We start from the raw sequence: 57,671 nt of genomic DNA on the forward strand, positions 1-57,671 counted from the left end.
CTGCCGGCGAACTGCCGGAAATCCGGAAAAGGAGAAGTGAAATAGAGATTGGAGCAAATCTGTCCTTATCATACAGGTTTGCTCCAGATTTGTACAGGTACGAGATATCTACCGTTTACTTCACTACTGTCTCAATTGAATAAAAACACTGAACTAATCCTTCTTGCCAAGGTGCCCAAAACCAAAATGTTTGCTGTAAATATGCTTTAACATAAATAGCAAAATTATTAACCAACATTCCAACCCATGTTACTAAAACTCTACTTTGTGTTCATTTAAAAATGTTCGATTAAACATTCCATCCCACTTTAATGTATCTACGGTTCCAGGATTATACTTAGAAGCCATTTCATTTAGAGGCATCAATTGATTAAGAAAATTTGCTTGTTCCGCAGATATTTCTCCATTATTTGCTACCACTGCTGCTATTTGTTGCAACGGTATAGCTACCATCTCCTGAAACAGTTGTTCCACACCAAAATGTATCATTAACAATTTTTGTAAAACAACAACTAATATAGAAAATACTATCATGACAAAAATATTTTTGCGATTATTTGTACAACATATGATTAAAATCAATAAAATAGGAAATACAATATAGCTCCCATTATTCCGAAGAGATAAAATCCCAAATAATACTACCGCAAAAAAAATCCACCACATTTTCCCCATATCATTATTACTTTTTTCAATTATCAAATCATATAGAAGCAACACTAATACAAATAAAAATAATGAAAATAAAGTATCCTTCAACATGGCAATTGCATACATTGCAAGTAAAGGTTCCATCAAAAAATATAACAAGACTAACCATTTCACAATTTTCGGTACCTGTTTTTTTGAGAACCACACATAAATCCATGTATATAAAGCTGATACACAAATAATTTGTAAAATAGAATATATCGCAACACTATATTGCAATGAACCTAATGCTATACCAATTTTTTTTAATATAGTTAATCCTATACAATAAAAAACCGGAAATTGCTGGGCTTGAGACATCCCATAATACATAATATTTAATCCATCATTCATACCTACTCCAGGATAATAGGTTAAAAGGCATATAATATTGATGCATATACTCAAAAGAAAAATAACTAAAATTTCTTTTTTTCGCAGCGGAACAATGGCTCTTGCTTCCTTATCTTCTTCTCTTTGTATAATTTTCCATAATACCATCAAAATTAAAAAAATAATAATACCTGTTCCAAATACTTCTATTATATTTATATATACTCTACCTTCCTCTACTAATTTATGTGATATCGAAAATACAACACCAAATAATATTGAAAAAAATATAAACGCCATTAATTTTTTTATAGTTAAATATTTTCTTAATATAAACATTATTTTTCTCCTCTTCATACTATATTTGATTTGTAGGCAAAATTATTTTTAATATATAATATTATCACAAATTTAATTAACAATCGATCTCCATATATTGTTGATTTCATGACTTGTCACCAGACTGCTCTCACGAGTTGTTTTTAAAAAGCAATCATCTACCTCTGGAATTCGGCCGTTTTTTTAGTTGAATCACGACAAGCGGAAGGGGCTGCGTTTCGAGAAGAAAAAGCCCATTCTGGAAACTTTGGTGTCGTGGCTGAGCAGACAAAGACCAATACAGAGCACTCGGATGGACAAAATTTTCCCCTTCCTGATCCTTTACACCAGCTCATAGTTATTCTCGCACAGCCCTTGCAGTGCCGTTTCAATCATATCAAAGACTTAAGCAATTGTGAATACCAAGTCAATGAAATTTCTAAAAAACAGGTGCTGATTCCAAAACGATACGCAAAAATCTTTCATAAGATGACTTCTCACCACGACACCCATTATTCAAGAAACGGCATCCAAGTTGGATCCCTTCAAACCTATCATCCAAGAATAGCTGGATAAAACCAAGAAACATTAGCAGAAAACAGCATCATACCACTTCATGGAGTCTATGAACATCTTGTGGAAGAACATAGCTATACCGAAAGTTACAACATCATCCAACTATATGAAAAAATGCCTTTCCATCCAAACTAAGAAAGCAAACCTAAAACTGAGCTGAGATTCAGAATCTGTACAAGTAAATTTTGGGTAAGCAAATTTTAATGAAACAGGGAAAAACTCTGCCGCAAGTCTAACCGTGTCGTTTTCTTACAACATGAACTATACAGCACTGATATCTGGTATCCGGAAAGCCTTCCGAAATGGTTTCCAGCATGCCAAAATTCTTATCGCCGATGATTAAGCGTGCACCAGTAAGCCCGCTTTCTTTTAACCATATGAAGAAAAAAATACCTGGTTTGATATGTTCATAAACCTTTTATTCAGGTTGCTGATGGTTCCCGGGAATACTTTCGTTCCCCATAAGGTTTCAAGGTTATCCTCCAAATGGCATACAGAAACATCAGCCGGATACATCTCAATCAAATCTTCTTATACGGAGGATCCCTGCGTCGATATCTTTCAATAATGTCGGTCTCAACAGGAACCTTTTTTCGTTTAGAATCCTTCAGTTAGACTTCTCTTGCGGTAGCATGAAGATTTCGCTTATAATGACCAGAACGATATCCCTGGCAGTCAGAGGAACACTCATACTTTTCAGCGTTGATTAACCCATCAGCTTCCTTATTGAGCCTGGCACTTAAAGTTTCTCAACGCTGTTATGAACAAGATCTTAAATCATGTTTTATTAAGACCTCATTTAGCTGTATAATCTTATTAGACATAGGTTTATAGCCTTCTCCGATATATTTTGTTGTGGTAACTTAATTTTACCAAATGGCTATAGATCATATCTATTTTTATGAAATTGATTTTGCAAAATCAATTATACGTTTTCGTTTTATCATATAAAAAGCTTTGATTATATATACAGAAAAAATTATACTACCTTTGAAACAGATAATACTACCTCTTCAAATCTGTTTTCCCCTTCAATATATACCAACAAAATTATCTTTAATGTCTTTAATGTTACTCAGCTAAATTATTATTTGTCACATACTTCTGAGTTTTACAATCATCTTTTTATATTCACAATATGTGTTTTCTCTTCCATATTTTTCTCTCCTTGAATATATAAATTCAACCATTATATTATTATATTGTTTTATCAATCTGCTACCACTTAATTTTTTAACAATTTCAATATTATATATTTTCGCATTAATACCTAATCTTTCCCCGCTACTGCTTGTAATTTAATTAACGGGACATCTATCACATAATATACCGTTCATTATTTTCTTTAATACGCGAACTCCTTCTCCCAAAATAATTGTGACTATGAATATTCCCACGGTTCTACATATTATATATAAAATACATCCTAATCCACTCTCAAGAAATGCATTATTAAAAAAGATTCTCAGTACAATATACTCTAACGGATCATGAAATATATAAACATAAAATAAGTTTCTTATCACAATTTTGCCCAATCGCTTTTTCAATATTTTTGGAAACATTCTATCACAAATATCTGCCAGCAAAAAAGTTAAAAATGAACCAATAATAATCAGAAAAAATGAATTAATAATACTATATCTTTTATTAATATATTCCAACACAAATAAAATAATAGTGGCTGTTATCGTTTTTCTAATATTCCATTTTTTATGAGAACGTCTTTCAATTTGAAATATATAACCCAAAGAAAAATAAAATATGTATCCTAAACCTTTTTTCATTCCCAAAATATCAAACGGCGCATATCCAACGCATAGTTGTATGACGCCACTCAAAAGTAACAATCCATAAACACTTGTTATATTAAGTCTATCTAAAAATTTTTTTAAAGCCACAAAAATTATCAAACACCAAAACAACGCAGTTAAAAACCAAAGATGTCCGCTATCCTGCCCTGACAGAACTCCTTTCATCGCAGCTTTCAGAGAATCTGTATCATAAAAATTTCCTAACCATTTAACAGGCAACATAAATAACCAGCTGTACACAAAATATGGAATCAATAATCTTTTCACTTTTGATTTAAAAAACTTATCGAATACAGCCATAGGTTTTAATGCCAGTACTGCTCCCGAAAGCATAAAAAATAACGGCATATGAAAAGTATATACCCAGCCAGATAAATATCTGAAAAAATCCATAATTTTAAAATTATAAACAATACTTAAGTTTTGTGGCAATATATATTCTACTCCACCGTATGTAGTCTGCATCGTTAAATATGCACTATGTCCAACCACAACAAAAATCGTCGCAATTAACCTCACCCAATCATATATGGTCTCCCTCCTATATTGATACTCCCCCTCTTTATCATATCCAAATACTTTATTGTCAATCATAAACTTATCCTCTTTTCCTCATACACTGAATCACATTGACACAAATATCGCACCAACTAAAATTAATACAACACCCATTATCTTTTTCATCGTAATCTTTTCTTTCAAAATCATATAAGATAGAACCATCGTCCAGATATATGTGATGGATGTAAGTGGCAATACAACTGAATAATCCAGATATCTCAGAATGTAAACGTTTAATACCGCAGATATCAGATATAATCCTCCACCAAGGTATAGATTGATATTCAAAAACATTTTAAAAATACCTTCTGTTCCTGAGGCTCTTTTTAAAAATAAAGAAGCAACTGCCCCACATACGGTCATAAAAACCAGAATAACAAAATAAATCATTTTTCATCACCCCCGGCAATTAACATAACTCCCGTTATGATAATAAACACTCCGACACCTTTCATAACAGAGATATGTTCATTCAAAACCAAGGCCGCCAGAATAATGCTAAGTACATAATTCAGACTGAGCATCGGCTGCAGTACCGACAGCTTTCCAAAGCGATAAGCAACTAACATCAGCAATGCCCCTATTCCATAACTGGCAAATCCCATTAAGAGAACGAAGATTCCCTGTTCGGCTGATAGCTTCCATAATAATTGTCCTATACAGACAAATATGGAAGACAAAAGCATCAAAATGATACCGGTTTTATTTTTCTTAATTGAATCTAACAATATCTTGTACCTTCTTTTTTCTTTTCTATTCGTACAAATACATCCTGTATCATACAAAAACTCACTTTGGAGTATATACTCCCGCTGCATTTTTAAATAAAATCTTTATTAATTCACTGTTTCCTTTAAAAAAACTTATTTTAGTAGGAGTCTTCCCTTTTTTCGGATACGCTCTTGTCACAGGGATTTCACATGCTTTCATCCCAATTTGTGTAGCGCGAACCGAAAGGTATGCCAATAATTCATAAGTCATAAAAATATCACGTAAGGGCTGCACTCTCTTATCTATCAGATATCTGGCAGAGTAAGCTCTGTAAGCATTTGTCGTATCCGTAAATTTGTGATGTGCTGTCAGGGATATTACCGGTGCGTGTATACATTTCACTGAAATCATTCTGATCAAAGGAGTGTTAATTGCTTTTCCTCCTTTTACAAATCTCGATCCCTGAATAAAATCATACCCTTCTTCCAGCTTTTTGATAAAATGTGGTACATCCTCTATGCTGTCTTTATTGTTTCCATCAATAGTAATAATTCCTTTGTATCCACGCTGCAAGGCCCACCACATACCCATACGAAGCTGAGCTCCCTGTTTTCCCGTATCATCTTTTACCAGAAGTGTATTAACTTTTAATTTTTTTAACCGTTTTTCTTCTGTACAGCCATCTGTTGATCCTCCGTCACAGATGACAATGTCCGCACAATCTTCGATATTATATTTACAGGCTCTTTTTAACTCTTTAATAATTCTGTCACTCTCATTAATAATAGGAATCAGAACAACATAATCTTTCTCTTTAGATTTGAACTCTCTGCATTCAAAGCGAGGTACTCCTTTTTGTTTTTCGTAAATCATATAAAAATGCTCCTTACATAATCCAATCTTCTCTCAATCAATTGCAGGTCGTCTGTTTTACCCATTTCAATGGAAACGAACCCTGTATAACTTTCATTTTCTAAAACCTTTTTTAAATCCTTATGCAGCTTTCTTTCTTTTATCGGTTTAAGATTTGGCTCACTGATATGCACATGATTAATCAATCCGACTTTGCCCTCCAACTCGTTGACATCTTCTTCATTTTGAATCATCGTTCCGACATCAAGATTTAACAAAAAACCTTTCGAATTTACCATACGAATCAACTCAAATGCGGACTCTGTATCATTAATATAATTTGTATTGTATAGAGGCGGATTCGCTTCCATCCCTATAACCGTATTATGCTCAGCCGCATAATCACCCAATTCTTTAAAAAATCGCACTCCTATATCATAACTGACATCATCAGGAATATTTCTGTTTCTGGGACATCCAAAAACAAGATTTGTACAACCAATTGCTTCTGCAAATTTAATGGCCATTTTTGTATAGTCTAACAAACCTTTCCGTTCTTCTGATGTTCCAAATATATTTTCCTTTCGCCGAAACCATATGGATTGCATAGAAGGAATCACCAAACCGTATTGTTCCTTCAAATTTTTACTCCATATTTTTGCTTCTGTATTTTTACTATACGGTGCTTCTGGAAATATTCTGGTCGGAGCAATTTCCAGACCTGAGTACCCATACCATATCATTAATTCGTACACTTTGCCATCCTGTGATCCGTCCCATGCTATATTTGATATTGATAACTTCACTTTTTTCAATCTCCCTCCAATACTCTTACATCTTTTATAATAAGTTGTTCGTCATCATTAAACAAAATCGTATCAATATTATATATATCCCAAAAATAATCTGCGCTTACTCTGATCATATATTGGTTTGTTCCCGGAACGGCTTCAAAGCAATATTGCATTTTAGCCCCTTCTTTTTGCGAATCGTACAAAACAATATTGACTGATTTATTTTCTTCCGAAGAATTCATGATTTCAAATGCCAGATAATTTCCTTGCTCACCAGTCGTTGTCTGAGATCCTTCAAATCTAAATTGGTTATCACCTGTTGAATTAACAGAAATTATCTTTTTATTATCAATCGCAGCATATTTATCATAATTTGCCCATATATATGGCAACATATTTAAATTGTAAGAATGATATGGCTTAAATAAAAAACCAACGTTTCCCTTTTCATCTACAAAAGAAGTGGTAAAATCATATCCATAATCAACCAATTCATAAATATTTTCATCATATTTATTATTTTGAAGAATTAATTTATATTCATCATATTTATCAGTTTCACACCATATCACAAATTCTCCAAATCTGATTAATGGACGATACTTATTATAAATATATTCTGCAATCTTATAATATCTAATATTATGCGGAACACCTACCATTTGCTGAAGATAAGATGTCTCTGTTGTTCCCAATATAGCCAACGGACAACTGTATTCAGATATCTCTCTCAAATAACACTTCTGAGAATATAAATCCGTCAACAAACTTGGCGTCTGTCCCACATAAGAAGGCCTTTCCCTTCCTGTTAATGCATACATTGAGGTCACATTCGCAAAATCAACGAAGGTTTCATCTTCTTCTAATAACGTATCAAAGACAAATTCAAACTGTTTCACCAACAATGTAGTACTCTCATCAAACACTATTCTCGGCTGTCCTACATTCTCAGTCACATCATCTCGCAAATCCCAATTCTCCGAAGCTTTCAAACTTCGGGAGACCAAAATAGAATCTGCCTGTGGCCAACTTTGAGTTACTGCCGTTCCTTCTACAAGAATTACTATCATCATTGTTCCCATCCAGGCCAACACTTTGTTTCTCTGTTTTCTTCCCCTCACAGACATCGTATATAGCACATAAAGCGCCACTGTCCAGTGGATAAAATTAAGAAGCACACCCGTTCGCCCTGAACACACAGCCAGATTATGATAAACAATAGTTCGAGTTATATATAGAATCTCTGCAAAAGCAAATACCGTGGTCAATAATGCCACTCTACCATTTTTACGAGTTTTATAATATTTAAATAAAGTAAAAACTACCAGCAGAATAGCCGTTATCGGAACCACAATATATGATAACAAAAACGCAAAAGAACTTTGATCTCCAAAATCTGCAGTTGCCCAGGTTGAACTGGAACTCAAGCTCACAGACATCCATTCTTTGATTCTCCCCATGACTGGTATTCCAGTTGCGCACGCATATATAACATAAAAAATAAGTGCACCGATGCCGACGCCCGCTCCGCAAAAAACAAATTTCTTCAGCAGCTTTATCTTCCTCTGAATTAACAAAAAGACCACATGTGCCAATATGCAGGCAACACCTAAAGACATTCCCTCATCATAAGTTATAAAAACACCAATAAGTGCAGCACACCAAAAAACAACATATTTTTTTACGGTTGGGTTTTTGTATATATACAACAAAGCTGCTATTGATATACCACACAAGCTCATCCATTTTATTCCCGTAAGAATACCTGGGAACAACAGCACATATAAAACTGCAATATTCTTATCAAATAATTTTTTTACAATGAAAAATAAAATAATATATGCTATCATTGCAGTCAATCCGCCATACGGATCAGCAAAAATCCCTTTAATATCGTCATGTATTAAACAGTATATGATTCTTGTCCATACATCATTTAAAGCATGTGCAGAAAAATAATCAAAAATCGGCAACTTTCCATGTAATATGGAATCTACTGTAACTGCATTATTTCCCTTCTCATAAACATTTGCAAAAGTATCATATGACCAAATATATTGATAATTATATGCAAAATTATTGACCACAGCAATGCTTACTATAGCACCAATATATCCAAAAGTTGAGAAACCTCTCTCCTGTTTTCGTAATAAAATAACTGCAATCAGAGCTACACTTAAAAATGCAATACAAGCTATTCCTATAAGCGTAAAATAACGTTGAACACCCCATCCTTTTTCCGTTAAAAAATATATTCCTTCTAACACAATCCTTATTACAGCAGGCAACCACATCAAAAAGAATATATATTTTTTATTTTGTTCATACGCTTCCTGTCCTACCGGAACGAAAAGAACAACGCTGATATATCCAATTAAAATAACGCTGCAAATCAGAATACACGTTGTCATTCCAAGCATGCGGAACATCATATTAAAGGTCAAAACCAACACTACAAATATAACTAACAGCATAGAAATATCTGCAAACTTAAATCTTTCCGTTTTATCTAAAATGCAAATAATTGTCAATATCGCAAAAAATGCTAACAGACACTCCATTAATGGATTGCTCACTATATCTGTATTTTTTGAAAAATATCTTGAAATATAGGATGCGGAAACAGCAAACACCAATACTGTACTTAATTTAAAATAAATATTTATATACTTTTTTCTATTATAAAAAAGCCAGTTTAGCAAACATATAAGAACTATTGCTATTCCTGGCAAATATAAGAAAAAAAGCTTATAAAAATTTCCTATTCTTGCATCAATAGATATTCCCGACAATGTAGCCGTACTAAAGGTACGGTCCCATTCCACTAAATCCACGCCGGAAAGAGGATTAATATAATATGCAATAGCCAGAGTAAGTACAAAAGCAATAAAAAGTACTTGTTTATTCGTTTCCTTAAGCAATTTTATGATTTTTTTCACCTTAGTCATATTAACATTCTCCAGACTCAATAAATGTTTTTATTTCCCTCAGTACTTCCTCTTTTTCTGAAATATATCCACCTTTTCCACCAAAAATTTCTGAAAAAACTGTTCTGTAATCGTAATCTGCCGGTTCTCCATTTAATTCATTCGTAAACTGTTTTCCATTCAGGTATTGATATATTTCACCAGCAGAAACCGGTTCTGTCGCCGGATGCCATAATAAAATGTCCTCTTTAAGAGCAATCCGAATATCATCCCATAACCTATTTAAATTATAAAATTGATAGACACTCCTGCTGTCAGTAAAATTCAACGCAGAAAAACCAATCTTTCTAAATTTATTTTTTAATTTCTCTTTTTCCTGTTCAGAAACATTGACTTTATAAAATCCATTGTCTTGTAACTGATAATATTTATCCAGTTCTGAATCTATTTTCACTAATTCATCAAACTTGTCCTTATTTAACATAAAAGGAATCACATTTATATAATCATAGATAAAATTTTTCTTTATATTTTTTCCAAATAATCCAGGAAGTCTTATAATCAGAGCATCCGGATAATTTTCACGTACCCATAATTCCAACTGATATCTGTTATACCCATATGGATGTAGATTTTCCGTATCTATTCTAGATCTTTCATCCACCTTTCTTGGTTCTTTAAACACATCTATTGTTGAAATCAAGACCAATTTTTTAGGTCTTATTTTTTTAATATTCTGTTCTGCTTCTATAATCTGTTCCATATCTTTTTCAGGAGCATTATTTGCCAGATATTTTTCTGCTCTTAATCCCGCATAAACAAGTAAATCCGGGCATGTTCCATACGCTTCCTGTATATTCTTAGAATTGTACGCAGCATCAAAATCACCCGATGTATATAAATTACTACCCACAAATCCCGTATATCCTACTAACGCCTTCATTATTACTCTCTCCCTATTTTGTCAGTTTCTCTATATTTTCAAAACTATAATGCTTTTTCTTAAATACCAGATCAATACACAACTGCAAATATTTTATAATAATAGTCAATATACCAAACAGTCCAAAAAATGCTATTGATAAAAACAAAACTGTTGTCGTCCACCCAGCAACAGGATTTGAAGTAGCATATATCACGACAGAATAAATAATCATAATCATTGACATAAACATCATTAATACGGTCATTGTCTTTGCAAAGCTATAACCCATATTTGTAAATAATATAAGAGAATCCACCGCAAGCCCAGACCGGAATTTTTTCTCCCTTTTATCCAAAGTCTCCTGTATAGAATTAATCTTATTATATTTAATATTGTCTGTCATCAAACCGCAATTAGCATAAACTGCTTTTCTGTAAGGAATCGTCTTATTCATAGAACTTATTCTATTTATTACCCTACGGCTCAAAACCCGAAAACTTTCTGTAGTCATCTCATACGATAAATCAGTATATTTCTCAAACACCTTATAAAACAACTTAGAACTAACTCTTTCTCTTCGATTTGAAGATGCGCTGACGATATCATACCCCTGCAATGAACGATAATAAATATCCATAATCACAGATGGAGCAAAATCGAGATATGTGTTGTCAAATTCAAAAACAAAATCACCAATGGAAAGATCCACTCCAGCGTTCATCGCATTTTCTACCCCATGAAAATAACTCATATTAATAATAGACACACTTGTCGTTGAAGCCAGCGCGCTGACTTTCTTTATTACATCTGAAGAACAATCTTCTGAACAATCATTGACACAAATAATTTCTGAATGTTCAAAGTTATCTTCCATCACTTCAATGATCGTTCGTAAAAATTTTTCTATTCTATTTTCTGCATTATGAACATATATTACAGCCGAAACAAAATTCTTTTCTTTAATCTTCATCGCAAAGCACCTCATCTAAATCGTACACTGTATTGATTTTTCCGGAGAGCACGCCAACAAAAGTTGGATTTTCCGAATATTTTCTTATCACCGTCGGTCTGGAATCATCAATTTCAGAACTCATAAGTATCGGTTTCATAGAAAACAGTGATTTATTATACGTAAATTGATAATCATCCAGCATATATTTTCTGGCCAGATTAGCCATATAAGGAAATGCCGTTGCCGGCTTCGCCGGACAATCATTACAATTACCCAAATGAAATGTTGAACAAAAACCTCCACTTTTTTCCTGACAAGAAAACGTAGGAACATCATCATAGCTTGTCGTATGCGGTGTAAAAGTTACCGATGTGAGAGAATGGTATCCCGTTTTCCCAAAAGGCATGATTGAAAAAAATGGTCCATCCATTACTGTAAAACCGATATTCTTTAAATTATCATTCACATCACATAATATAATCTCACAAAGTTCATATTTAATTCCAAACTTTTCAAACCCTACCATATCCAATATCTGATTTGTTCCAGCATAAGTTGCATTCAAAACAAAACCCGCTTTATATGTTTCTCCATCTTTCGTACTAATAATATAACTATCCGTATCTGTGTCTATCTCTGTAATTATCACTCCATATTTTATTTCAATCAAAGATGGGTATTCTGACAATTGTTCCAGAAAATATTCTTTTAATATCATGGCATCATAAGTATATTCCCTAGTACGAAATACCCCGTCACACATCCCATTTTTAAAATAATTTCCGGGATGCAGTTCCTCACAGGGAATGTTTGCCGCCCTGCAAAATTCTTTAAACTGCTTACCATCTGTCCACGAATACTGACTGGATGTTGCATAAATCTGATCAAATTCTTTATTCACACAAAATGCATAATCTCTGTTAAATCTTTCAAAATAACCCGCTGATTTCATGGCCGTAGATATAGATCTGGGATAATGATAACCCTGATGCACTCTGGCCTGATTGATATATGTTGCCCGCTTAAACGGAGTGGAATCACATTCTAATATAAGAACTTTTTGCCCCCTTTTACAACAAAACAAAGCCGAATACAAGCCATAGAGACCTGCACCGATAATAATTTTATCAAATTGCTGCATTTTCCACTATCTCCTCTGCAATTGAAAATAAAACAAAAAAATGAGCTGCTAGCAGCTCACAAAAAACAAGATTTATAAGACCATTTAGCTGACTAGTTCTCGTATATCATTGATAATCTAAAAGAATCTTCCTCTATTCTACGCATAGGTACCAAAAACATACTATCTAATACATGATACACTATACCCCCCCCGGTCTGCAAGAAGATATTTTAGCTATAGTCCGATAAATCAAATTATTTTTTTATTTAAATGCAGCATTATCATTCAAAATTTATTCTTGATATTTCACCTCTTTCCACCAGATCTTTAACTTCTATTTTGAATATTAAAAAATCATTTTACATATTTTTACCTACTTCACCTTCACCGCATCCTCGCTATTCGTGTCTGACACAATAAAATGTGGCCGGTGTTTTGTCTCCATATACGTTTTTGCAATATACTGCCCTATGACTCCCAGGCAAAATAACTGTATCCCACCGATAAAAATGATGACACAGATAGTAGAAGCCCATCCGGCTACCGGGTCTCCGAATATCAACTGTCTTATGATAACTATTAACAGCGCAATGAAAGAACACAATGTCATAAAGATACCAAACCAGGAGGCAATGCTGATAGGCGCCAGAGAGAAATTAATGATACCGTCTATTGCATATTTAAACAATTTCCAGAAATTCCATTTGGTCTCCCCGGCAACTCTTTCTACATTTTCGTAGGCCATCCAGTAAGTTTTAAAACCAATCCATCCGAAAATACCTTTTGAAAACCGGTTATACTCGCTCATGCTCACAATCGCGTCCACCATCTCTTTTCGCATCAAACGAAAATCACGTGCCCCATCTACGATATCAGCATCTGAAATTTTATTAATTATCTGATAAAATTTTCTCGCAAACCAGCTACGTATCTTTGGCTCTCCTTCACGATTCTCTCTTCTGGTCGCGACGCTATCGTATTCACCAGTTTCAAGAATCTGGAGCATTTCCGGAAGCAGAGACGGGGGATCCTGTAAATCAGCATCCATTACCGCTATGTAATCTCCCTGCGCATTGCAAAAGCCCGCATACATGGCCGCTTCCTTTCCAAAATTACGGGAAAAGGAGAAATATTTCACATGTTCATCCTCTGAGGCATACTTCTTCAAGATACTCAAAGTCTCATCTTTCGAACCATCATTGACAAAAAGCAACTCATAATCATAGTTTATTTTTGACAACACTTCCTTTGCTTCTTTATAGAAAAAAGGCAAAGACTCTTCTTCGTTATAACACGGAATAATTAAAGATACTTTTTTCATTTGTTTTTTCCTCTCTACGATACACGTATCACTACTATACCATCAATTTGCTGAACCGAACCATCTGTCGGAAAATTTGTCATTCCCTTTACTCTTGAATCCTTTAACAAATACTCATAATCTGAACCACTACACGTTGGAAGATTAACCCCGCACAAATTAGAAAAAATTCCGTGCCAAGTTCGTAAATCTAAAGAACTTTCCCAATAAGGCCCCGCAATCTTGGCATAGCTATTCGCCTCATCATATAATTTATTCAAATAAATACTCGTATTATTGCACGGCGCACCAATCACTGCATATTGCTGTTCCTCACTATACATATTTTTTTCATATAAGACAGATAATATATTTTGCGCCATAGACTTTGCTGCCACCGTTCCCTGCCTTAAAGCTTCCTGATCTATCTGAGTCTGGTATATACTTCCCCACATAATAAATATAGATATTAGTGCAAGACCCAATTTTAATATATTTTTTAATTTAAAAAATTCAATCTCACAGAACTGTTTATAAAGGATACACGCAATAACTGGAATAATTAATGCACAAGGTGCTGTCTGCCACGTCTGATATGCGGAGCCTGGCACTAAAATCACAACAATATTTGCTGCCAAGGGAAGAAGTATAATGGCAAATAAACCAACCACTGTATTTAAAAATTTCTTTTGTGTCAAAATCATTATTATAATCATCAAAAGGCACAGTATTGCCACCAATATGAACAGCTTATTTCCAGCAAATAAATTCCATTTTGTCTCATCCACTCCACAAAAATAATTAAAACATATTTCATATGCACGTCGTATTGACGTACTTAAATTAAATACAATGTTGCTTGCTGAAAGGGTATCAGCCCCATTATATGAACTCATTTCCACATTATGTCTCAACAGTTCAATTTTCAATATTATTTCAAATACAATAAATCCACCTATACCTGTCGCGCATCCACCAACAATATAAGATCTTATATATTTCCAAGGCTTATTGCTATATAATAAAAATACAAAAAAGAGCAAGGCTACCAATGCAATACATCCTAAATAAGCTTGATACAGCCCTAGTACAACAGCAATGCAAATACCCCCCGAAAAATAGTACAATATTTGCATTCTTAATTTTTGTTGATTGTTACATTGATTTTCCACACCTTTTACAATAAGCCATATACTCAACATGGCTAACAAAAAAGAACAACCATATATATTTGACGTATATAGATATGATATGGATGAACAGACCACCACATTGCCTAAGAACAGACCTGATACCAGATAATCAAAAATTGAGCCTATTTTAATTTGAAATAAATTAACCAAAAAACAGGTTCCTAATACAAGCAAAGTTAAAATAGTCGACCATGGATGGGTTGAAACCCCAAAATGGGTGATATCCAAATAAGGAATCGCCCATCTTCCCAAGGATAGTTCCCAATTTCCTGCTTCATAATAGGTTCCATTCCATATACCATCCTGACGATTGAACAAAAAATCATTCATTATCAAACCATATATTGCCACACAAAATATCATTTTAATCAACACTGAGATTAAAAATTGTTTTAATAAATGTTTCATCCAAAAAACCACCTTTTATGCATTCTAAAAGAAACGCTAATCAATATTTACCTATATCTACTCTGAATATAAATAATACGTAGTAGTAAAAGCATACGTACCCATTTCCGAATAAGCACTAAATTGAGGACAAGTTTTCATTATTTCTTTCAATATTTTCTCTGAATCAGCTGTAACTAAAAGCATCATCTCTTTATTATTAATAATTTCCAGAGATGATAACATTTCCAGATCACTATTATTAACAAAGGTTACACTATTATAATTACGAACTTCCGAAAAAGAAGGCTGTGTTTTCCAATTTTCATCATATACATACAGACAATCTACATTTTGCTTATTTTCAGACATTTCAATAAGATTAGCTGAATCCTTGCATAGGTAAGACCAATTTACATCCTCCCATTCATTTATCACTACAACAGTCATCAACAATGCAGTAACTATTAATAAAATTTTGTCCTTAAATAATTTTTGTAAACAAGTGATAACCAGACAAAATATCCCTCCCAGTGCTCCTGCATAAATGGGCATCATATATCTGTCAGTAACAAATGCAGCCATCTTGGATACAATAAAAAAATACATACCGATCGGTATAAAAATCAAAGAATATCGCATTAACACAATCTTTGCCCTGGATTCAGAAGAATTAAAAATATATTGTTTAATGCTATTACGATAATGAAATTGCTTCTCAAATACATAAACCAAAATTAATATAAAGAGTACTGTAACACCAATATATTCTAATATATTTCCAAATATTTCTGCATCAATAATATTAAAAAAGTTTTTAATGCGCTCCCAAAATTCATTTGCAGATTGATTCAAATTATTTACAGCTTCTGTACCACGATATCCACCAAACATATGATATAACATATACGGAAATATTCTATAGGCAGAAGCACCAGATAATATTCCAGTAATAATAACGCCTACTACCGGAAACACCCTTTTGTTTAATAAGAGTATCATACAAAATACCACACATATAAAAACAGTAAATACAATACAGTAATAATGAGTAAGTGCACCCAAAAGAGCCACTACACCTAGTTTTACATAAAAACTCAAACTAAACTCCCATATGCCAATTTCTTTTACAAGCAAATAAATTAATAATGTCACTAGAAACATTGCCAATATATACATTCTAAAAAAAGATATGGCCGACAAAATTCCAGAAGATAATACAAACATTATAGATATAATATCTCGAATTTTTTCATTTTTATTTGTTAACTGCAATATTAATTTTCTTAAAACAAACAACGTTAACAAAGCAAATAATATATTTATACTTCCAGCATACCATTTACTAATGGTTCCTGGGAAAAACGAACATATGGTATGAAGCAGAGCATAGTACAATGGCGGGTGAACATCTTTGCTTTGATTTTCCCATACATTCTGATAATCAAAACGATGTTCTTTATTTACTGTTAAATATTTCAAAAAAGGTTCCGCCGGTTCAGAATATCTTTTTCCATCTTCAATACTGATAGCAATCCCGCCTTGATGGTTCGCCAATCCATAACTGTATGTTTCGTCTACATGATAAGTCTCTTTATTGCCGATTGTCACAATCATCAAAATCAGAAAAAGACCGTATAAAATTAATACCGACAATGATGGTTTTTTTATAACTACATTTATCCGTTTATCTTTATTTTTGTCTTCTGAAAAATTTTTTCGCTTATCTAAATTGAAATATCGTCTTACTATATATTCTATTGACGGTATAATAACAGCAATCACACCTGCCAATAAGATATATTTACAAGCGAAATCCCTATATTTATTTAATTTCAAAATAATATTTCCTGCATTTTGAAATCCGTAAAATAAAATCAAATCCATAACCCAGTTTAATGTAATTACAGAAAAAACATATAAAATAATATTCTTTTTATAGCTTGTTGTAAAACCCAACATTTTACTTCTTACACCCAGCAATAACAAAGCTGGAAAAAACAAAGCTATGATTGCCAACATACTAACACCTCATTTGAACCACATAAAAAACTATTTTCTATAAAAAGCAACCCAAGATTCTTATAAATAATTTTTCAGAAAATCATTTTAAAACAGGATTCTCCAATCGAGAAACATATCTTTCTACCATTTGATATACAAATATATCTGGTTTTTCTTTAAGAACTTCATTAAAAATTTCAGTATCTCTATGAACAAAATCAGAGTACTCAAATGTTCTGGATAACATAGGTTTTAATGCATCTCTAAAAGAATCACCCATAAAAAATATTTTTCCATGCCCATCATTATATCTATACTTCTGATATGCATTGTTTCCGTTTTCATCATCGTACAATATCTCTACCGTTCCGCTATAGGAAATAAAATTTTCATCATAAGCCTCTATTATTCCAGATAACATAGCCATATTCGCCAAATCGCCGCCATCATATTCTCTGGCCTCTATATTCTCAAAAGATAACGGCGTAATATTTAACGCAGACATTAAAGCCTTATATCCTTCATAAGCCCCCAAATCATTCCAGTGAGTATCATATTTATAATATACGTCGTATTTTTCTTTTGCTTTTAACAACTCTTCTTTAGGATACACCACTTTAATATCACTATTTTCCCGAATGTAATCTACGACTAAATCAATATTTTTTTCTTTGTGGACTTCTTTAATTCCGTCTGGCATGTACTCACGATAAATGTGTTCTTTGTTCGGCATTAGCATAAGGACAAATTCCATACCATTATCGTCACACCATTTTTGTAATTCTGTTACATTATTCAGAATCTTCTTCAATTGTTTTTCGGTATAGAGTGTTTTAGCCTGGTAGTCATTAATGGAGATACCACCCTCACCCTGATAAAAGAGCCATCCATTTTTTCCCAAAATCACATCACTACTGTTTATTTTATTAAAAAGAGTATACTGAATTTTTGTATTGAATCCCATTAATGTATCTCTAAATCCTATATTATCATTTAGCCAACTATTAAATCCTGTTTTCAATTCTGGATTTATTGCTCCATCATCGTTGAATACCTCCGGAAATTCAGCTAACGCCCTATTTTCTACTTTGGAAATCATCCCAGCTTTTTTATTAGAAAAAATCAGAGGAATGATGCATACAGCTAAAAACAATACAATAAAAATATAATTTAATACTTTCCGCATAACTTCCTCCTAAAATTGAAAATAGATAAATGAATTATAAGAAGATGAAACCACTCCCACAATGCATATTCCCATTAAAATAACCAAAATAATATTTTCAACTGCTATTGAACCGGCTGTTTCTTTCACATACTTCTTATAAAAATTCTTCAAAATCGGCACGCTGAAAATAATAGCCACAATCAGTAATACGATATTAAATTTTGTCAGATACCAACCTGCCGTATATCCGACCGCACTCAGATCATTCAAACCGAACATTGATAAAATGTAACTGCATGCATGTTTTAATCCCGGAGCACGGAAGAACACCCAGCCCATATTTACTACAAACATTGTATAGATATAGGATATCACTTTTTGAACGATATTTCCGGTGCCAACTTTATATCCTTTGCTGCCTAAAAACTTCTCTATGATGTTGAAAAATCCGTTCCACAGTCCCCATATCACAAAGTTCCATGCACTGCCGTGCCATATTCCAGTTACCAGAAATACGACAAAAATATTAAAATATACATTTCCTGTTCGACTTCCACCTAATGGAATGTAAATATAATCTCTGAACCAAGACGACAAAGAAATGTGCCATCTCCTCCAAAATTCCGTTATCGACCGCGATATGTATGGATAGTCAAAATTCTCTTTAAAGTGGAATCCGAATACCCGCGCCAGGCCGATTGCCATATCACTATATCCTGAAAAATCAAAATAAATCTGTAACGTATATGCCAGAGATCCAATCCATGCCACGGCTACTGTCATCTCATGAGTAGAAATCCCCCATATGGAATCCGCTAAAATACCCAGATTATTTGCAATAAAGACTTTCTTAGCAAGTCCAATCACAAACCTCATTAATCCGTACCGAATATCATCACCGTCAACAGAACGATTCTTCAGCTCTTCCTGCATATCCACATATCTCACGATTGGGCCAGATAATATCTGCGAAAAAAATGTCATAAACAGTAAAAAATCCACTATATTTTTTTCCGGTTTAACTTTACATTTATAAACATCGACAAGATAAGAGATTGCCTTAAACACAAAAAAAGAAATCCCAAGCGGTACAAGAATATTTAAAGCTGATATATTTGAATCAAATACTGCATTAATATTTTCAATAAAAAAATTCGTATATTTAAAATATCCCAGACTCAATACATTAATTACTACACCTAAAACTAATAACCATTTACTATTCTTTCTATGAAAAATCAATAACCCTAACGTATAGTTAATCAAAGCCAGGATAATTATTATGCACAGCCCCCTTAAACTTCCCCATGCATAGAATATAAAACCAAAAATCAATAGCCATAAATTTTTCAAATTGTCTTTTATAAAGAAATAACTGATGACCAAGATTGGAAAAAATATTGTTATAAAAATTAATGAATTGAATTCCATTTTTCTCTCCCAATTATTGTTTGCTGCTACTTTACATTTACCAGATCACCAAACATTAACTTTCTTATTATTATCACAACAACATTATAAAGGAACATAAAGTCATAAAAATTCAAACATCTCCATCCTAATATTCCTACCCAGTTTGAAAACTTTTTCAACTATTGTACACTTTTTTTCTCAAATTCAAAAATAATTTTTTTATAATTTTTATACAAAAAAAAATTATGAGTGATAATATTAATGCTATGATAATTGTTTTTCCCACAATTATAGGAAAATATTTTAACCGTGACTGCATAATTGGTTCCAATTCTTTCAATTTAGGATAATTATTTGTATCTGGAATCCAGCTCAAGATATATGCTCCAAAAGTCAAATTGGATATAACAGCCAAAAAACTTGCAATTTTTTCATTGACTTTTTGATAATCAATAGAATTAATTATCAAAAAGATCAACACGGTATCTATAACATTTTGAAATCCTCCCCAACCACACCATGGTCCCCAAACAAATTTAACCGAATAACTCCTCCAAATATTAAAAAGGCCAAAAATACTAACCGCAAATACTAAAAGTACAGCTAACTTCCATGTTCTTAATTTTTTTATATCAATATAACATTTAATATATGCCCCAATATAATAATAAGTAATCGGGTATAATATCACCCACCAATCCGGAACTATAGTTTTATAGTTTGTTGATATCCATGGTGAAATCAAAGCTTTCGGTGTTTCAAAATCCCAAATATTTAATATACTTGGAATAGTTGTTAAAACTATCACCACTAAAACTAAGATTTCTCTTCCATCTTTTTGAATGTTATGCCATAAACAATTTAAAAAAGGAATTAACAGAAAAAAGCCGATATACATTTCTACATACCAAGAATATTGATTAAATCCTAATATGTTTGAAATACAGCTTTTTAGGCTCAATTGTTCATGTAAACCAACGCCTCTATATATCAAAATTAATGCCGTAGCAAGTATATACGTAATTAATACTTTTGATAATTTTTTATATTGCTTCCAGAGACTTTTCTTATTCATTAATATTCTCTGTTCTGACATTAAATATCCACTTAGCAACATAAAAAGCGGAACACATATCATAAACAACGTTCGAAGTATCACCATTACATACATTTTTTCTCCCAAAACCGGAGTATCATAAAATCCAGAATTTAAGAAAAAATGTACAGAAGGGACAGAAATAAATGCAATAATTCTAGTTATATCAAGCCCCAAATTCCTATCTTTTCTCATATTTTATTCCACCGTCACGGACTTCGCCAGGTTTCGCGGCTTATCTACATCCAGTCCTCTTGCCACACTCACGTAGTAACCTAAAAGCTGCAGCGGAATGATGGCCAGCGTTGTCGCAAAATGCTCATCAATCTTTGGCACATAGATCGTAAAGTCCGCCGTACCCTCGATGCTGTAGTTGCCATAGGTGGTCACCGCCATCAGGTACGCGCCACGGCTGCCCACTTCCACCATGTTGCTGATGGTCTTCTCATAGAGCGCACTCTGGGTCAGCACACTGACAACAAGCGTACCGTCCTCGATCAGGCTGATGGTGCCGTGTTTCAGCTCTCCAGCCGCATATGCCTCCGAATGTACGTAGCTGACTTCCTTCATCTTCAGGCTTCCTTCCTGACAGATGGCATAGTCAAGGCCCCGGCCGATAAAGAACACATCCTTCGCGTTGGCATACTTGCTGGCAAACCACTGGATCCGCTCCCGGTCATCCAGCACCTTCTGGATCTTATCCGGCAGAGTCGCCATCTCTTTCAGATATGCCGCATACTCTTCATCAGAAAGCACGCCCTGCACATGGCCGCCCTGCACAGCCAGCAGATAAGAAGCGATCAACTGGGTGCTGTACGCCTTTGTGGTCGCCACGGCGATCTCCGGTCCTGCATAAGTATAAAGGACATAATCGCTCTCTCTGGCGATACTGGAGCCCACCACGTTGACAATACCGAGGACCGACGCGCCCTTCTCCTTAGAAAGACGCAGCGCTGCGATACTGTCGGCCGTCTCTCCGGACTGGGAAATGATGATCACAATGGAATTCTTCGCCAGCTTCGGATCCCGGTAACGGAACTCAGAACCCAAATCCACCTCCACGGAAATATTGCTCATGGACTCGATGATGTATTTCGCCGCCATACCCACATGGTAGGCAGAACCACAGGCAATGATGTAAACCCGCTCCAGGTTCTCGATGATCTCATCGGTCAGCCCCACGGCGGAGAAATCAATCTGTTCATCTTTGATATAGGCATTCATCGTATCCCGTACTGCCTTCGGCTGCTCAAAGATCTCCTTGAGCATAAAGTGCTCATAGCCACCCTTCTCCGCTGCCTCTTCATTCCATTTGATCTCCACCATTTCCTTCTTAATCTCATTGCGGTCGATATCATAGAAATGGACTTTCTCCCGGGTCAGCTCCGCAATCTCCAGATTATCAATATAGTAGACATTCCGCACGCTGTCCAGGATCGCCGGCACATCCGATGCGATGAAATGACCAGTCTCATTCTTTCCAATGATCAGTGGGCTGTCTTTCCTTGCCGCAAAGATCTTGCCCGGATAATCCTTAAACAGGATACCGAACGCATAGGAACCACGGAATCGCAGCATCGCGCGGGTGAGCGCCTCCAGCGGATCCCCTGTCTTCTTATAATAATAGTCGATCAGCTTCGTGGCAATCTCGGTATCTGTCTCAGAATAAAAATCATATCCTTCCCTTACCAGCTTCTCTTTTAACTCCTGATAATTCTCAATAATGCCGTTATGTACCAGCACCACGGACTTATCATCGGTACAATGCGGATGCGCGTTCACCTCTGACGGCTCCCCGTGGGTCGCCCATCGGGTATGACCGATCCCGCAGGTACCCGTCACCGCATGGCCGTCATCAGTCTTCTCCGATAAAGCATGGAGGCGTCCTTTCGCCTTGAGAATCCGAATATCACCTGTTGCTTCATTTCTAACAGCTATTCCGGCAGAGTCATAGCCCCGGTACTCTAACTTTGAAAGTCCGTGCAAGAGAAGCGGCGCCGCCTGATTATCACCTACATATCCAACAATTCCACACATAATTACTCTCCTATTCCTTATATTATTCTACATCTCCTAGAACAATATAATTTTTGTTATATTAAACTACTTATTTTGATCCTTCTCTTTTTAAAACAACCAGAATTGTTTTTAAAAGAATTTTTATATCCAAAGATATATCCCAATTTCTAATGTACTTTGTATCTAACCGCACCACTTCTTCAAAGTCTGTGATATCACTCCTGCCGCTTGTTTGCCACATTCCCGTTATACCGGGCTTAATGGAAATACGTTTTAAGTGATGCATCTCATACATTTCATATTCTTCTACAGTCGGCGGTCTAGTTCCTACAAGGCTCATATCGCCTTTCAGAACATTCCAGAATTGTGGGAGTTCATCTATACTGGTATCACGGATAAACTTTCCGATTCCTTTTATGATTCTTGGATCATTTTCCATTTTGAACATTAATCCATTCATCTCATTTTGATCCATAAGTTCTTTTTTCCGTTCTTCCGCATCCATATACATACTACGGAATTTATATATTTTAAAACGCCGACCATTCTTTCCGATTCTCTCCTGAGAAAAAAATGCAGGACCAGGATCAGCTATCTTAATAGCAGGCACTACAAAGATACATGCCAAGCCGGTTATTACAATACCTACCAAGCCACCTAAAATATCCATGACACGTTTTATAAATAACTGTCCTGGTGTCACAACCTTCATACTCGTTGTGATAACTGTACACCCTGAAAAACCTTCTACATACGCAGGACTATTTAATTCTGCCAGCCCGTCTAAATCAAAGTGGATTGTTTTTCCTGTCTGCAAGAAAAAATCAATATATTTTTTTTCAAGAAACTCTCCCGGATTGAGATGGACAAATATCTCATCAACTACATAATCATGAAAATATTCTGGGTCTTCCTGCAATGTTCCTAACACAGTAACTCCTTCTATGTTTTCCCCTTTCAACTCTTTATCGGTGAGTACAATTCCAACAAGCACTCCATCAAAAAGTTCATTCGATGTTAATTTTTTTATTATTTTTTTCACTCTTTTTGAAGTAGTAATCACTAGAATCCGTCGTTTATCCCTGTTCAGAACCATTTTGTGATGAAGGATTCCCTTCCATATGCATCTACCTGAAAGACATAATAAAACACCTATAATCCAGAATAACACAAAAACTTCACGGGAATACTGCAATTCTTTCATAAAAAAGGTAATCGCGATCAGTGCTACTTCCACAAGACTTACATGTAAAATAACACTTTTTACCTCTTCTACAAAATCTCTCTTCAATACGCCATGATACCCTTCACGAAACATTGCAATACATATACTGATTAAAGCGAGCAAAACTCCTACCCGCCTATAATAATTCATATTGAAATAAAATATCCAATCATGACGTATACCATAACTCAGGAAAAATGCCGCTTCGAGTAATATTACATCTAAAAAAAAGAAATCAAAATGTTTACTCCAGCCTTTTCGATTCTGCTTGTACATTTTTTTCCTCCGCTTTACGTATTTTATATATTCTTTTTGCTATTATAGCAAAATCCTTTCATCATTTCATCAACAAAACTCATCTAAAATCAATATTTTTAACAAGGCAAAACTACAATCTCAAAAGAAGCAGATTATACTACTATATAACCTGCTTCTTTTATATTACACAAAAATTATCACGCAAGTCTACTATACATGATATCTTGAAATTACTTTAATTTTAATAAATACTGTCCATAATTCGTCATTTTTATTGCTTCCCCTAATTTATGAACCTGATCTAACGTAATAAATCCTTGCCTCCAGGCAATTTCCTCTAAACATCCTACATAGCATCCAGATTTCTGCAGAGATTTTATTGTTTCTGCTGCATCAAGAACACTGTCTGCTGTTCCAGCATCCATCCACGTTAAACCACGCTCGAATGGTATTACCGTAAGCTGATTTCTATGCAAATATTCAAGATTAACATCCGTAATCTCAAACTCTCCTCTTGCAGATGGCTTCAGTCCTCTCGCAATCTCAACTACCTGATTATCATAAAAATATAATCCTGGAATAATATAATTTGATTTAGGATTTTTAGGTTTTTCTTCGATTGAAATCGCTCTTCCCTCTTCATCAAATTCGACTACTCCAAATGGGCGCGGATCATCCACATAATATCCAAATACTTTGGCTCCTCTTTCCTCAGCCATGGCCTTTTTCATAATTTCTTCCATATTATAGCAATGAAAAATATTATCCCCAAGTACCAGACACACACTGTCATCTTCAATAAAATCATGCCCGATTACAAGAGCATCTGCAATTCCTCTTGCCACTTTTTGAATCGCATATTCAATTTTTACCCCCAGATGACTTCCATCGCCTAACAAATTTGTAAATTCTCTTTCTTCTCCCGGTGGTATAATGACAAGAATCTCCTTAATACCTGCCTGAAGCAATGTCGCTATCGGATAATAAATTAACGGTTTATCATACACTGGTAACAGCGGTTTGCATACCGGCTTTGTCATTGGATATAATCTGGTTCCTCTTCCTGCTGCAAGTACAATACCTTTCATGTGTTTTCTCCTTTTATCTTATAAAATACTCTAATCTATTTTAATTTTTTTCTAAAATCTGTTTACTCATTTTTAATGCGCTGGCAATTACCATGTCCATATCATAATATTTATATTCACCTAAGCGGCCACCAAAAATAATCTTCTTCTCTTGTTGCGCCATACGTTTATATTGTTCATACAACTGATTATTTTTTTCATCATTAACAGGATAATAAGGTTCATCACCTAACTTCCATTCCGAACTGTATTCCCTACTGATTACTGTCTTAGGCTGAGTTCCAAATTCAAACCATTTATGCTCAATAATACGTGTCCACGGTGTTTCCCTATCTGTGTAATTTACTGCTGCATTTCCCTGGAAATTCGGTTTATCCAACACCTCTGTTTCGAAGCGAACAGAACGATATTCTAAAGCACCTAGTTGATAATCATAAAACGCATCAATAGCTCCTGTATATATTATTCTATCAGCAATATGATCCCATTTTTCTCTATTTTCCAAATAATCTTCGTTTACAATTATTTCAATGCCACTTAACATATTTTCAACCATTTTCGTATATCCGCCAATTGGGATACCTTGATACAAAGCATTAAAATAATTATTATCAAAAGTAAATCGCACCGGAAGACGTTTGATAATAAAAGCCGGAAGTTCTTTACAAGAACGCCCCCATTGCTTTTCTGTATAACCTTTTACTAATTTCTCATATATATCTGTTCCAACTAAACTTATAGCCTGTTCTTCCAAATTTTTCGGTTCAGTAATTCCTGCTGCTGTTTTCTGTTCTTCAATTTTTGCTGCTGCCTCTTCCGGTGTCACTACTCCCCACATTTTATTAAATGTATACATATTGAACGGAAGAGAATACAACTCATTTTTATAATTTGCAACTGGCGAATTGGTAAAGCGGTTAAACTCTGCAAATTGATTGACATATTTCCATACTTCTTTATTATTGGTATGAAATATATGCGCTCCATATTTATGCACATTTATCCCCTCTATCTCTTCTGTGTAGACATTTCCGGCAATATGCGGACGTTTTTCAAGAATCAGAACTTTTTTCCCTTGTTCATGTGCACGTTGAGCCACAACTGCTCCAAATAGCCCAGATCCTACTATTAAATAATCATACTTCTTCATTTTAATCCACCCTTTTTTTATCTTTTAAACTTGCTCAATGTCATATTCATAAACTCTTTCACAAGCTGCTCTTTTAAGATAAGCAATATCAATCCATAACTTACAAAAAAACAGACTGCTGATATCACCAGAACTACAAAATATGATGAAAACAAACCTTTCACCCAAATACTTGCTGCTGTTGCAATAACTAAAGCGATAATAACTTTATAAGTCTTAATCTCGCTATACAAATTTACTTTTCTGTTTCTGATAACTGCCAATTGCCAGATCAACACAACAATTTCTGCTACTAATGTTCCTACTGCAGCACCGGCCGAAGCAAATCTTGGTATCAACATCGTATTCAATATCAAATCAACGACTGCGCCGGCTATCTCAGAATATAATACTTGTTTTTCCAATCCCAGCGGAACCAACATTTGAATGCCAATAATATTTGTCATCCCAATAAAAATCAACGTCGGCATAATAATCTGCATCGGAATGATTGACCCTGCATATGCATCTCCCGATAAAAAGAAAATTCCCTCTTTCGCAAAAATCATAAAATAAAGAGCCAAAGGACAAGCTATCAGCACCACAAAATGCATTGTTTTTTTCAGCAACTGGTAAAAATCTTCCAGCATATTTCTATCTACATAAAAAGAAGCTCTTGGCAATAATACGGCACTTGCAGAAGTAACTAAACTAACCAAAATATTTTTTATCTTAACTGCCGCACCATAATATCCAACGTCCACATCACCTTTCATAAACCCTAACATGACACTATCCAAATTAGTGTAAATGGTTGTCGCAATTGACATGGAAAAAAAAGTAATAACCATTTTTATATGCTGTTTAAAATTATAATTCCCAAGTGGCTTTAAGATTATATATTTTCTCAAATTCCAAAAATTCAGTACATTTGAGGCAGAAGCAGCGAAAATTGTAATCCCACCATAAAAAATATAATCTTCTTGATTCTTAACTAATAAAAACATTGCGACTAAAGCAATAATTTTAAAAATCAAAGAGCGTATGGTAATATACGAATACTTCTCTAAAGCTTTATATAACCACTCAACACCCAGTGCATTTAATATAATAGAAATCCCAATAATGAAATATAATAGTTTATCCTGTGCCAGACGAGGTACGCTAAATAATGCTATAAAAAATACAATATATACTAAAATACACATGAAAATGTTGATAAATAAAAGCTCATGTACCGTTTTTGATAATTTTTCCTTATTATCTCTGACTTTCGCACACGCACGTATACCATAAGTTGGAATACCCAATTGAGCAAACATTGCAAAATAATTAACAACGGAAGTCGCAAAATTTACTTTTCCCGTCCCTGCTGGTAACAATATTCTTGACACATATGGAAACGTTATCAGAGGGAATATAAATGATGACATTGTTAATAACGCATTCATTAACATATTTATTTTAACAGAATTTTTGTTAAAACTTATCACAATTGTTCCTCCTAACAAACGCAGGAATCTCAGAATTTACATTTAACACATTTAATTTCTGCCCCACGTCTTCTGACATCTTACTCCTAAATAAAACGCATAGGGACAAAACAAACGGATTAAAACCAAATTCTATTATACGCGGCTCAATAATACTATATATACACATAAATATAATGCACATACACAAAAATCTATCTTTTTGTTCGATTGCTCTATACGCTACTAAGGCATATCCTACCAACATTATTACAAAAAAAATGATTCCATAATCCAGTAACACTTTTACATACGAACAATCAACAAAATTATATTCCTCTTTTAGTCTACTGGTTGTATATCCTAATCCTCCAAATCCTATCCATCGAATCTTTTCACCAAAAAGTGTCACTCCATGTTCCAGTAATGCATTATGTCCCATAATTAATCTGTTATTAATAAAACTATTTATCTTAACCAAAAAATTATTTTCATCACTGTATATAACGCATGCAAAAATACTGATTATTGCGATTCCAAACACCGAGTAACTGTACAATAATTTCGAAATCAAATTATTTTTTAATTCTTTTTTATAATATTTTAATACAAAAAATACTATAATAGCCAAAAAAGTAAGTACAAAACTTGTTTTAGAATCTGTAAGTACAAAAATGATGCAATTTAATACTCCAATCATAATGGTTTCCAGTAGATGTAACTTTTCTTTTCGAATATATATATATGCTAAAATCATATAGAAAAATATTGAAGCAATATAGCTTGGATATATATATCCTAAAGAATGTCTATTCCGTCCTTCGATATTATACATCCAATCAGACACCAATCCTATTTGACTTGCAACCGCAATCATTATAGTTAAAATAAGCTGAATCCAAAAGGCTCCTAACAAAAGCTTACGTATATCTATATTTCTTGCCGCAATAATAAAGAAAAAACTACAAAAAAGAATATTACTATTAATATGAAGAGAAACCAATCCCAACAAAATAAAAATTAGTAAAATTTTTACTATTTCTACTTCCGTATAAATACTATCATATATTAATTTTACAGCAATTATTCCATAAGATATATATCTTAATAATTTCATTAATTGTGGCATCCAATTAATATCATTAAACATTGTAGATATTTCAATGGTTTTAGCTACCATATATATCGCTAATGCAATAAAAAAAAGGAATTCGGTTCGAAATATATATTTTTTTTTCATAAATATTCCTCACTAGTTCAATTTGCTCATAGCTTGATTTAATGCTTTTCTTAAAAAATATCCTTTAGTAATCTTCTTTGAAACATTAGCTACATTATTTAACATATTTTCATATTCTTCTTCGCTTATTTTATTAAGTATATCCGGAATTTCCCACAGAGAATCTACTGTAATTCCAACATGGTTTTTTTCAACAAATTCTGCTAATGCCGCTTCCTTCCATATTATAACAGGGAACCCGGAAGCTAAATACATTGAGGTTTTATGTGGATTATTAATCATTAAATATTTTCCTATTTTTCCCTCACAACAGTCAGGTGAATTTCCATCCCAAACCAAACCAAAAGAACCTTGCAACTGTTCTACGACTTTTTCGGGAGGAAACTGTCCATAATATCTGGCACCCTTTAAACTTTCTTGATCAAATTGAGGACCATATAAAGCAAATTTTTTCGACACATTCTTAAAATTATCATTATAGAGATATCCCGACTTACTTTTGTTTAAATTCCCAACAACCATAACGCCATAATTTTTCCCTTTTTTATTTAATTTTATATTCGTTTCTTTTCCCAATAAATAATCAAAGATTTCTAACGAAACCATTTTTTCTTTAGGATATCCAAAAACTTTTTGTATTTTTTTTATCATTTTTTCATTATGAGCAATTACAATATCCGCAATCGAAAACATTTTTTTATCTTTTTCTTGATAAAGCTCTCTGTTTTCAAATAAATTTCTTATCGATTCCAAATCATGAATAATAAAAATGTAATATAATTTCTTTTTTTTCTTTAATTTTTCCAGATCATTCAAGTATCTGTTATCCATATAATACGGATGCTGAATAACCACAATTGAGCCTTTTGAAATTAAGTACATTTTTGCTAATTGCAATCCTTTTATTATCTTTCTGATTACACGTATTTTAGAAAAACAACTATATGCTTTTATCTTTTTAAATCCCAAATCATTTAAAATAGTTTCAGAATCTTGAACAGCTTTGCTTCCTGCATGATTTGCTTTTTTTTCATCAACATGTAAAAAATACTGTCTCATTTACAGCCTCCTATGATTCGAATCATAACAAATTATACAATTTTTTTATATTATCAGAATAATCAATCTTCTCATTTTGTAATTCTTTTTTTACCTTTTCTCTTTTCTCTTCATCTCGCAGAAGCTCTTCTATCTTATTGGCAAACGCCTTTTCATCTAATTGTACTAGATACCCATTCACTCCATCTATTATTTGTTCTCCTATACTTGGAATATCTGATGCAACAATTACACATCCCAACGCTCTAGCTTCAACGATTACAACAGGATATCCTTCATTTCTAGATGGTTGCACATATAATGTACATTTTTTCATATATGGATATGGATTATCCTTTCTACCTAACAAAATTATATCTTTTTGGAGATTAAATTTATTTATCAAAGATTGCAATTCTTCCTTTTTATTTCCATCTCCAATAAAATACCATGTAAACGGGATTTTCTTTTCTTTTAATTTTAAGGCCGTTTTGACTGCAATATCATATCCTTTTTCCTCTACAATTCTCCCAACTGTCAACAGTACATTATCTTCTTCCATTACATCTGAAACAACAAACGCCTCTGCACCATCTCTTATTTCCGACACATTTATAAGATTATAAAACACTTCTGTTTTTTCTTGAAATTGCGGATATAGTTTCAAAAAGTTTTTTCTTGCCGAAATAGATACGCAAAAAATCCGGTCAAAATAATCTAATGATCTTTCTGTTCTTTTTAACCAAGAACATTTTTCACCATGAATCCATGTACATTTTCGTTTTGCTCGAAATAACTTAGCAGCTACAACTGTAGGGAAAAGGCCATATCCACTAAAGTCACACACAAGATCAAATTCTATATCCGGCACAATCACTTGATCTAGCACGGCTTCAAAGATTGTTCCATCTTCATAATTCACTTGATTTAATATTTTAAATATTTTCCTTTCAAGTTTCAAACAACTTGTTTGTATAATATTAGCTCCTCTAATTCCACTTACATAATTTCGATACTTATTCTTCTTAAATTTTATTTCTTGAACATCCACTTGCTTTGGTATGTCATTCAATAAAGGTCCTTCTTTAAACAATAAATACAATGTAACTTGTATCTTACTATAATCCAAGGAATTAAGTAACGCTATCATAGCTTTTTCAGTTCCTCCACAGGCCATATAATAATTTAAAATAGCTATTTTTTTCATTTTATCTACTACCTTTTACAATATTATTAATACAATTTTCACATTTAGGTGAAAATCCACATATCATCGTTGTCAACTTCCATTTAAAATTTCCCGCATCATTTTTCCATAAAATGTGCAAATGTTGTCGAATATATTTTTTTAACCTTTTTTCTACTTTTTTATTATGATATCCACATTCATACATTCTTTTTAAATAAAATCCACAAGATAAAACTTTCCTAGCTTTTGCATAATTTTTTAACTCATCATACTCAACATAATTTATTATTTTTGATAATGCTTTAATTTCTGTAAGCCACTTTATATTAAAACTCTCTCCTTTAGAACAAGCTTGTCTTGCACTGTCATCATGCACAATATAATGATATGTAGCCTGGGGAACAGTCACAACTTTATCAGCCTCATTCAAATATTGTACAACAAACAACAAATCTTCCAAAATTGTAATCTCGCTATCTAATCTCAATTTGTTATCTTCTATTAAACTTCTACGAAACATTTTATTGCAAAGATATCCTTGAAATCCATCCATCCTTAATGCTGAACTCAACGCTTCCTTTTGATCAAGAACTTCTTGAGGATATTTTTCTTTTCCTATAATTATATTTTTCAAAGACTCTCTAATAATACCACAAACAGACATATCAGCTTGCTCTTCCAAGATACCTTTTAGTAGACATTCAATGAAATTATTTTCTACCCAATCATCACTATCAATAAACGTTATAAATTCTCCCTTTGCTAATTCTAATCCTTGATTTCTAGCACAAGAAACACCCTGATTTATTTGTCTCGTTATTTTAAATCTTTTATCACCCTTAATTAATTTATTACATATTTCTAGACTATTATCTATTGATCCATCATCTACTATAATAACTTCGAAATCCTTATAGGTTTGATTTATAATACTACTAATACATTTTTCTATATATTTTTCGCAATTATATACAGGAATAATTATACTTACCATGAATTTTCCCCTTTTTTCACAACTCGAACCTCGATTTATTCTTTAATTTTTTATCAAAACTTTTTAATATTTTATTCTTCATTTCTTCAATATCTTGTATCTTCTCGGAATCATTAATACAAATTAGTTTATACTTTTGCTCATTTATAGCATTGCATATCGGCATTATACCATCCGCAACACTAAACATTCTTCCTATTTTAGGATTTCTAGGGACAAAATCACCTTTTGCCAATTGCCAATATCTCATCAACCATTGATTCACATCTCTATCATCTCTAAACTTATGCGAGCTGGTTTCTTCCAGTAATTCTTTTTCATTTTTCCAAACTTCAAAATATGTTTGTTTTAAAAACGAGTTTGGCAAATGAGGTTCATAAAATCCAACATATTTCATCCATGGTAATAACAACATTGTCCTTACCAATAATTTACCATATTTCAAATTTATCCATTTGCTAATATTTTTCTTAAATTGTTCTTTAAAATCAAAATAATATTCAATAACACCTAAATCATTTACTACAATATTAGGAATACCGAAGCGATCCATATTCTGCGGATTCAATATAGCAGCATCGCAGGGTAAACCATTGATAAAAAAATCATTCGGCTGAACAGGTGCATTAATAAAATAATCATCATTAAAAAAAACAAATTTATCTGCTAAGTCTTTAATTCTATGCAAATTTAACTCTATAGGATTTGCACTGAAAGTAGGTAAATATTGTTTAGGAATGTACTCCTCATGCTTCACAAAATTTAATCTTGGATGATTTAAATTCAACCATTTAGGGACATGTCCGCACGTCACAAAATGAATTTTCCTAACCCACGGAGCATATTTCTCCACAGCACGAAACCAATATTTTAATGTACCCCAATCACGATATCGTACATTATTAATATTGAATTTTTCCGCTTCCCCTTTGTATTTTGCTTTACTTTTTTGCCATGCTACATCGCTGTCATCCACCCATATTAATACAAAATCAATATCTGACTGTTCCATCTTTTTTTTCATGTTTCTCCCTACACTCTTCATTATTGACTACTCAGTGTTTTATCATATATATACATTAATCTAATATAGTTATCTTCCGGAAGATATTTATTTAAATAATCCTCCCTTGCATTTTCCCCCATTTGCTGACAGTTCTCAGGATTATCCCACATAGCTTGAATACAGTTCACAAAACCTTCAATATCTCCCAACTTCACTCTATATCCATTATATCCATTCTGAATAGATTCTGTTGAAAAACCTAAATCTGTAGCAATAATTGCTTTCCCGCTACTCTCTGCTTCAATTTGAACCATAGAACATCCTTCATACCAAATAGATGGAAATACTACAAATTCTGCATTTTTTACAATCCCCATACACTTATCATGAGGTGTATATCCCAAATAATATACTTGCTTATGTTTTTTGGCCCATTTTTCAAAATTTTCTTCCAAGGGACCACCTCCCATAACTACAAGTGGAATCTGAGGCAACGCATCCCATATTCTCATTAACGTTCGTATTCCCTTTTCTTCTCCTATCCTTCCAAAATATACAACGTATCTTTCCGGTAATTTGCAATCGTCAATTTGCTCCATGGCCTCATTAACATCAGGAATAAAATTATATTTCTTATAAATCTTATTTTCATCAAATCCAATGTTTTTTAACAATTCAATTTGATTATCATTCAAACATATATAGCTATCTATTTTTTTATAAAAGCTCTTTAAAATTCTATGAATTTTAAAGATAATCGCAACAATAAAACTTTGAATTTTAGAATCTTTAAAACATTTATACCTTGCCATCCTTAAATAATGGCCATCTCCACACTCATTACATATCTCCCCATTTCTTAATGATGTAGCACATGGACAGATAAATCTGGTGTCATGCAGTGTGGCAACAACTTTTACTCTTTTTTGATGCGCAGCATATAAGATAGACGGTGAAAGCAACGGAAAAAAAGTATGAATGTGTACTATATCTGGTTTTTTTCTTTCAATGATACGTTTTACATTTCTATAATGTTTCATTGACCATAACATTCCTAATGTCAATTTTAATTTTCCAAAAATATTTTGTTTATCAAATTCATCATTAGAAACTGTATACGTACAAACTTGATGCCCATGTTTCTTCAATAATTCAACTTCTTTTCTAAATACTTGATCATCTCCGCTGGCCGATCCAGTTCTATGATAGTTATGAATAATTAATATTCTCATAATATACCTTTCACTTCTCTACAATTACAACACCAATCGGCATCACATTATAATTATTGCAAATCTCTATTTCTTTATATATATCTTCTAAATTAGAACTGCCCAGTTTCTCTACAATAACTATATATTCTTCTGCCATCAATCCTTCTAACGCATCCTGACGATATAACAACATATTTCCAATAGTTGCTTTTATCCCTGACTTTCCTAACTTTTCTACGATTTCCCTTTCAACACGATTGATCTCATCTGTGTCTATTGTACTTGCCAAATAAACTTTTTCGGCTTTTACTTTTCGTAAAGCCATTAATACTTGTGTACAAATCAGTTGTGCTTTTTCTTCTTTCGTGTTATTATATCTGTTTCTATCAAAAACTAAATTGATTTTTTGTGTCAATTTGCTCTCTTTCTTTTTCCTGTCATCTTCCATTGTTCCCAATAAAGATAATCCATAATAGTCAGAAACTTCTTCTAAAACAGCTAATTTATTTCCAAAAATATATGGAAGACAAGCATAAGCAGCAGATAAAATAAAGCCAACAGCTAATCCCAATATAATATATTTTATATTTATATATTGCATTTCCGGCTTTTCACCAACAGTTACCTCTTCCACTATATCACTATCAGGAACAACTTCATCTTCCGCTTCATAATTTTCAATCAGCGCATCAAAATAACTTTCCTGTCCTTCTGTCATCGAGGAACGTAAATTTTCAAAATAAGTTTTCAAATTATTTAATCTGCTACTATAGTCATGTTGCTGTGTCATTAAATCTTTGTCAACGATGCTCGTACTGATTTGTTTCATGGCCTCAATGGAAAAATTACCATATTTATCTTTTAAATCACTTGATCTTGCCAATACTTCTTCATTAAGAATCTTTGCCATTCCTTCAGCAGTTTTTGTATCAGGAGCAAGAATTTGAACTAATAATACAAAAGAGCTTCCCTCTTCTTCCTGCAATACTACATTACTATTAGTTGTCGATGTAGCATCTCTCATGTCTTCAAATTTTACCAATTCCCAAATATAGGATTCCTGAGTATCTAATTCCAACTCGTTAATGATTTTTTTTGCAACTGCGTTATTCTCCACCTGGAACATCAGTGTGTCAACAAAATCTTCCGATTCTTCACAATTATCAATTTTATATTCTATGTTCACTGCCGGAATACAACCTGGATCTAAATTGATTTTTATTGATTCATCATAATATTCAAGAATTTTATCATAGGTTTCCCGATGTTTCTTATACATTTGGAAATAATCTTCTACTAATTTTGCATCAGTTTCACTGAGGGCATCTTTATAACTGGATATATCAATTTCCTGCGTATTTTCCTGTTGTTCCGCTACAGTTTTCTGTATTGCCATATAATATTTGATACAAAAAAATATATTAGCTAAAACTGCGAAAACAATCATACACACTACTATTTGTTTCCATTTTAATAATAATTCATAAAAAAGCTGTTTTACATATATTTTCTTTTCTTTTTTCATAATCCAATTCTCCACTTATCTATCCAAAATTTAACATTATTATTCCAATAAATTTAATTATCACATTATAGTTCCAACTTACGAATCGTTTCCCATTGCTGATCTTTTTCGGAAAGATTCAAAGGCGTTCCATCCACTAACGAATATCCATCCCCCCGAGAAGTTCCCCTATACTCTCCTTGCATTTGTGGCCATTCTATCCCAATATCCGGATCATTCCACGCTAGGCCACCTTCATCGCCTGGATGGTAGAAATCTGTACATTTATAGCAAAATTCTGCTTCATCTGAAAGAACTAAAAATCCGTGTGCAAACCCTTCACTGATGTAAAATTGTTTTTTATTTCTTTCACTTAATTCTACACCATACCATTTACCATACGTTTCACTTTCTGGTCTCAAATCAACAGCAACATCAAAAACTATACCTTTTATTACTCTGACCAATTTTCCTTGAGGATATTTTTTTTGAAAATGAAGGCCACGTAAAACACCCTTTTTACTCATAGACTGATTATCCTGTACAAAAACCATGTCCAAACCAGCCTCATGCATATCATTTTGATTATAGGTTTCCATGAAATAACCCCTGTTATCTCCATGAACAGTTGGTTCAATGACATATAATCCTTCAATTGGACATTTTTCCACTTTAATCTGACCCATAATAAACCTCCATGTTACCAATAACTATACTATCTATATATCATTATCTGTTTTTTATAAATATTTTTTCATATTTATCTACAATGATATCCCAAGTATATGCGTTCTGTATTCTTCTCTTAGCTTTTTTTCCATAGCTTAGAATTTCTTCATCCGTCATTTCATCTGCTTTTTCAATCATTTTTGCGAGACTTCCAGCTTTCTTTGACCAATATAACGCCGCATCCCCTGCTACCTCGCGATTAAATCCAACACCTAGCAGCAAATTCAAATCCGTTGAACCAAGCGCCTCTAACAAACTGGGATTCGTCCCACCAACCTCATGTCCATGAAAATATCCATAAGCATTTTCACGTATCTTTTTTAGAAGTTCCTGATCATAAACTGTACCTACAAAGTTAATACGTGAATCATTTTGAAAATGCGTTCTCTCTTTTAATTCATCCCGGAATTTATCTGTAACATTTGTAACTAAAACAAAGGACTTTTCCGTTTTAGCCTTCATAAACTCCCGTATCATTGTTTCATAATTATTTTCCGGTACAAATCGACCTACAACCAGATAATATTCTTTGGGCTTAACATGATGTTCTTTACACCAACTTGCCCATTTTTTGTCATCATCTTTCAAAGCGGATCTGCTCGTCTCAGAACCATACGCAATAAACGTTGTCTTCGGATTGTATCTGGCATATTCTTCTTTGATATATTTTTCAATGTTTACACTATCACAAATCAATAAATCTGCATGTTTTACCATTTTGGATTCAGAATATTTCCAATATTTGCGAATCGCCTTATTCCACTTTGCTCTTTTCCATTCATGTCCATCCGGATTCACATACAATTTGCCACCCAAAGCCCGAATCTGTCTTTTAAAATGCGAAATAAAAGGTCCAATTCTACAAGCCAGCACGTAAAAAATAGGTTTGCTGATTTCCGGGTGCTTTTTACAATATTTCAGACAATAATTCAATGCTGCACAATCATAATAAATTGCTTTAGCACTTCCTACATTGGGAACTTTAATGCAAAAACAATGGGCTCCGTTATGTTCATATTCTTCTGTATGATCAGATAATACAGCTACATGGTATTGAATGTTCTCCTGTTTTCTATATTCTGTTAATTTTTCAACAAATGTTTCGAACCCACCATAAGCCGCCGGTATTCCCTTTGATCCCACAATAAATACATGTTGTTTTTGATTTGATGTCATAAAATCTCCTCAATCTTTCCCTTTTGTTCTCATATTATAATGCATATATGACACTTTAACGCTTCTATTCCTCTTCCACCGTCTCCAAATACCGTCTCAGCGCATCTTTCCAATCCGGCAGTGGCTGAAAGCCATTGTCCACCAGTTTCTGCTTATTCATCCGGCTATTCTCCGGGCGTTTGGCTTTGGCTGCGTACTGGGCGCTGCTCACCGGTTCCACTTCGATGTTGACGCCGGCCTGGCGGAAGATTTCGCAGGCGAAGTCATACCAAGTGATGTATCCTCCTTCGTTGGTGGCATGATAGTTGCCATACTTATCTGTCTCGATCATATCCACCAGCAGTCTGGACAGATCGTAGGTGTAGGTCGGAGTTCCATACTGGTCGTTAACCACCGTAAGTTGATCATGAGTTTTTGCCAGATTCAACATCGTTTTGATGAAGTTTTTGCCCTTTCCAAATACCCAGGCAATACGGACAATGAAGAATTTTTCCACGTTATTGCGGACAGCCAGCTCTCCCTCGTATTTTGTCTGTCCATAGACATTGAGTGGTGTGGTGACCGGGTCATCTGGTTCCCATGGACGGGTCCCTTTTCCGTCAAAAATATAATCTGTGGAAATGTACATCATTTTGCAATCCAGTTTTTTACAGACTTTTGCAATATTTTCTGTTCCATATGCATTTACCTGACGACATTTTTCTTCGTTATCCTCGGCAGCATCCACCGCTGTCCAGGCTGCACAGTGAATGACAGCATCCGGTGCAGTTTCTGTAATCATTTTATCTACCGCCTCGGCATCTGTGATATCCAGTTCTTCGATATCAACGCCGATAGCTGTATGACCGCGTTTTTCCAACTCATTGACTACATCGTACCCCAGCTGTCCTCTGACGCCCGTAACAAATACTTTCATTTCTGCCTCCTGTATCTATTAACATCTGTTATCTGTCAACATATACTACTATTCTGTTCGAATTGTGTCTTTTTATAATTATAAATGTTTTATGAATTATCTCTGAACACAGCGAAAGCCCTATCTTAAAAAATCAACTATTCAGCCATACACTTCGGATTCGCAGCTTACGTTGCTTTTCCGCCGCTAACGCAGCTAAATCCTCAGTTTTGGCTAAACGCCATATGTCTTTCAACACAAAGGATGTCTGCAGATAAACTTGCAACATCTTTTGTGTTGAAAGTCGCATGGCTGAATAGTTTTAATAAAATAGGGCGATCATTTTTTCTGTCTATTCGGCGTCTTTTAAGCGTTCGCCGTACATGGATGCATAATAGTTCTGATATTCACCGGAAATAATTCTTTCCCACCATTCTTTATTGTCCAGATACCACTGGATTGTCTTTTTGATTCCATCCTTGAACATGGTCTCCGGAAGCCAGCCCAGCTCTCTGTGAATCTTGGCCGGGTCAATAGCATAACGCATGTCATGACCTTTCCGGTCGGTGACATGGGTGATCAAAGATTCCGGTTTGCCCAGAGCCTCGCAGATAATCTTTACGATATCAATGTTTTTCATCTCATTGTGTCCGCCGATATTGTATACTTCTCCGACTTTTCCTTTGCGGATGATCAGATCAATGGCTTTACAATGATCTTCCACATAGAGCCAGTCGCGAACGTTCAATCCCTCTCCATATACCGGAAGTGGTTTATCTGCCAATGCATTGGCAATCATCAGCGGGATTAACTTTTCCGGGAACTGGTATGGTCCATAATTGTTGGAACATCTGGAGATAGTGGTTGGCAATCCAAAAGTACGATGATATGCATTTACTAAAAGGTCTGCTCCTGCTTTGGAAGAGCTGTATGGGCTGCTGGTTTTCAGCGGAGTTTCTTCTGTAAAGAATAAATCCGGGCGATCCAGAGGAAGATCGCCATATACCTCATCTGTGGACACCTGATGGTAGCGTTTCACACCGTATTTACGGCTGGCGTCCATCATCACCTGAGTTCCGATAATGTTGGTCTGCAGGAAGATGCCCGGATCTTCAATGGAACGATCCACGTGGCTTTCTGCTGCAAAGTTCACCACAATATCCGGTTTTTCTTCTTCAAACAGTTTAAATACTGCTTCCCTGTCACAGATATCCATCTTCACAAAACGGAAGTTCGGATTTTCCATGGCGTCTTTTAATGTCTCCAAATTACCTGCGTAGGTAAGTTTGTCAATACACACAATCCGGTCTTCCGGATGTTCTTTTAACTCCAGATATACAAAGTTTGCTCCGATAAATCCGGCTCCGCCAGTTACAATTATTGTCATAACTCTTTCCTCTTTAATTTTTAATTCTCTTATTTTTTGCAAATATAAAAACTAATCTTAATCCAGGTACTTTCCGTCTAATACGTCTTTCAGATACTGACCGTACTGGTTTTTCTTCATAATCTCATAGGTTTCCATGACCTCGTCTTTTCCAATCCAGCCATTGATATAGCTCAGTTCTTCCAGACAGGCGATCTTTCTGTGAGAATGCTGCTCCACAGTTTTCACAAAATTCGTGGCATCTACGAGACTCTCATGGGTTCCTGTATCCAGCCAGGTAAATCCTTGTCCTAAAAGTTCCACATGCAATTCCTGATTGTCAAGATAAATCCGGTTCAGATCAGTAATCTCCAACTCACCACGTGCTGATGGCTTCAGATTTTTGGCATACTCAACCACACGATTATCATAGAAGTATAATCCTGTCACACAGTAATTGCTCTTCGGATGTTCCGGTTTCTCTTCAATAGATATTGCCTTGCCCTCTTTATCAAATTCCACTATACCAAAACGTTCCGGATCGTCCACATAATAACCAAATACTGTAGCACCAGAATCCTTTTCCGCTCTTTCTACCGCAGCGCGAAGGCGCTTTTTTAGGCCATGTCCATGAAAAATATTATCACCCAGCACCATAGCAACGGAATCACTGCCAATAAATTCTTCTCCAATGATAAATGCCTGTGCAAGGCCGTCCGGGCTTGGCTGTACCGCATAGCTTAAATTGACGCCAAACTGATGTCCGTCTCCCAAAAGCGCTTCAAATCTTGGGGTATCCATTGGTGTGGAGATAATGAGAATATCGCGGATTCCCGCCATCATCATGACACTCATAGGATAATAAATCATTGGCTTGTCGTAAATCGGAAGCAGCTGTTTACTGGTCACCTTTGTCAATGGGTACAGCCTGGTTCCTGATCCACCTGCCAGGATAATACCTTTCATAGTTTACATTTCCTCCTGTATTATAGATGTTTTAGATGCTTTTCTTCATAGTCTTGCTGTCAATTTCTAACTGTCGCACATGCGTATAGTTGAAAGCAAAAAGCCTTTGCGCTTAACTAAACTAAGATCGCATGCCTCAAAATGTCATATTTTAGCAAATTTATTTCATATACTATATCATATTCTTTCTTTTTAGACAATGGAAAACTGCCTATTTCATCCCGCCCTTTACCTGGTATATGTTGGCGCAGGTGTATAGTTCTTTATAGTGGGACGCGATCATGATCTCTATGCTTCCGTCCGCTGCCACCTGGATGCCTTCCGGTTCGCGGTGGCTCAGGGTTTTGGCGCCTTTGATTTTGCGGGTGTATGTACTGTTTGTTTTGTAGTTATAGGCACGGATGCGGATTGGCGCGAAGCTGGAAGCTTTGCCCAGCTGGCGCATCTCGCTCTTGCTTCTTGTGCCTTCCAAAGTATATATGGTTGTGCCGCAGATGTCAAACCCCTGGAAGTCGCCGGGGGTGCTTTTTACTCTTACGGTTTTCTTGATTTTCTTTGGATGTATGGCGGTGCCGTCGGTCAGGTCGTAAATCTGGAACTGCTGTCCGCCGTTGTTGGTGAAGCGGACGGCCAGCTGGCTGCCGTCTGCGCTGATGGCGGGATAGCAGTTGGCCGCGTAGCGGCTGCCGCCGGAACCGGAGATTGGAATGCGGTAGGTATACTGTCCATGGCGGCGCAGGGTCGTGCCGGCCCGGTAGGTAAAGCAGGTAATCGTTGAGGTGTTCTGGCTGCTGCCGGAGGGGTCGCTGCCGGTCCAGAGCCAGGTAACGCCGTTTACGGTAACGCAGTCCAGGTTGGTTCCGTGGCCGAATTGTTTCAGGGTCATATAGTCTACGGTATATTTCCCGAATCCTTTGTATTTTATGCGGGTCAGCCGCAGGTCATTTTTGTGTTTTCCTGTGTTGGCCAGCTGGGAAATGTAATAATAATAGGTGTCATCGTGGGTGTACCCCTGGGGCAGTCTTGCCGTGGTAAGGCGGGCGGCAGGATGGCGGAGCGTCAGGTCGCTGCCTTCCTTTTCTGCCGGGGTTGTGGCTGCAATTTTTCTCTTCAGAGCTTTGGTGAGCTTTTTCATGTTTATGTTTTGCTTTTTCTTTACCGTGGTGACGGCCTTGGCCTGTGTCTGAAGCGGCGCTGCTTCCAGAGGGCACAGGGCAGTTACGACCAAAATCAGTACCGCAAACCAGATGACTGTCCTGTGGGAAATACCTGATCGTTTTTTTGTGATACCCGCCGGCTTTGCCACGGCTGTTTCTCTTAGCGTTGCACCCGTTAAGATTGCTATGATTGTTTTCATAAGCCCGGCATCTTCTTTCCTTCTATTTCTCATTTTCCAGATAATTCTCCTTAATATATGCGGCGATGCGGTCTGTACTGTGACCGTCCAGGGCGCTTAAAAAGGCTTCCCGGAACTGATTCATCCGCTGTGACAGAGAGAGCGCCGCCTGGGTCTGCTCCCTTCCGGCACCGGGCCCGGTCTCCTGCTGGTTTGATCTGTACTCTTCCGGCCGGAAAGTTTTCTTCTGTTCCGCTTCATATTTGATCTCCATCCACTTTTCTTCTTCCAGCGGATTCCACCGGCCGGCCGCCATGCGGGCGGCGGTTCTTGTCATGCCGGCGAAGGTGTGTTCCACCGGGCCCGGAACCATCTCTTCGTAGGCGAAGTAGAAATCCCGGCTGGCCATGTATTCTTCTTTGTCGAAGGCATAGAAGAGCATCGGCACTTCCAGAAGGGCCGCCTCGAAGATGCTGGAGCTGTAGTCGGTGATGAGCAGGTCCGTGATCAGCAGCAGGTCGTTGATGTGGTCCCTGCCGGTAAGGTCCAGCACCCGGTTCTGCCATTTGGACGGAATGTCCAGGGGCTGGTGGACGAACGGGTGGTGTTTGACAATACAGGCAGTATCTTCCGGCATTTTTTCCATAAAGGCGTTGATATCAAAAGCATCCTGCGGATAGTAGGCATCTTTGTTGCCGTCGCCCCGGAAGGTCGGGGCAAAGAGGATGATTTTCTGGTCCCGGAGGAACGGATACTTTTCGTAGAGTTCCTCTCTTTTTTTCATTTTCCGCTGCCAGTCAAAAAGGACGTCTGTGCGAGGCACGCCGAGAGCTTTGACTTTGCTGGTCGGGATAGCAAAGGCTTCCGCGTAAATGTCGCGGATGGTCTCACTGCTGACGCTGACAAAGTCATAGTTTCTATGGTTCATGGAACTTTGCGGCGCGCCGCCGGGTTTGCCCATGCGGGTGAGACCGAAGGTCTTGAAGGCGCCGCAGGCATGCCAGAGCTGCACCACTTTGGTTTCCCGGCGGATGTTCAGCCGGTGGAGCTGCGGGTAAAAGTCTTCCAGGATAATCACCCGGGCTTCGGCACATTTTCTGGCGCATTCGCGGAGTTCTTTCTTCTTGAGGACGTCCACGGTGTGGGTATTGATGAACTCTGTCACTTCAATATCCGGGTCGTTTTCGAATCTTTTGCGGATCAGCTGCAGGTTTCCGCCCTCTTCCGGCAGACGCTCAGATAAAAACAGGACTTTGTTGCCGGTCAGTGTCTTGTTCTGGGAAACGTACTGCTCGTATTTTGACGCGAAATAGTCCGTGTGACGTTGTCTCGGGCTGTAGCTGCAGCCGCTCAGGCGGTATACGGTGTCGTTGGCTTTTTTGACTGCTCTGGCGAGGTTCTTATTCTCCTGAAACCAGGCACGGGCAATGAGAAACGGCAGGCCGATGGTGCAGCAGCCGAATTTCAGTATATTTCTTCTTCCGTTCTGTTCCGGGCGGGCGAAAAGCTCCCTCTGCACCGGGAACGGCTGGTCGTCGAGAATCCACTCTTTGACGCCGCACCAGAGGGCAAAGGTGACTGTGACCTTGTGTCTTGGCGGCTGGCGGAAGACATAAGGCAGCTCGATCTCGGCATCCGCCATGATCTGTGGACCGGATTCGCTGTCCTCAATCCGCACGTCCATGGGAAAACGCCGGTCCACCTGACGCTGGGCAAATACGGCCTGCAGTCGGATTTTTTTATTCTGCATTTCGTCCGGCAATTGACAGCGGAATCCCAGCTGCATGAGATTCTGGCTGATATTGACGGTTAATCGGTAGTTAAATTTTTTCATATGGTCCTCCCAAAATTCCGAAACCCGGCAGCGGGGGCAGCCGGTACGGTTTTTGCCGCGCGTAAGCGCAGACTCTTCCTCACAAAAATCGCGCACATCCCCCGGAGGGTTATAGTAAATGACAAATTTATTTGTCCTTTGCTATAAATATTATAATAGATTCCCGCTAAAACACAAGAAAAGTATATGGATTTTTGCTAATTGTATTGGTATAATAATTATAATGTAAGCGCATTGCATAAAAGATTTATGAGATAATCGTTTTCCTGTCATTGCAGTCCGAATGGATATGATTATTTTTCCGCAATTGTGGCAGGAAACCGTAACAGAACGGAGCGTATGATGGACAGACAATTTACTTTTGAAGAACTTCATGCGGTGGTCGCCGCTCTCCGCAGCGAGAACGGCTGTCCCTGGGACAGGGCGCAGACCCACGAGAGCATGAAGGGCAATACCATAGAAGAAGCCTATGAAGTCAATCAGGCGGTGAGTGATCTGACCACCACCGGCAATCCGGCCAACCTGTGTGAGGAACTGGGGGATCTGCTCCTGCAGGTGATGCTGCACAGCCAGATTGCCGAAGAAATGGGCGAATTTACCCTTGAGGATGTCATTGACGGCATCACAAAGAAAATGATCCGCCGGCATCCCCATGTGTTTGCCGGAGAGACTTACAAAAATGACGAGGAACGGCGGGCAGCCTGGGAGGCCATTAAGGAGCAGGAGCACCGGGAGGCCCAGGCGGCAGCACAATCCAAACCGGGAAGTTCCAGGCAGGCGGCACAAACCGGGCCGGAGAATTCCAAACAGGCGGCAGCGCATTCCGGAGCAGCGGCGGAACTCGCCAGTGTTCCGGCATCTTTTCCGGCTCTGATCCGCAGCCAGAAGGTTTTAAAAAAGGCAAAAAAGAATCATCTGATTTCTTTCCGGGAAGAGGACATTTTTAAAGAAATACTGGAATCCGTGGTGAATCTACAGCAGGCCGCTGCCAGTTCCGATAACAAAGACCAGCTCACTGCAAAACTGGGGGAAACATTATTTGCAGTCAGCAAACTGGCGGCGCTCTACAATATTCACAGCGAGATGGCTCTGACGGCGGAAACGGAGAAATTTATCGAGACCGCCGGTGATTAAACCAGCAGCCGGTAACGGAACTCTTTCTAACAAGTGCTGCAGCACTTGCTGTAAACATTCCAAAATACTGTAAGCACCCTTTGTTTTCTGAAATACCACAACGATATGGCAACTTCATTTTTCTTTTCTAAGAAAATGTTGCAATAGATACTTTTACATACGATGCCTGCCATTTACATAATCAGACGCAGACATCAGGGCAATACATGTGTGAGGAGGACTGTATTATGAAGTTTTTTATTGACACGGCAAAAGTAGAGGATATCCGCAAGGCTAATGATATGGGCGTTATCTGCGGCGTTACCACCAATCCGTCTTTGATCGCGAAAGAAGGCCGGGATTTCAACGAGGTTATCAAAGAGATCACCACCATCGTGGACGGCCCGATCAGCGGTGAGGTAAAGGCGACCACCACAGACGCTGAAGGCATGATCAAGGAAGGCCGGGAAATCGCTGCCATTCACCCGAATATGGTTGTGAAGATTCCGATGACTGTGGAAGGACTGAAAGCTGTCAAAGTATTAAGCGCAGAGGGCATCAAGACAAATGTGACTCTGATTTTCAGCGCCAACCAGGCACTTCTGGCTGCCAGAGCAGGCGCTACTTATGTATCTCCGTTCCTGGGACGTCTGGATGACATCAACGTGCGCGGCGTGGATTTGATCCGGGAAATCGCAGAGATTTTTGCTGTTTCCGACATCGATACAGAAATCATCGCTGCCAGCGTCCGCAACCCGATCCATGTGACAGACTGCGCTCTTGCAGGAGCTGATATCGCGACAGTTCCTTACAGCGTTCTCGAAACCATGACGAAACATCCGCTGACCGACGCCGGCATTGAGAAGTTCAAGAAAGATTATATCGCGGTATTTGGAGAATAATGGTTCCCTGATAACTTGTTTTCAGATCAAAACATTTTCAGACAAGGAAAGCCGCAGAGACCGGAATTTCACTGGTTTCTGCAGCTGCTTTTTATTATTTTCCGATATTTCATCCTGCCGTTTGCTGACAATATCTTTCACACCGGAAAATCTGCATTTCCTTATTTCTTATTCAACTTTGTTATTTCCTCTGACAGAATCTCATGGAACTTTCCACAATAATGCAGATAGTCAGTCAGGCACCGGTCACCCATACGATCTCTTACCTTTTCGAGCACCTGATAACCGTAGGCCAGTTCCTGGTGCAGAAGCTCCTGTCCTTTTTCAGTGAGGGAGACAAAGACATATCTCTGGTCTTCCTCGCCGTTCTTCATCTGAATGTATCCCTTTTTCTCGAGGACATGGAGCATCCGCGAGACGGCCGGACGGGACAGCTTCATGGCGGTTCCGAGGCCGGAGACCCGGACGGAGCCAACTCTTTCCGACTGTCGGCTGATGGCCAGCAGCATGGTCAGCTCCCCCAGAGGGACACTGCTGATCTGCTGGAACAGAAGGCTGGATTTACGCATCTGCACGATCAGCTCTTTATAATCGTCGGTACAGATCGTCTGATGTTCAGTCTGGCTGTCGCTGTCTTCTGCCTGACAATTCCTCTGACAACGTTCTTGTTCGTGATAATCTTCTTCACTCTGCATTTGCTGTACGTTTTGTTCCGATGGCCCTGCTTCTTCGAATTCCATATTTCCTCCCAGATCTGCTCTCTACTCTTCTGCCTTTCTCTCAGACATAGGCACGTATGTTTTCTCTGCGGCAATGCTCTGGTATGCCGGACGAATGATCTTATCGCAGTTCATAAGCTCCTCGATACGGTGCGCGCTCCAGCCGACCACACGGGCTACAGCGAACATCGGTGTGAAAAGCTGATCCGGCAGACCGAGCATACGATACATGAATCCACTGTAAAAGTCAATATTGGCGCTGACGCCTTTGTAAATCTTCCGGCGGCTGGTGATAAGTTCTGTGGCCAGGCGTTCCACGGTCTCATAGAAATGGAACTCGTCTTCGTAGCCTTCCTCAATAGCCAGTTTACCCAGATATCCTTTAAATATCTGCGCTCTCGGGTCAGAAATGGAGTAAACGGCATGTCCCATACCGTAGATGAGGCCGCTGTGGTCAAAGGCTTCTTTATTGAGAAGGCGAAGCAGATAATTCTTAATCTCGTCCTCATCCTTCCAGTCTTTGACTTCTTCTTTCATCTCATCAAACATGCGGACCACCTTCAGGTTCGCGCCGCCGTGCTTCGGTCCTTTCAGAGATGCCAGGGACGCGGCGATGGCGGAATACGTATCGGTTCCCGAAGAGGTTACCACGTGATCTGTAAAGGTGGAGTTATTGCCGCCGCCGTGATCCATATGAAGCACAAGGGCGATGTCAAGAATTCTCGCTTCCAGATTCGTATATTTCTTATTCGGACGCAGCAGGCGGAGAATATTTTCCGCTGTGGACAGCTCCGGCTTTGCGGAATGCAGATAAAAACTCTTGCCTTCCACATAGTGGTTATACGCCTGATAGCCGTACACTGCCAGCATCGGCATGGTGCTGATCAGCTGCAGGCACTGGCGCAGTACATTGTCAATCTGAATATTATCCGCCATATCATCGTAGCTGTAGAGAGTCAGAATACTTCTCTGCAGGGTATTCATCATGTCTTTGCTCGGCGCCTTCATGATAACGTCCCGGACAAAGTTGGTCGGAAGGGTTCGGTAACTTCCCAGCAGTTTCTGGAAATCAGCAAGCTCTTCCGCAGCCGGCAGGCGGCCGAACAGGATCAGGAATGCGGTTTCCTCGAAACCGAATCGTTCTTCCCTGGCAAATCCGGAAACCAGATCCTTGATATCGTAACCCCGGTATCTCAGCTCACCTTCGCAGGGAACGCTTTTTCCGTCCACGATCTTAGAAGAGGTAATGGTGGAAATGTCTGTCAGTCCCGCCAGAACGCCTTTTCCATTCACATCTCTGAGTCCCCGGAGAACATGATAGGTATCATATAAACCCGCTGGTATCTGACCATGCTCCATGCAAATAGCGGCCAGCTTCTGAATCTCCGGTGTCATTGCAGAATATTCATTCATGTCTGTCAGTCCCCTTTCTATAAACCAAATCATACATAAACAGTTTTCCCTGTCTGATCTGCGGGCAGTAAGAAATCATCGCCCGCCAATCTTTCACAAAAATAGTTGCTCTTGTTAATTAACTATGTTAATTATTATACTGAAAAAAATTCTTCTTGTCAATCTTAGATAAAACCGCCAAAAAATTACCCTGTTTATAAAAAGTTTATGCAAAAACCGTTTTCTTATCACTAAAAATTTATGTATTATGTACAAGTTTTTTCTGTTTTTCAAATTCCAATTGTGCTATACTATAGCTATCTTTTATAAAGGGGATAGTATGCGCCTGCGGCGGCATATTTATTTTCCGAAGACGAACCTGCCCGCCGTGATTCCCCTGTCATTGAAAAACAGATGTCATTTTTAAGAAAGGAGCGTATCAAAATGCAAATACAACGTCTCGTAGATCTGGAGGATTACGAATTTGATACATTGCTCGTTACATATAACCACAAAAACCGTCTGAGCATTGAACTTGGCAAGGTCAGCGAGATTTTTAAAGCTCTCCAGGACGACGACCTGGTTGGCGGAAGCAAGGTGTATGGACTTCGGGGCAAAGATTTCTCTTACCAGGGACAGCCTTATTATAACCTGATCTTTATCGGTATTCCGGAGCACGCCTCACCGAGAAGATATCAGCTTCAGTTCGGCGCTGCTCTGAAAGAGGCAAAGAAGTTAAAGGGACATAATCTGCTGATGACCGCCATCGGCGACGACGTGGCCTACTGGCTGAATTCCGCCATGAGAGGCATTCTTCTCGCAGATTACTCTTTTGATAAATACCATTCCGATAAAAAGGATTCCCCGGAACTGAATCTGGGCATTCTCACCGGCGTGGATTCCGCTTCTTTCAAAAAAGAAGAACAATATTCCCATATGATGGCATCTGCCGTTGCTCTGGCCAGAGATCTTGTCAACGAGCCGGCAAATGTAATGACGCCTTCTGCCCTCGCCGACGCGGCAAAGGAAGTCTGCGAGAAGCAGAACATCAAATGTACCATTCTCGAGCGGGAGGACTGCGAAGCTCTGGGCATGAACGCTTTTCTTGCTGTGGCCAGAGGCTCCAAGCAGGCTCCGAAGTTCATCGTGATGGAGTACAACGGACGGGTCACCGATGAAGAAAAGATCGCTCTGGTCGGCAAGGGTATCTGTTTTGATGCCGGCGGATATAATCTGAAGCCTTCCGCCTCCATGAAGGGAATGCACGGAGATATGGGCGGAGCTGCCGCAGTTATCGCCGCTATGAGCGCCATCGCTCAGGCGAAGCTTGGCATCAATGTAACCGCCGTGATTCCGGCCTGTGAAAATATGGTTTCCGGCAAAGCAATGAAGCCGGGAGATATCGTTGCTTCCATGAACGGGAAATATATCGAAGTTGTCAACACTGACGCCGAGGGCCGCATGGCTCTGGCGGACGCCATTACCTACGCCATCCGGGAATGTGGCGCCACTTCCATCATAGACGTGGCCACCCTGACAGGCGCATGCGAGGTTGCTCTGGGCAGCCGCTATACCGGTGTATTCAGTAACAGCGATGATCTGATCGCAAAGCTGGTGCAGGCTTCCATTCTCGCCGGAGAAAATATCTGGCGTATGCCGCTGGGCGACGATGAATACAAGGATCTGAACGTTTCTTCCGTGGCTGATATCGCCAACTGCGGTACACAGTGCGGCGCCATCGCAGCCGCCAGATTCCTCAATGAATTTGTGGAGAGAAAGCCGTGGATTCATATGGATATTGCCGGAACTTCCGACTCCGATGCCGACACAGAGATCTACTCCAAAGGCGGCACCGGTGTTTCTGCCATGACTTTATACGAGTTTGTAAAGTTAATGGAGAAGCCTTATAAGAGCTATTAAACAGATGGTGCCTCCTGCCTGTCCGGCGCAGGACAGGCAGACCGCTGCTGTTTGTTCAATGATATCTAAAAATCTTTCTGCACAGGATACCTCCTGGTATACAGACAGACTTCTCTATGAGAACTGTCTGTATACCGGCTGTGAGGAACATTTTTTATGAAAAAGAAGGGCGCGTCCGATGTCTCAGTTTACCGACATCGGGCGCGCCCCCTTTTATCTGTTCTTTCCAACCGCTTCAGTCAGCAGTGTATTGACAAGACCTATCTTCTCCCGCTGTATGCTATCAATCTTTCCATCAGTCAAACAGCATGGCTTCCCGGATGACCACATTTTTATTTTTTCTCCAGATGGAGGGGAATTCGCGGATACTCAGCGGGCAGGTGCCTCGTCCCACTTCCAGGGTGATACACGGGATATCTCTCTTATAAAGGAAATATTCCCTGGAACATCCTGCTGCTGAGCTGAGACTTTCTGTCGGCATCAGGCGATAGCCTGTCAGACTCTGTGCCGTCCTATACATGCGGTCAGTCACCTGCTCCACCTTTGTTTCCGCGTTGCTGGCACATCTTCCATATAAAATGGATCCAGTGGAATGATAGCTGACCACACCCGCAATCTGACCATTTTTCTCAATCCGGTTGACCATTTTGACCAGAGCTTTTACTTCCGGCTCACTGGCCGCCTTGCTGCCATGGAAACCGGCGTATCCGCGGACACCGCCCTTTCGGAACGCCACGGCCCAATTCCGGTTCAGATCCACGCCCCGGGCGTTGGCCTTCCATCTCAGAGCACTTCCCGGCATCTTACGAAGGGCTGCCCGCAGACTCTTATCCCGTATGGCCCCAAATCCAAACTGACTGATGGCCGTTCCGTCAGGATTGGCGGACGGCACATAATGAATGGCAACTTTGTCAAGAACATCCGCCACTTTCGCGCCGCTGATCTTCTTATTATATTTCTTCAGATAATACTCAAGCTGGCGCATACAAAGCTGCGTTGTCATATATTCCCTCGCATGAAGATTCGCAATGACCACCAGATGTTTTTTCGCCTGGGTATTGCCCAAAACCACCTCGTAAAGGTTCCGGTCATCCGCTGACCGTCCGATGACATTGACCTGGCAGCGATCCGGATATTTCTTTTTCAGCTGTTTTAAATCTTTCCGATACTCCGCATATGTATATTTCTGGTGATTTGTTGATACAATGGCCGCCTCCGTTTTCTGTCCATGGGCAGCCCATAGTCCCAGTCCCACGAACAGAAACAAAAGCAGCCATATCTTCCGCCTTTTTACAATACTTTTCATCCGTTGTCTCTCCTTCTTTATTTTGTAAAAGAATCGTAACATTCTATTAATAATTTACATGAAAAGTGGAAAATCGTCAACAACGGATTTTTTTCAAAAAAATATGACATAACCGTTTGCCTGCATTAACAGCAAATTTACGGCATGTCACAGTTTTCCTCTCACTATACAAACTTTTCCGGACATAGTAAAAGAGAGCATCTGACTACCAATTCAAATGCTCCCTTTCACTGTTCACTTATTATGTCCAACGGTCTATACCTCCTGTTCATAATATAGTTTCGGTTAATTACTTATGTTTTTGTCGGACCGTACCTCAAATACTTTTCCTCTTAACCTTAAGAAGAACTTTCCGGGAATCTCATATCACCAATTCTTTTCCTATCCCTTGCACTATAACCGGTTATCTTCATCCACCTTCAAGCTTCCTTAAAATCTCGAGCGAACTTTCTTATGATCACAATTTCAAAGTGCCAATCCTATGAATCCTAAGATAAACTGCACGGTGACCTGTACATCTTCTGCTTCTCAACTCATCGGGCTCAATCACTGACAACCCCTTACCTCTTGTACCTCTTCCTTCAGCTTCTCCTGAATTCCAATCTTACTACTTCCGGTGGTCTGTACCTCCTGCCTTAGTATCGTTTGAGTGTCAGATTAAAGTTTTTGGTGGTCTGTACCTCCTTTGCTTAGTATAGTTTTGAGTCTGAAATTACTCTTTCTGGCGGTCTGTACCTCCTGTTACTTATTTAAATCTTGAAATTAAATTAACCTTCTTGGTGGTCTCACCTCTTTTTCTTTTACAAAAAACTGAAAATTAACAATTACAAGATCTATATAAAGGACTTTGTCCGTCCTGTCTTTGTTTGTATCTGTATTATAATTCTAACGCCCGATTTTGTCAATACTATTTTTCAAAAAAATTTTTGTTTTTTCAAAATGATTAAATATTCTGATAAATATTAGTTTTTACATCTATAATTAAATATTTTTCTGATAATTTATTCTTTTGACACAATCAGCACAGAAACAACGGTCCGTCACAAGATTCTGACGTCTATTTCCTTATTTTAAACTTCTTCTGAATGTCATAACGCCCCCACAGTTCCACATCGTTCTGTCTGGCCAGATTGCGGGCGCTTTTTGTGAAACCGCTGTTGGTCACCACCATGGCCCGGTCGGCATCATAGTAAGCCACAGAGCCCACAGCCTCCTGCACCGCGGAAATACCAACATTTTTCTCATAACGTTTGGCCTGCACCACTATTTTTTCCCCATGTTTCCGGACAATGAGATCTGCCCCGTAATCATGACTGAAATCTGTCAGCGTCACCCGGTAGCCCAGATGTTTAAACTGTGCCCGCAGATATTTCTCGAATGCTCTGCCGCTTAATTTATCTACTTTTCGCATGGACATACCGAGATACCGGCGGCTGATCAGGCGGCGAAACAGAAGCAGCAGTCCCACCGCGCAGAGAATCGTATAAAAAACGCATTCTTCTCCCTTAGCTTCTGTGTACATCATATATCCCCTGCCATAAGCGCCGATGACCAATACTGCCAATATCCCTGTCATGATGTCAAATACTCTCATTGTCCCTTTCCTTTCTTCTGTCCGCCGCGCCGTTTCTTTTCCGGATAAATCGCTTTACATTTCTGAAAAACCGGACGGTCACGGCTGAATATGCAAGTAATTATACTATAATTTCCCGGTTTTTTCATTGTTTTTCCGTTATCGCTATTCTATAATGAATACTAATAGAGACAACGGAAATTTGATTCCAGGAGGGGGGATATACTTTGTCAGATTTCAATACATATTTTTTGATGAAAGAATCCGATGTGATCGCTTACGTTCAGGCTAAGCTGCATTATTTTAACGACGCAGCCGCTCTTTCCTGCAAGGAAATCGGAGACGGCAACCTAAATTACGTTTTCCGGGTAAAAGATGAGAAAACCGGCCGTTCTGTCATCGTAAAACAGGCCGGAACGCACCTGCGCATCTCCGATAAAATGACACTGACCACGGACCGTGGCCGCATCGAGGCCAGTATCTTAAAACTGCAGGGAATCCTGAGCCCGGGACTGGTGCCGGAGGTATACCTCTATGACGGCGTCATGTGCGCCATGATCATGGAGGACATGGTGGGGCACACCATGATGCGTACCGGCCTCATTCACCATGAAGTTTATCCGAAGTTTCCGGATCAGATCACCACATTTCTTGTGAACTGCCTTTTGATGACCACCGATATTGTTATGGATCATCAGAAAAGGAAAGCACTGGTGCGGGAGTTTTCCAACCCGGAGCTCTGTGATATCACGGAAAATCTTGTCTTCGGAGAACCGATTCTTAATTATAATAGAAGAAACGACGTGTTTCCTCCGGTGAAAGATTTTGTGGAAACGGAGATCTATCAGGACGAAAAATTGAAGGCGGAAGTGGCTAAACTTAAGTTTCGTTTCATGAATTACGCCCAATCCCTGATTCACGGTGATCTGCACACCGGTTCGGTATTTATCAACCAGGAGCACACTTTTGTCTTTGATCCGGAGTTTGCCTTCTTCGGCCCTATGGGCTATGACATCGGAAATGTCATCGCCAATCTTTTCTTTGCCTGGGCCAACGGCAACGCCACCATAAAAGACCCGGAAGAAAAGGCGCATTTCTGCGGCTGGTGCATGGGCGCCATTCTGGAAGTGGTGGATTTGTTTAAAGAGAAGTTTGTGCGTCTCTACGATGAACAGGTGACGGAACCGCTGGCAAAATCCGCCGGATTTAAGAAGTCTTACCTGCGGGATATTCTCGCTGACACGGCAGGATATGCCGGAACCGAATGCATCCGCCGGATCGTGGGCATGGCTCATAATAAAGATATCACCGTCATCGAAGATATGGAAAAGCGCGCCTGCGCTGAGAAGATTCTTCTGACGTTTGCCAAAGATCTGATTCTTCACCGGGAAGACTTTCAGACCTCCGGAGATTACCTCCAGGCCATGGAAAAGGCTATCCGGGCCATCGAGCCGGAGAATCCTCTGCTCGGGCCGGAGAAAACGATCCTTGACTACGATACCGTGGCTCTGGATGATGAGAACCACGCCCTGGTGATCATTGACCAGACAAAGCTTCCTTCCCGCATTGAGATTCTTTCTCTTACCGCGCAGGAAGATATCTGGGACGCCATCTACCTTCTCAAGGTGCGGGGCGCTCCGGCCATCGGCGTGACCGCTGCCATCGGTATTTATCTGGCCGCCAGAGAAATCGCTCTTTCCATGGCGTCTCAGAACGGCAATTCCGCCGGACAGGCGTCTTCGGATTATGATGAATTTCTTCGCCGTTTCCGGGAAGCTTCTGCCTATCTGAATTCTTCCCGACCGACGGCTGTGAACCTTTCCTGGGCTCTGCGCCGCATGGAAAATGTGGTGCAGGACCACAAGGGGGATTCTGTGCCGCAGATTGTAACTGCCCTTCACGATGAGGCCCTTACCATCCGCGAGGAAGATATTCTGGTATGCCGCTCCATCGGAAAGTACGGCCTCTCCCTGGTGAAACCGGGCGACGGCCTGCTGACCCACTGCAATGCCGGTCAGCTTGCCACAGTCAAATACGGCACCGCCACAGCTCCGATGTATCTGGGTCAGGAGAAGGGATATCATTTTAAAGTATACTGTGATGAGACCCGTCCGCTCCTGCAGGGCGCCAGACTGACCAGTTTTGAATTAAAGAGCGCCGGTCTGGACGTCACTCTGCTGTGCGATAACATGTCTGCTTCCCTCATGCGCGAGGGTAAGATCCAGGCTGTATTTGTGGGCTGTGACCGGGTGGCCAGAAATGGGGACACCGCCAACAAGATTGGCACCTCCATGGCCGCTCTCGCCGCCAAACGCTATCATGTGCCATTTTATGTGTGCGCGCCGACATCCACCATTGACATGAACACCGCCACCGGTGATGATATTATCATTGAACAGAGAAAACCGGAAGAAGTCACTGATATGTGGTACGAAAAACCAATGACCGCTCCCAGCGTAAACGTTTATAATCCAGCTTTTGATGTGACCGACCATGATCTGATCACGGGCATTGTCACAGAATTCGGCGTTGCTTATCCGCCGTACGGAGAATCCTTCCAGGAAATTTTCCTGAAAAAGCAGATTCGTGATACCGTACAGCGGATGTTAAAAGATATGAAATAGGAAATCTGCCGGGGCAGACATACAGCCATGTTCTGCCCCGGCAGGTTTTGGCATTCCTGAGCAAACTTATTTTTCCCATTTATAAAAATAAGTTTTCAAAAAAGCAAACATAATATTATAAATACCTTTCCTGTACTATAGATTTATCATTTTCTCCACCCTGCCGGATATTTATTTTTTAAGGTAGCGCCGGCCACTTTGCCAAATCCCAGCGGGAAACCGTCGGCAAGAACCAGATACCAGCCATTTCTGCCCGACTGTTTTTTTCTGCTTTTCGACTGTGAATCTCCCGCCTGCATTCTGCTTTTCAATCGCATATCTTCTGCCTGCATTCTGCTTTTCGACTGTGAATCCCCCGCCTGCATTCTGCTTTTCGACAGCATATCTTCTGCCCGCATTTCACTTTCGTCTCCCGCTGCTGCCAGGCTGTCATCCTGTTCTCCTGACCAGTCCAGGGACAGACTTTCTCCCCGAAGATAGTTCTCCAGACGTGGGTCCCGGCCCGAGAAATTCAAACAGCGATCAAACGTATCTTTTGAGAGAATCAGCGCAAACGGCTGAGACGGCTCAAAACGCTTTTTCTTGAAATCTCCCATGTAAATGCCATTGCGAAGGAAATGAATGCCCTTTGCTTCCCTTGTCTCTTCCGGTACGTAGTAGAGCTTCTCTCCCCGGACATCCATGCGTTCTGGTTCCAGATCCAGCAGTACATGGGAAAAGAACTCGGCGGCTGCCTGCTGCTGCTCTTTGCCGAGGTCTTTGCACACTTCCCACCAGTGCTTGTTCCGGCCATTCTGCCGGCCCTGCCCGGAATCTTTTCTTCTTTTTTTCTTATCTTTTTTACGTTTTCCGGCTTTTATATCGCCCGCCGGCGCGTATGTCATCCGGATTCGTTCTGGCTGGATGTTTTCTGGCAGAATTTGTTCTGCCGGTGTGTTTTCCATCTGCTCTCGTTCTGTCTCTCCACGCTGACCGGCGCCTTCTTCTTTTTTATGGAGCAGCGCCATGAAATGTCCTTCTCCCGGCATCTTGTGAGGAAAAATACGCCGGCAGAGATGACAGCTTTCATGGAATTCTTCACCGGCAAAGGCAGTAAGTCCCCAGGAGAATCCTTCGTAATCCTCCATGGGAATCACTTCCATCTCCGGGCGTTCCCGGAGCAGATGGGTGATGACCCTCTCGTTTTCCGCCGGTGAAAATGTACAGGTAGAATAGAGCATCTTGCCGCCGGGCCGCAGCATATCCGCTCCATGCAGAATAATCTCCTTCTGAAGCCGGGAAAAATATTCCGGCCCCTTCTCCTGCCA

Annotated in this window: 46 protein-coding genes and 1 pseudogene (1 of these 47 running past the window's edge); 6 read left to right on the forward strand and 41 right to left on the reverse strand. The window is 38.2% G+C overall.

Annotated elements, in window-relative coordinates; genetic code table 11:
* Positions 1-252 precede the first annotated feature (252 nt).
* Positions 253-1,362: a DUF6020 family protein gene (locus B5E53_RS05500; RefSeq protein ID WP_087313053.1), complete on the reverse strand. Its 1,110-nt coding sequence runs from the start codon at positions 1,360-1,362 to the stop codon at positions 253-255.
* Between the two features lie 255 nt (positions 1,363-1,617).
* Between B5E53_RS05500 and B5E53_RS18840 the strand changes: the two genes are divergently transcribed.
* Positions 1,618-1,917 carry a hypothetical protein gene (locus B5E53_RS18840; protein WP_140401441.1) on the forward strand — a complete coding sequence of 100 codons (300 nt, stop codon included), beginning with the start codon at positions 1,618-1,620 and terminating at the stop codon, positions 1,915-1,917.
* Between the two features lie 232 nt (positions 1,918-2,149).
* On the opposite strand, the gene B5E53_RS20085 is transcribed toward B5E53_RS18840, so the two are convergent.
* The 35 genes from B5E53_RS20085 to B5E53_RS05675 all read right to left on the reverse strand — a co-directional run bounded on the left by B5E53_RS20085 (position 2,150) and on the right by B5E53_RS05675 (position 44,815).
* A complete protein-coding gene (locus tag B5E53_RS20085) occupies positions 2,150-2,320 on the reverse strand; it encodes a transposase (RefSeq protein ID WP_343215605.1) in 171 nt (56 codons plus the stop codon).
* Positions 2,321-3,215: 895 nt separating this feature from the next.
* Positions 3,216-4,325: an acyltransferase gene (locus B5E53_RS05510; RefSeq protein WP_087313054.1), complete on the reverse strand. Its 1,110-nt coding sequence runs from the start codon at positions 4,323-4,325 to the stop codon at positions 3,216-3,218.
* 30 nt (positions 4,326-4,355) lie between these two features.
* Complete coding sequence (locus tag B5E53_RS05515) at positions 4,356-4,682, reverse strand: EamA family transporter (protein WP_204245493.1); 327 nt, start codon at positions 4,680-4,682, stop codon at positions 4,356-4,358.
* A complete protein-coding gene (locus tag B5E53_RS05520; RefSeq protein ID WP_204245494.1) occupies positions 4,679-5,020 on the reverse strand; it encodes an EamA family transporter in 342 nt (113 codons plus the stop codon). Before B5E53_RS05520 ends, B5E53_RS05515 begins: the two co-directional genes overlap by 4 nt.
* Before the next feature lie 61 nt (positions 5,021-5,081).
* Positions 5,082-5,876, reverse strand: a complete 795-nt coding sequence (locus B5E53_RS05525; protein WP_087313056.1) for a glycosyltransferase family 2 protein — start codon at positions 5,874-5,876, stop codon at positions 5,082-5,084.
* Positions 5,873-6,661, reverse strand: coding sequence for a sugar phosphate isomerase/epimerase family protein (locus B5E53_RS05530; protein ID WP_087313255.1), 789 nt, complete (start codon positions 6,659-6,661; stop codon positions 5,873-5,875). The genes B5E53_RS05525 and B5E53_RS05530 overlap by 4 nt, the downstream gene beginning before the upstream one ends.
* A gap of 5 nt (positions 6,662-6,666) precedes the next feature.
* A complete protein-coding gene (locus B5E53_RS05535) occupies positions 6,667-9,597 on the reverse strand; it encodes a hypothetical protein (RefSeq protein ID WP_087313057.1) in 2,931 nt (976 codons plus the stop codon).
* Position 9,598: 1 nt separating this feature from the next.
* Complete coding sequence (locus tag B5E53_RS05540) at positions 9,599-10,519, reverse strand: hypothetical protein (RefSeq protein WP_087313058.1); 921 nt, start codon at positions 10,517-10,519, stop codon at positions 9,599-9,601.
* 13 nt (positions 10,520-10,532) lie between these two features.
* On the reverse strand, positions 10,533-11,471 hold the full coding sequence (locus B5E53_RS05545) for a glycosyltransferase (protein ID WP_087313059.1): 939 nt from the start codon (positions 11,469-11,471) through the stop codon (positions 10,533-10,535).
* Entirely contained in the window at positions 11,461-12,594 is a 1,134-nt protein-coding gene (locus B5E53_RS05550; protein WP_087313060.1) for an FAD-dependent oxidoreductase, read from the reverse strand. Before B5E53_RS05550 ends, B5E53_RS05545 begins: the two co-directional genes overlap by 11 nt.
* Before the next feature lie 355 nt (positions 12,595-12,949).
* Positions 12,950-13,897, reverse strand: a complete 948-nt coding sequence (locus B5E53_RS05555) for a glycosyltransferase family 2 protein (RefSeq protein ID WP_087313061.1) — start codon at positions 13,895-13,897, stop codon at positions 12,950-12,952.
* Between the two features lie 14 nt (positions 13,898-13,911).
* Positions 13,912-15,477 (reverse strand): glucosyltransferase domain-containing protein, encoded by a 1,566-nt coding sequence (locus B5E53_RS05560; protein WP_087313062.1) that lies wholly within the window; start codon positions 15,475-15,477, stop codon positions 13,912-13,914.
* 57 nt (positions 15,478-15,534) lie between these two features.
* Positions 15,535-17,478: a hypothetical protein gene (locus B5E53_RS05565; protein WP_087313063.1), complete on the reverse strand. Its 1,944-nt coding sequence runs from the start codon at positions 17,476-17,478 to the stop codon at positions 15,535-15,537.
* Positions 17,479-17,560: 82 nt separating this feature from the next.
* Positions 17,561-18,646, reverse strand: a complete 1,086-nt coding sequence (locus B5E53_RS05570) for a DHHW family protein (RefSeq protein ID WP_087313064.1) — start codon at positions 18,644-18,646, stop codon at positions 17,561-17,563.
* Positions 18,647-18,655: 9 nt separating this feature from the next.
* The gene (locus B5E53_RS05575) at positions 18,656-20,059 is read right to left on the reverse strand and encodes an MBOAT family protein (RefSeq protein ID WP_087313065.1); all 1,404 of its coding nucleotides are present in this window, start codon (positions 20,057-20,059) and stop codon (positions 18,656-18,658) included.
* A gap of 157 nt (positions 20,060-20,216) precedes the next feature.
* Positions 20,217-21,332: an acyltransferase family protein gene (locus tag B5E53_RS05580; protein WP_087313066.1), complete on the reverse strand. Its 1,116-nt coding sequence runs from the start codon at positions 21,330-21,332 to the stop codon at positions 20,217-20,219.
* Positions 21,333-21,335: 3 nt separating this feature from the next.
* Positions 21,336-23,174, reverse strand: a complete 1,839-nt coding sequence (gene glmS / locus B5E53_RS05585) for a glutamine--fructose-6-phosphate transaminase (isomerizing) (RefSeq protein WP_087313067.1) — start codon at positions 23,172-23,174, stop codon at positions 21,336-21,338.
* Positions 23,175-23,244: 70 nt separating this feature from the next.
* Positions 23,245-24,657 carry a sugar transferase gene (locus B5E53_RS05590; protein ID WP_087313068.1) on the reverse strand — a complete coding sequence of 471 codons (1,413 nt, stop codon included), beginning with the start codon at positions 24,655-24,657 and terminating at the stop codon, positions 23,245-23,247.
* Between the two features lie 212 nt (positions 24,658-24,869).
* Positions 24,870-25,727: a glucose-1-phosphate thymidylyltransferase RfbA gene (gene rfbA, locus B5E53_RS05595; RefSeq protein WP_087313069.1), complete on the reverse strand. Its 858-nt coding sequence runs from the start codon at positions 25,725-25,727 to the stop codon at positions 24,870-24,872.
* 40 nt (positions 25,728-25,767) lie between these two features.
* A complete protein-coding gene (glf, locus tag B5E53_RS05600; protein ID WP_087313070.1) occupies positions 25,768-26,877 on the reverse strand; it encodes a UDP-galactopyranose mutase in 1,110 nt (369 codons plus the stop codon).
* 17 nt (positions 26,878-26,894) lie between these two features.
* On the reverse strand, positions 26,895-28,349 hold the full coding sequence (locus tag B5E53_RS05605) for a flippase (protein ID WP_343215601.1): 1,455 nt from the start codon (positions 28,347-28,349) through the stop codon (positions 26,895-26,897).
* A complete protein-coding gene (locus tag B5E53_RS05610; RefSeq protein WP_087313071.1) occupies positions 28,336-29,568 on the reverse strand; it encodes an oligosaccharide repeat unit polymerase in 1,233 nt (410 codons plus the stop codon). The genes B5E53_RS05605 and B5E53_RS05610 overlap by 14 nt, the downstream gene beginning before the upstream one ends.
* Before the next feature lie 12 nt (positions 29,569-29,580).
* A complete protein-coding gene (locus B5E53_RS05615; RefSeq protein WP_087313072.1) occupies positions 29,581-30,627 on the reverse strand; it encodes a hypothetical protein in 1,047 nt (348 codons plus the stop codon).
* A gap of 22 nt (positions 30,628-30,649) precedes the next feature.
* Positions 30,650-31,813 carry a glycosyltransferase gene (locus tag B5E53_RS05620; RefSeq protein ID WP_087313073.1) on the reverse strand — a complete coding sequence of 388 codons (1,164 nt, stop codon included), beginning with the start codon at positions 31,811-31,813 and terminating at the stop codon, positions 30,650-30,652.
* 1 nt (position 31,814) lies between these two features.
* Positions 31,815-32,789 (reverse strand): glycosyltransferase family 2 protein, encoded by a 975-nt coding sequence (locus B5E53_RS05625; protein ID WP_087313074.1) that lies wholly within the window; start codon positions 32,787-32,789, stop codon positions 31,815-31,817.
* A gap of 16 nt (positions 32,790-32,805) precedes the next feature.
* A complete protein-coding gene (locus B5E53_RS05630) occupies positions 32,806-33,813 on the reverse strand; it encodes a Stealth CR1 domain-containing protein (protein ID WP_162611799.1) in 1,008 nt (335 codons plus the stop codon).
* 20 nt (positions 33,814-33,833) lie between these two features.
* Complete coding sequence (locus B5E53_RS05635; protein WP_087313076.1) at positions 33,834-35,027, reverse strand: glycosyltransferase family 4 protein; 1,194 nt, start codon at positions 35,025-35,027, stop codon at positions 33,834-33,836.
* Between the two features lie 10 nt (positions 35,028-35,037).
* On the reverse strand, positions 35,038-36,534 hold the full coding sequence (locus B5E53_RS05640; RefSeq protein WP_087313077.1) for a hypothetical protein: 1,497 nt from the start codon (positions 36,532-36,534) through the stop codon (positions 35,038-35,040).
* A gap of 65 nt (positions 36,535-36,599) precedes the next feature.
* On the reverse strand, positions 36,600-37,199 hold the full coding sequence (rfbC, locus tag B5E53_RS05645; RefSeq protein WP_087313078.1) for a dTDP-4-dehydrorhamnose 3,5-epimerase: 600 nt from the start codon (positions 37,197-37,199) through the stop codon (positions 36,600-36,602).
* A gap of 43 nt (positions 37,200-37,242) precedes the next feature.
* The gene (locus tag B5E53_RS05650; protein ID WP_087313079.1) at positions 37,243-38,418 is read right to left on the reverse strand and encodes a DUF1972 domain-containing protein; all 1,176 of its coding nucleotides are present in this window, start codon (positions 38,416-38,418) and stop codon (positions 37,243-37,245) included.
* Positions 38,419-38,482: 64 nt separating this feature from the next.
* Positions 38,483-39,334 carry a dTDP-4-dehydrorhamnose reductase gene (rfbD, locus tag B5E53_RS05655; RefSeq protein WP_087313080.1) on the reverse strand — a complete coding sequence of 284 codons (852 nt, stop codon included), beginning with the start codon at positions 39,332-39,334 and terminating at the stop codon, positions 38,483-38,485.
* Positions 39,335-39,665: 331 nt separating this feature from the next.
* Positions 39,666-40,700 (reverse strand): dTDP-glucose 4,6-dehydratase, encoded by a 1,035-nt coding sequence (rfbB, locus tag B5E53_RS05660; RefSeq protein ID WP_087313081.1) that lies wholly within the window; start codon positions 40,698-40,700, stop codon positions 39,666-39,668.
* Between the two features lie 57 nt (positions 40,701-40,757).
* Positions 40,758-41,645 (reverse strand): glucose-1-phosphate thymidylyltransferase RfbA, encoded by an 888-nt coding sequence (rfbA, locus tag B5E53_RS05665; protein ID WP_087313082.1) that lies wholly within the window; start codon positions 41,643-41,645, stop codon positions 40,758-40,760.
* Between the two features lie 211 nt (positions 41,646-41,856).
* On the reverse strand, positions 41,857-43,035 hold the full coding sequence (locus B5E53_RS05670; RefSeq protein ID WP_087313083.1) for a hypothetical protein: 1,179 nt from the start codon (positions 43,033-43,035) through the stop codon (positions 41,857-41,859).
* Positions 43,025-44,815: a CDP-glycerol glycerophosphotransferase family protein gene (locus tag B5E53_RS05675; RefSeq protein ID WP_087313084.1), complete on the reverse strand. Its 1,791-nt coding sequence runs from the start codon at positions 44,813-44,815 to the stop codon at positions 43,025-43,027. Before B5E53_RS05675 ends, B5E53_RS05670 begins: the two co-directional genes overlap by 11 nt.
* 339 nt (positions 44,816-45,154) lie before the next feature.
* On the opposite strand from B5E53_RS05675, the gene B5E53_RS05680 reads away from it, so the two are divergent.
* Positions 45,155-45,949, forward strand: coding sequence for a MazG family protein (locus B5E53_RS05680; protein WP_087313085.1), 795 nt, complete (start codon positions 45,155-45,157; stop codon positions 45,947-45,949).
* A 227-nt stretch (positions 45,950-46,176) separates the two neighbouring features.
* Positions 46,177-46,830, forward strand: a complete 654-nt coding sequence (gene fsa, locus B5E53_RS05685) for a fructose-6-phosphate aldolase (RefSeq protein ID WP_087313086.1) — start codon at positions 46,177-46,179, stop codon at positions 46,828-46,830.
* A 161-nt stretch (positions 46,831-46,991) separates the two neighbouring features.
* Here the strand turns inward: fsa and B5E53_RS05690 are convergent, their stop codons facing one another.
* Together B5E53_RS05690 and B5E53_RS05695 are read right to left on the reverse strand one after the other, a co-directional pair.
* The gene (locus B5E53_RS05690; protein WP_087313087.1) at positions 46,992-47,570 is read right to left on the reverse strand and encodes a MarR family transcriptional regulator; all 579 of its coding nucleotides are present in this window, start codon (positions 47,568-47,570) and stop codon (positions 46,992-46,994) included.
* Between the two features lie 21 nt (positions 47,571-47,591).
* Positions 47,592-48,962 (reverse strand): citrate/2-methylcitrate synthase, encoded by a 1,371-nt coding sequence (locus B5E53_RS05695; protein WP_087313088.1) that lies wholly within the window; start codon positions 48,960-48,962, stop codon positions 47,592-47,594.
* Positions 48,963-49,385: 423 nt separating this feature from the next.
* Between B5E53_RS05695 and B5E53_RS05700 the strand changes: the two genes are divergently transcribed.
* A complete protein-coding gene (locus tag B5E53_RS05700; protein ID WP_162611800.1) occupies positions 49,386-50,861 on the forward strand; it encodes a leucyl aminopeptidase in 1,476 nt (491 codons plus the stop codon).
* 295 nt (positions 50,862-51,156) lie between these two features.
* Here B5E53_RS05700 and B5E53_RS05705 read toward each other — a convergent pair whose 3' ends face one another.
* On the reverse strand, positions 51,157-52,167 hold the full coding sequence (locus tag B5E53_RS05705) for a M14 family zinc carboxypeptidase (RefSeq protein WP_162611801.1): 1,011 nt from the start codon (positions 52,165-52,167) through the stop codon (positions 51,157-51,159).
* Between the two features lie 1,057 nt (positions 52,168-53,224).
* Positions 53,225-53,761 carry a restriction endonuclease gene (locus tag B5E53_RS05710; protein ID WP_140401442.1) on the reverse strand — a complete coding sequence of 179 codons (537 nt, stop codon included), beginning with the start codon at positions 53,759-53,761 and terminating at the stop codon, positions 53,225-53,227.
* A 233-nt stretch (positions 53,762-53,994) separates the two neighbouring features.
* On the opposite strand from B5E53_RS05710, the pseudogene mtnK reads away from it, so the two are divergent.
* Positions 53,995-55,152: pseudogene (mtnK, locus tag B5E53_RS05715) on the forward strand (S-methyl-5-thioribose kinase); the annotation flags it as partial.
* A 12-nt stretch (positions 55,153-55,164) separates the two neighbouring features.
* The gene (mtnA, locus tag B5E53_RS19465) at positions 55,165-56,364 is read left to right on the forward strand and encodes an S-methyl-5-thioribose-1-phosphate isomerase (RefSeq protein ID WP_204245497.1); all 1,200 of its coding nucleotides are present in this window, start codon (positions 55,165-55,167) and stop codon (positions 56,362-56,364) included.
* Positions 56,365-56,510: 146 nt separating this feature from the next.
* Here the strand turns inward: mtnA and B5E53_RS05720 are convergent, their stop codons facing one another.
* A protein-coding gene (locus B5E53_RS05720; RefSeq protein WP_087313261.1) for an RsmB/NOP family class I SAM-dependent RNA methyltransferase crosses the window boundary here: on the reverse strand, positions 56,511-57,671 show its 3' portion. Its footprint extends 597 nt past the window's final position; 1,161 of the gene's 1,758 nt are visible here — the last part of the coding sequence; the start codon falls outside the window, past its right edge; its stop codon occupies positions 56,511-56,513.

It is taken from the genome of Eubacterium sp. An11, assembly GCF_002161065.1.
GTDB classification, from domain to species: domain Bacteria; phylum Bacillota; class Clostridia; order Lachnospirales; family Lachnospiraceae; genus Anaerobutyricum; species Anaerobutyricum faecale.

Coding starts and splice junctions, on each gene's coding strand:
- B5E53_RS05575 (WP_087313065.1), bottom strand. CDS start 20,059: ATGGAATTCAATTCATTAATTTTTATAACAATATTTTTTCCAATCTTG.
- B5E53_RS05680 (WP_087313085.1), top strand. CDS start 45,155: ATGATGGACAGACAATTTACTTTTGAAGAACTTCATGCGGTGGTCGCC.
- B5E53_RS05510 (WP_087313054.1), bottom strand. CDS start 4,325: ATGATTGACAATAAAGTATTTGGATATGATAAAGAGGGGGAGTATCAA.
- B5E53_RS05640 (WP_087313077.1), bottom strand. CDS start 36,534: ATGAAAAAAGAAAAGAAAATATATGTAAAACAGCTTTTTTATGAATTA.
- mtnA (WP_204245497.1), top strand. CDS start 55,165: ATGGAAAAGGCTATCCGGGCCATCGAGCCGGAGAATCCTCTGCTCGGG.
- B5E53_RS05610 (WP_087313071.1), bottom strand. CDS start 29,568: ATGAAAAAAAAATATATATTTCGAACCGAATTCCTTTTTTTTATTGCA.
- B5E53_RS05705 (WP_162611801.1), bottom strand. CDS start 52,167: ATGAAAAGTATTGTAAAAAGGCGGAAGATATGGCTGCTTTTGTTTCTG.
- B5E53_RS05630 (WP_162611799.1), bottom strand. CDS start 33,813: ATGAAAAAAAAGATGGAACAGTCAGATATTGATTTTGTATTAATATGG.
- B5E53_RS05515 (WP_204245493.1), bottom strand. CDS start 4,682: ATGATTTATTTTGTTATTCTGGTTTTTATGACCGTATGTGGGGCAGTT.
- B5E53_RS05620 (WP_087313073.1), bottom strand. CDS start 31,813: ATGAAAAAAATAGCTATTTTAAATTATTATATGGCCTGTGGAGGAACT.
- rfbD (WP_087313080.1), bottom strand. CDS start 39,334: ATGAAAGTATTTGTTACGGGCGTCAGAGGACAGCTGGGGTACGATGTA.
- B5E53_RS05500 (WP_087313053.1), bottom strand. CDS start 1,362: ATGTTTATATTAAGAAAATATTTAACTATAAAAAAATTAATGGCGTTT.
- rfbA (WP_087313082.1), bottom strand. CDS start 41,645: ATGAAAGGTATTATCCTGGCAGGTGGATCAGGAACCAGGCTGTACCCA.
- B5E53_RS05710 (WP_140401442.1), bottom strand. CDS start 53,761: ATGAGAGTATTTGACATCATGACAGGGATATTGGCAGTATTGGTCATC.
- B5E53_RS05690 (WP_087313087.1), bottom strand. CDS start 47,570: ATGGAATTCGAAGAAGCAGGGCCATCGGAACAAAACGTACAGCAAATG.
- B5E53_RS05675 (WP_087313084.1), bottom strand. CDS start 44,815: ATGAAAAAATTTAACTACCGATTAACCGTCAATATCAGCCAGAATCTC.
- B5E53_RS05565 (WP_087313063.1), bottom strand. CDS start 17,478: ATGTTGGCAATCATAGCTTTGTTTTTTCCAGCTTTGTTATTGCTGGGT.
- B5E53_RS05580 (WP_087313066.1), bottom strand. CDS start 21,332: ATGAGAAAAGATAGGAATTTGGGGCTTGATATAACTAGAATTATTGCA.
- B5E53_RS05560 (WP_087313062.1), bottom strand. CDS start 15,477: ATGAAACATTTATTAAAACAATTTTTAATCTCAGTGTTGATTAAAATG.
- B5E53_RS05615 (WP_087313072.1), bottom strand. CDS start 30,627: ATGAGACAGTATTTTTTACATGTTGATGAAAAAAAAGCAAATCATGCA.
- rfbB (WP_087313081.1), bottom strand. CDS start 40,700: ATGACAATAATTGTAACTGGCGGAGCCGGATTTATCGGAGCAAACTTT.
- B5E53_RS05670 (WP_087313083.1), bottom strand. CDS start 43,035: ATGAGAAATAGAAGGAAAGAAGATGCCGGGCTTATGAAAACAATCATA.
- fsa (WP_087313086.1), top strand. CDS start 46,177: ATGAAGTTTTTTATTGACACGGCAAAAGTAGAGGATATCCGCAAGGCT.
- B5E53_RS05550 (WP_087313060.1), bottom strand. CDS start 12,594: ATGCAGCAATTTGATAAAATTATTATCGGTGCAGGTCTCTATGGCTTG.
- rfbA (WP_087313069.1), bottom strand. CDS start 25,727: ATGAAAGGTATTGTACTTGCAGCAGGAAGAGGAACCAGATTATATCCA.
- B5E53_RS05570 (WP_087313064.1), bottom strand. CDS start 18,646: ATGCGGAAAGTATTAAATTATATTTTTATTGTATTGTTTTTAGCTGTA.
- B5E53_RS05635 (WP_087313076.1), bottom strand. CDS start 35,027: ATGAGAATATTAATTATTCATAACTATCATAGAACTGGATCGGCCAGC.
- rfbC (WP_087313078.1), bottom strand. CDS start 37,199: ATGGGTCAGATTAAAGTGGAAAAATGTCCAATTGAAGGATTATATGTC.
- B5E53_RS05700 (WP_162611800.1), top strand. CDS start 49,386: ATGCAAATACAACGTCTCGTAGATCTGGAGGATTACGAATTTGATACA.
- glf (WP_087313070.1), bottom strand. CDS start 26,877: ATGAAGAAGTATGATTATTTAATAGTAGGATCTGGGCTATTTGGAGCA.
- B5E53_RS05695 (WP_087313088.1), bottom strand. CDS start 48,962: ATGAATGAATATTCTGCAATGACACCGGAGATTCAGAAGCTGGCCGCT.
- B5E53_RS05555 (WP_087313061.1), bottom strand. CDS start 13,897: ATGAAAAAAGTATCTTTAATTATTCCGTGTTATAACGAAGAAGAGTCT.
- B5E53_RS05625 (WP_087313074.1), bottom strand. CDS start 32,789: ATGGTAAGTATAATTATTCCTGTATATAATTGCGAAAAATATATAGAA.
- B5E53_RS05590 (WP_087313068.1), bottom strand. CDS start 24,657: ATGTACAAGCAGAATCGAAAAGGCTGGAGTAAACATTTTGATTTCTTT.
- B5E53_RS05650 (WP_087313079.1), bottom strand. CDS start 38,418: ATGACATCAAATCAAAAACAACATGTATTTATTGTGGGATCAAAGGGA.
- B5E53_RS05540 (WP_087313058.1), bottom strand. CDS start 10,519: ATGAAGGCGTTAGTAGGATATACGGGATTTGTGGGTAGTAATTTATAT.
- B5E53_RS05545 (WP_087313059.1), bottom strand. CDS start 11,471: ATGAAGATTAAAGAAAAGAATTTTGTTTCGGCTGTAATATATGTTCAT.
- B5E53_RS05525 (WP_087313056.1), bottom strand. CDS start 5,876: ATGATTTACGAAAAACAAAAAGGAGTACCTCGCTTTGAATGCAGAGAG.
- glmS (WP_087313067.1), bottom strand. CDS start 23,174: ATGTGTGGAATTGTTGGATATGTAGGTGATAATCAGGCGGCGCCGCTT.
- B5E53_RS05535 (WP_087313057.1), bottom strand. CDS start 9,597: ATGACTAAGGTGAAAAAAATCATAAAATTGCTTAAGGAAACGAATAAA.